Raw genomic sequence first — 49,260 nt, forward strand, 5'->3', positions numbered from 1 at the left:
TGCGGCGACGGCTGCTGCACGGCCGGATGGCCTGGGGGCAACGCCTGCGCAGTCGAAGGCTGCACCGTTTGCTTCTGCGCGTGCGCGGTGAGCGGGAGACCGCAAGCAACGACGCATGCGATCAGCGCAAAATTTACGCGTGTAACGGCGTGTCGATGAGTCATGCAAATCCTTGTATTGGGGGCCACGTCGAGACCTGCGAGCGGGTGGGGAAGTATAGCCAAAGAGCACCCGGCAAGCTTTGCCGATGGACCCGCGAGACGCAGCGCAAGATTGGATTTTGCGCGAAAGGCCCTTGAAAACCCATGCTAAACTCGTTTCACCTAGAGGCGCTCTGCACAAGTAGATGATGAAAAAAGCAAGTAAAGTAACAGCGCCGGTTCGTTCGAAATTCCGCTCGGAGCCTCGCAAAAATCGTTCGGTGTCCGTACCGGTACTTGACCGGCACGAAGTGAAACGGAAATACGATCCGGAACAAACCAAACGCAACATCATTGAAATCGCGACCGCCGAATTCGCCGCAATGGGTTTGAGCGGAGCACGCGTCGACGCCATTGCCGAGCGCACGAGCACCACGAAGCGCATGCTGTACTACTACTTTGGCAGCAAGGAAGGGCTGTACGAAGCGGTGATCGACGAAGCGTACGGGAAGATCCGGGCGCTCGAACAAGCGTTGCGTCTTGAAGCCATGGAGCCGCGTGAAGGCCTGTGCCGGCTCGTCGAATTCACATTCGATTTCCACGATACACAACGTGACTTCGTCCAGCTCATCGCCGGTGAAAACATCAGTGGCGGCACGCATGCCGAGCATCTGAAAGCCTTCAAGGCACGCAATTCGAGTGTGGTGAAGACCATCAGCAATCTCATTGGCCGGGGTATCGCGGCAAAGGTGTTTCGCGACGATGTCGAACCCGTCGATCTGCATCTGATGATCAGCTCGCTGTGTTTTTATCGCGTCTCGAACCGGCATACGTTCGCCATGGCGTTCGGACGCGATCCCGCCGGTCCGCGATTGCGCGTGCGCCATCGGGCGATGATCGTCGATACGATCTTGCGGTTCATGGCGCGCTGAAAGCGGCAGGTCCGAACCGGCATCTCCGGTTACTCGCTTTCAATCGCGTGGCCCGCATTCACATGCAAGGCTGATTATTCGACGGAACCAGGCGTCACGTCGGGCGCTTCGAGCATCGTCCGGTGGGTCGCCTCGTACGCATCGATCTGTAGATACAGCCGGTGAACGGTCTGGATCTGCGTATGCGACAAGTGCGATGCCCGTGCCACCAATGCCAGGCGTTCCCGCCAGTAGGCTGGCGGGAGAATCGGACTCAGCGCGTCGTCGATGAGTGAACGCCGCAGCACCAGCTCGAGGTGCGACAACTCCTGATCCGCCAGCATTGCGGAAAATGCGCCCTGAGGCTTGATGTCGGTCATAAGGTTCATCAGTGCTCAACGGCTGCATTCATTGAAACTTTAGGTGTCCGCCGGTCGGTACAAACCCTTGGGGCCGTGGCCTGTCTGGTTCCTTACTGGATGGGTCTCGCAATTGCGCGGTCCAGATCCGCACGCGCCCGGTTCACCTTGCGTTGCCACGCGTTGATGTTGAGCTGGTCCGTGCCTTTCTTTTCCGCCCGCGCCAATTCGCCCTCCCACGCGCGCAGCGTGTTCCTGGCCTGCGCGATGGCGTCATTGTGGCGCTTGAGCGCGCCGGACCTGCGTTGCTCGATGGCCTCCGGCGTGCATTCGGCGTTGGTTTTATCGAGCGCCGCTTGCAGCGAGTCGAGTTGCGCCGTGTCGTCCCGGTTGAGCGCAATGGCCATCTGTCGTTCCAGGCTCTGGCGATGGGCGTCGCATGCATCGGTTTCCGCCGAGGCGTGAGCAACCGACAAACACATGCTGAGCGCGACGGCGACGAACAATTTCATGGCGGAATCCGTAACTGACTAGATTGGGCTTTGGGTCGAAAAGCGTGTCCCGCCGTTATCCTGAGCAGGCGAGGTCGGCGTATTTTAGCGAGTTGTGGATTGCGCGCGGAATGAGTTTTGCGCGGTTTGCACCGACTGACTACTTTTTCACGAGGAATACGCTCATGCGTTTCGATTACGAGGGCTTTCATATCGATTGCCGGTCGCGGCACGATCAGGACGGCCTTTACTACGCCCAGGCGCACATCACGAGGGCTCCGGCCAAGGGCCACGGGCATCCGGAACGGCACGAGTCAGGCGACATAGACGCATTCGATAACGACAGCGACGCCATTGCTTGCGCGCGGGCCTGGGCCATTGACTGGTGCAGTGAGCATGCGGCCTAGCGCGGCACGGGTGGATACGCCCGTCGCATGCTAGGATCGCGGCCTGCCAACGGGAGAAGCCATGCAATATTTGCACAATGAACATGTCATCGACGTGTTCGTCGAAAAGCGTGGGGACCGTTGGGACTGGTCCGTGCAGGCGGGCGCGCTGCCGCTCAAGAAGAATACGGGCGAGATGGCGCCGACCAGCAATGTTGCGGAAAATGAAGCGCTGATGTGGGCGAAGCGTGAGCTCGACCGAAGGTTTCCGGTCGAGCGCGAGTAGACGGCTTAAGTTCGCGTCAGGCGCGCCGTTAGTATTGGCATGGAACCTTTAAACTTCACATCCGATGCTTCCCGTGACCTCATCCGGGCAGCCGGCGAGACGCTCGAACTGATCTGCCGCCTGCGCGGCATTGCGCTCGAAGCGCTTACCGACGACGAACTCGGCGAGTTCTTTCTCAATGCGCTGGCGGTCGATGCCTGAACGCATGATGCAGTCGACCGGTTGAATGCCCGCGTTTTTTCTCAAGTTATGTGCTGCGCGGCCGTTATCCGGGTCATGGACATGACCAATCCCACCGCGACCGCGTTTCGCAACCTCGTGCTTGCCGCCGACGAGACCCTCCATCTGCTGTGTAGCCTGCGCGGCATCACCATCGATGATTTGTCGGAAGACGCGCTGGAAGCGTTTTTCTTCGAAGCGCTCGACGACGAGTTCTGGGTGAATTCGCGGTAGGGGTTTTGACAGTCCAGAGAGCGTATCCGGACGTCAAGACCTTAGAAGGTTTGGCGATGATGCCGCAGCTTTGGCTCGCTCGGCGGTCGGCGACCACGAAACCGTTACCGTCCGAACCTCGCCTTTGGCTCTGGCTGGACGGATTGTGGTGAGGATGCTGCGACTATCCCCCCGACTCGAGACCTCCACCGGCGGACGCGCTGACAAGAATGCCTGCTCCCTTGAGCTGGTTCAGCGTGTTGTCAAGCAGCGCCTTCTGACGCGCGCAGTCCGCTGTAAGCGCCTGCGCCGCCTTCACTACCGATGCCAATGCCTCGCTTTGCTGGAGGACCTGCTTCATCAGTTCTTGCGCAGCTTCCATATCCAGTTGCTTGCCGATCGCCCTGAGCTGGTCGTCGGCGGACAAGCAAAGTCCTTTGCCGCTTCGGATCGAACCGCAAGCGGACGTTCGCAGTTCAAATGGTTCACCGCGCTCCTGCCGCTTGCCGTCGAGAATGTTGCCGGGGCTCCTTTCCTCGTTGTCGCTTTGCGTAGGGATCACGTTGCGCGACATCCACCAATCCTGGTTGTGGACCAAATCCGACTGAATGCTGTCGTGGTGAAAGTGCGAGATGAAGAGTTTGTTCGGGTCGCCATCGCGCGCCATGATGACCACTTCGGTGCCGTCGAGGACCGGGAAGTGGAACCCCGTTTGCAGCGCGCCGGCAAACGGCTTGGCCATTCGCAAGGGCACGCTTTCGCCGCCCGGATTCCATTCATCGAAATCAAGATCAAGCCGAACGGGGTAATGCCCGGCCTTCGTGAGATAAGCATATGGATGCTTATTTGGTGACGGCACGCGCGCACTGAGTGCACCATGGATTTTTGGCCACTTGGTCTCGTCTATTTTCAGGCGGAATCGCCGGTCGGACGGAATCGCTACATAAGAATTGCTGTAAGCCATGCCACGGCCACCCGAGTGTGTCACCTCGATGATTACCTGTCCGCCGGGCGCGTCCGGAATCGGTTCGTCGATATGCAGGATACGACCCGGTCTCAACTCCAGCACAGTGCTTTGCCCATGATAAAGGACCTGCCATGCAATCGCCGCTTCATGCCGTAGCTGCGCTTCCCACTGCGCACCGTCCTGGCTGAGGTGGTTCGTGCCGTACACGTACGGCTGGCCATAGGTGGTCGTATCGTTGACTGCGACGTTTGCCTCGTCCTTGAAGCGCTCCCATGCGACCAGCGGATTGAAGTCGGCGACCATGACCGATTGCGGCACCACTTCGGCATGCACTTCAAGTGCGAAGACCGCTTCAGCGCGGGCCTCAGGCCCCGCATTCTCGCAATACGGGACCTTCAACTCAGGTGTGCGAACGTAGTGCTCGATATCGTCACCGAACACGATCACGTCACCGTGCTTCCCTTGCTCGATGTAGTAGTAGATTCCTTCTTGCTCGCACAAGAGGCGAATATAGTCGAGGTCCGACATCTGGTACTGCAAGCGGAAGGCATGCACGGGATATTCGCGGCGCAGCTTGAATGAAAACTGCTGATCCTTGAACTCACCGCGCAGCAGAATCGATTCGATGATCTCCGGCCCGCTTTGATGCTGGTAGACGCGGCACCTGTGCAGAAGGGCCAGGCGCGTCATCTGCGACGCAACGACAATCGCGTAGCAGAAGACGCCTTGGGTCTTCTTGATCCGTCTGAAGCTCACAACAATGCCGCAATAGATACGCGGTTCCGCGCTGTCTTCGGCAGTGATCGTAAAGTGGCCGTCGCGCCCGAGGTAGTCGACGCGGGAGAGCAATTCACTGTGCGTGAACTCAATGGTGATCTCGTAAGGCAAAGCCATGCCCTCGCGGGCGCGATAAGAGACCACCGAGATATCTTTAGCGTTCGCTGCGCTCGGCACATCAAGGTGATACGTCTGCCGCCCCGTCATGCCTTCTTTATTCGATCGGTAATCACCGGCGAGCTGATGCATCTCCCGCATTTGTAGCCTTAATCTTTCTGGTGAATCGTGACCAAGTGGCGCCGACGATTCTTTAATTGGAACAATCGTTCTTGTCATTACAAGGCCAAGACGAAGTTGTGAATCATCGGCCAACGTTGCGCAGGAGAGCAAGCCAAGACGAGGGTTTACCGTGAGATTCGGATTTATCTGAGAAGGTTGAATGGAGCGTGGCATTGACCGCGTCGCCTTATTGGTAGGCGCACGGTTGCAGCTCAAAAACTCACTCACGCAGTTTCCATGCAGTTCCGCGAGGGCGTGCGTGTCTTGTTCCGCGCTTGCGCCGCGCAATCTGGCTCTCCGTAGCGGGCAACTTGGGAAAGGCCTGTCTTTGCGGGGTGTACGGATTTTGTGGCGGACTAGATTCGGCGCATTTCCTTATGTAGCCAAGGTTCGCGCGGGTTGCGTGGGTATTGGAAGAAGCTCTTTGGTCCCCCTGGCAGGAATCGAACCTGCATCTAGCGCTTAGGAGGCACTTGTTCTATCCATTGAACTACAGGGAGATGGATATGAGCGGTGGGGCGTACGTCCGGCCAAGCCGCTTCTTCCTAAATGAAGCGCCGACGCAGCGGGCAGAGTATAGCAAAGAGCGTCACGGTGAAGGGCAGCGGCTGCGTTGCTGTAACCGGTAAATTCAGCCTTTCCCGCGTCTCCGGAAGCGCTTAACAATCAATTTTCAGCCTTTTGCTCGAGCGTCTGGCAAATCTCGCCGGCCAAACGTCGTCGAACGAATAACCGTGCCTACAACGCAGAGTTCTCGCCGCAAACATTTGACGGCCCGGAATGGTAGCCGCCGCTGGCTATGCCCCTGAGCAACTCCAGACCAGCGCGCAAGGCGTCATTGGAGAACGTGCTGTCTTGCGAGCGGGCGAACGGCCGGATCGACCGGTTCGTGCATTCGTTGCCGTAGGCGCTGTTCGCGAGCGGCGTGGCGCTCAGCCGGATATTGTCGGCGGCCGTACTGGCATTTGCAGTCGAAACCGTGCACGCAATACCCCCGGCGCTCAGGATAAATACCGCCATCAGACGCGTTGTAATTTTCATAATCATTCTCGTTAATGTGTTCCGAAACACCGGCCGATTATCGTGCGAGTTGGTAATAGCGTCAATTTCCGGTATTTCCTCAATAGGGTAGTTTCTGGACGAATATGATCGCCATTACTCAAGACACAACCCATGACTGAATTGGAAACCGCTTCGGTCGTTTTTTTCCTTCTGCTGGCGTCGGCCGGCGTCGGGGTATTCATCCGCCCGCTGTTGCCGGAAGAGCACAAGGCGTTCGAGACCGTGCAACTGCTGAAGCTGGTGATCGGCATGCTCGTCACGTTCGCGGCGCTCGTGCTGGGGTTGCTGACGGCATCGGCGAAAACCCTGTTCGATACCACCAACAACGACATCCGCAGCTACGCCACCGCGCTGATCCAGCTCGACAACAGCCTGCGCCAGTATGGTCCCGACGGCGATACCCCGCGCCAGCTCCTGCGCACCTACACGGCGGCTGCGATTGCATCGACGTGGGCGCAGGAACCGCCGCCGCCAGGCGATTATTTTCCGAAACTCCCCGCACCTGATCCGAACGCTGATCACCTCGACAGCCGAGAGCTGGGAACGCTGCTCGAGCGTGCGCAGCACGAAGTGCGCGAACTGCAACCGCGTGACCCGTACCATCAAAAGATGGATAACGAGGCGCTGCTCCGGTTCGACAACCTCGTCCAGCAACGATGGAAAATCGTCGAGGAGGCGCGCGGGTCGATATCGACACCGTTCGACCGAATCCTGGTCTTCTGGCTGCTCGTCATCTTCCTGTGCTTCGGGCTGATCACACCGCGCAACGCGCTGGCGTTCGTGATCATCACACTCGGCGCGCTCTCCATAGCGTCGGCCGTGCTTGTTATCCTCGACCTGGGCACACCGTTTACCGGACCGATCATCGTACCTAGCCAACCCATGCGCGACGCGCTTTCGTACCTGAGCCGCTGAAGCCCGCCATCTACCCTTTCGACATGCCATCGACGCTCTACACCGATCCACGCCTGGTCGCGCTTTACGACACGCTGAACCCCGCTGCGGCGGATACTGCCTTCTACCTTGCGCTTGCCGCAGGCAAGGACCGTGTCATCGATATCGGTTGCGGTACTGGTTTGCTCACATGGGAGCTGGCGGCGCAGGGCGCTCATGTGATCGGCATCGATCCGGCGCCTGCCATGCTGAAGGTCGCGCGCAAGCGGCCACACGCCGACCGCGTCGACTGGATCGAAGGCGATGCCCGTGCTCTCACCGTGTTACCCCCGGCCGATCTCGTTTTGATGACGGGCCATGTGGCGCAGGTTTTTATCGATGACAGCGTTTTTTTGGAAACGCTCAGGGCCGCCCGGCACGCGTTGCGTACAGGTGGCAGACTGGCCTTCGAAAGCCGCAATCCGGCTGTGCGCGCCTGGGAGGCATGGACGCCCTCGAGTTCACGCAGAAAGATTGCGGTGGACGGAATTGGCGAGGTAGAAGTGTGGCTTGCTGATGCCGCCGAAAGCCCGCAATCAGTCGTGCGCTTCACGACGCACTACAAGTTTCGCGCATCGGGAAACGAACTGATATCGCAAAGCGCGCTACGGTTTCGCAGCCAGGACGAGCTCGCCACGCTGCTCGATCAGGCGGGTTTCGGCAAGCTTGAGTGGTTTGGCGACTGGGACAAAACGGCGGTAAAGGCAGACAGCCGCGAATTGATTGTCATCGCGCGATAAAAAGCCCCGAGCGGTCAGCTCAAAACTCGACCGCCACGAAATCTTCCTTGCCCACGTCGCACAGCGGGCAGCGCCAGCTATCCGGGATATCGGCGAAGCGGGTTCCGGCTGCAATGCCATCTTCCGGCAAGCCATCTTCCTCGTTGTAAATCCATCCACAAATCAGGCAAACCCAGCTTTTATATTCTAAAACTTCACTCACGACAGACTCTTTCTTCTCGTTCAGCGAAAAACAGCGAATTATGTACGGATCAACAGTGACGGATCGAATTGTCACAGTTGTTGCCGGCGAACCGCATGTTACCGGAAAGTCCGAATCCGCTTCCGGAGAAGGGCGTTTTGACGCGCGATAAAACCTGTTTCGCCGCCACCACTCTGGACCTCAAGTGACCTGCGTCTCTTTCACACGGTCGGTGTATCCTCTGCCGGGCGGATTTTGTGCACTTCCGCGAAGGCTTGTTGCCAACTGGTTTGAGCGATGCCATCGCGTGCTGCACAAGGCCTGTTTTGGCGGCCGGGATTGTTCATCGGCAGCCGCACTCTTCTTGGGAGCAAAAAAATGACGTTCAAGAAACTGTTGTCGGGATTGGTGTTGTCGAGCATGTTCCTCGTGAGCGCCGCGGCGCATGCCGAAGCGCGTGTCTTTTTCGTGGAGCCGAAAGACGGTGCGACCGTCACAAGCCCGGTGCACGTGGTATTCGGGCTGGAAGGCATGGGACTCGCGCCGGCCGGCGATCTCGATCCGAACAAGGGCCACCATCACCTGTTGATCGATGCCGGACCGATGCAGAAGGGCCTTGTCATTCCGGCGAACGACAAGTCGCTGCATTTCGGCAAGGCGCAGACGGAAGCCGACGTAAAGCTGACCCCCGGCGACCACACGCTGACGCTGCAATTCGGCGACGGCGCTCACCAGTCGTTCGGCCCGGAAATGAGCCAGACGATCAAGATCCACGTGAAGTAATCGTGTTGAAAGCGCAGCAAGGCGGACGTCGCGACGATGTCCGTCCGAATCTCAAAAATCACGGCAATCAAATCGTTTATTTGTAACCAGGCAGGCCTCTTTATTAGGCCTGATGGCATAGGGGTCCGGGCGTACCGGTCAAGACCGGTACAATGGCCCCTTCCAGTATTTGCACTTTTCCGGCTGCCTCCCATGTCGCTTTATTCCATTTCCGACGCGCAACTCGCGTTCGGCCACGTCGCGTTGCTCGATCACGCTGACTTTTCACTCGAAGCGGGCGAACGCGTCGGGCTTATCGGGCGTAACGGCGCGGGCAAGTCGTCGCTGCTGAAGATCATCGCCGGATTGGCGAAGCCGGACGACGGCCTGGTCACGCGCCAGAACGAGCTTACGACCGTCTATGTGCCGCAGGAGCCGGAGTTCGACCTCGATGCGTCGGTGTTCGACGTCGTCGCGTCGGGCCTGTCGCACGCGCGCCAGTTGCTCGATGACTACGACGCCGTCGCGCACCAGCTCGCCGATGCGCCGCACGAAGGTCCCGAGCACGACGCGCTGATGTCGCGCATGAACGCGCTTCAATCGTCGCTCGATACAACCGATGCCTGGAACTGGCAAACCCGCGTCGCGACCACGCTGCAGCAGATCGGCCTGGATGGCGACGTCCGCTCGGGCGCATTGTCGGGCGGCATGAAAAAGCGCGTTGCGCTTGCGCGTGCTCTGGTGGTTCAGCCGGACGTCCTGCTGCTGGACGAGCCGACCAACCACCTCGACTTCGAAGGGATTCGCTGGCTCGAAGAGTTGCTGGTCACGCTGCGTACCGGCTTGCTGTTCATCACCCACGACCGGGCGTTCCTGGACAAGGTTGCAACGCGTATTGTCGATCTGGATCGTGGGCGCCTGCTTTCGTATCCGGGTAACTACACCGCGTACCAGACGCGCAAGGCGCAGCAGCTTGAAATCGAACAGGTCGAAGCGGCCAAGTTCGACAAGCTGCTGGCACAGGAAGAAGTGTGGATTCGCAAGGGCGTGGAGGCGCGACGTACGCGCAGCGTCGGCCGAATCGCGCGGCTGGTCGAGATGCGCAATGAGCGCGCCGAACGCCGCAACGTGCAGGGCAACGTCAAGCTCGACGTGGGGCAAGGCGAACGCTCGGGCAAGATCGTTTCGGAACTGACGGATGTCACGAAGAAATATGGTGAGCGCACTATCGTCGACAACTTCACGGCCACCGTCATGCGCGGCGACAAATTCGGTTTTATCGGCCCGAACGGTGCAGGCAAGACTACGCTCCTCAAGATGATCCTGGGCGAACTCGCGCCGGACAGCGGCACGGTCCGCACGGGCACGAACACGCAGGTCGCGTATTTCGACCAGATGCGCGCTCAGCTCGACCTCGATAAAACCCTCGCCGACACCATCAGCCCGGGCAGCGAATGGGTCGAAGTGAACGGCGTGAAGAAGCACGTGATGAGCTATCTCGGCGACTTCCTGTTTGCGCCCGAACGCGCGCGTTCGCCTGTTCGGTCGCTCTCCGGCGGCGAGCGTAACCGGCTGTTGCTGGCGCGCCTGTTTGCACGGCCGGCAAACGTGCTGGTGCTGGACGAACCGACCAACGACCTGGATATCCAGACGCTTGAACTGCTGGAAGAACTGCTCACCGACTACGACGGCACGGTTCTCCTCGTGAGTCACGATCGCCAGTTCCTGGATAACGTGGTGACGTCGGTGTTTGCATCGGAAGGCGGCGGGAAGTGGCGCGAGTATGTCGGCGGCTTTACCGACTGGCAGATCCAGAGCGACCGCTCGGAGAAGATGGCGGCAGACGCCGCACGCGACACCGCCAAGCAAGCGAAGAAGGACGACGGCCCGAAGGACAGCGGCGCAGGACGCAACTCGCAACGCTCCAACAAGCTGCCGTACAAGGAAGTCCGTGAACTCGAAGCGTTGCCCGCGCAGATCGCGGCGCTCGAAACGGAGCAAAAGTCCATCGCGGCGAAGCTCGCAGACGGTTCGGTTTTTGCCAAGGATCCGAAAGAGGGAGCGCGGTTGAGCGAGCGGCACGCGGCTATCGATGAAGCATTGCTTGTCGCGCTCGAACGCTGGGAAGAACTGGAAGCAAAGCGGAAGTAGGCCGGTCTGCGGACCTGCGTGTTTCGCGACATCGTTCGTCATATCGAAATATTTGTCGAAATCAGTAAAATACGTCGCGTTTTCGGGTGCGCTGGCTCTGGGGCCACAGTTTGGCTGCCAGTCGGCGTTCGCCGTCGCGGTTTCAAGTTATTGACGCTCAAATCGGCGCGGGCCGGACACGTGCGGCAAGCCCGCACCGGATCGGCCCGTACTGTTCACGCATTCGCCGGTGGTCCTGCACGGACCGCCGGACCACCGTCCAGACATGTCCACGAAAAAACCCAGCGCCGCCGACGGCGGCAAGAACAGCGGATACAGCGAAGCATCCATCAAGGTGCTGAAGGGGCTCGAGCCGGTCAAGCAACGGCCCGGCATGTACACCCGCACGGAAAATCCGCTGCACATCATCCAGGAAGTCATCGATAACGCTTCGGACGAGGCGCTCGGCGGCTACGGCAAGCAGATCACGGTGACGCTGCATGCCGACCATTCGGTATCCGTCGAAGACGATGGGCGCGGGATTCCCTACGGCCTGCATCCCGAGGAAGGCGTGCCGGTTGTCGAGATCGTGTTCACGCGCCTGCATGCGGGCGGCAAGTTCGATAAAGCCGCCGGTGGCGCCTACACGTTCTCGGGCGGCCTGCATGGCGTGGGTGTATCGGTAACGAACGCGCTTTCCACGCGGCTGGACGTGACCGTCTGGCGCGATGGCAAGGTGGCAGATCTCGGTTTCGCGAATGGCGATGTGGTCAAGCCGCTCGAAACACGCGCGATGAATCGCGGCGAGAAAAAATCTGGCACGCGCGTCACCGCCTGGGCCAACCCCAAGTATTTCGATTCGCCGAATTTGCCCGTGGGCGAGTTGCAACGCCTGCTACGCTCGAAGGCCGTGTTGTTGCCGGGCGTGGAAGTCACGCTCATCAACGAAAAGACCGGCGAGCGCCAGACCTGGAAATATGAGGATGGACTGCGCGGTTACCTGCTCGAAGGCATGGGCGGCAGCGACCTGCTGATTCCGTTGTTCGAAGGCGAACGCTTCGCGGGGAATGCCAAGTCGAGCGAAGAAACCTTCGCCGAAGGTGAGGGCGCGAGTTGGGTCGTCGCGTGGAGCGAAGAAGGTCCGTTGCTGCGCGAGTCGTACGTCAACCTGATCCCGACGCCCGCAGGCGGCACGCACGAATCCGGCTTGCGCGACGGCTTGTTCCAGGCGGTTAAAAGTTTTGTCGAGTTGCACAACCTGCAGCCAAAGGGTGTCAAGCTGCTCGCGGAAGATGTGTTCGCGCGGGTGTCGTTCGTGTTGTCGGCGAAGGTGCTCGACCCGCAGTTCCAAGGCCAGATCAAGGAACGCCTCAATAGCCGCGACGCGGTGAAACTCGTGTCGTCGTTCACGCGGCCCGCGCTCGAACTGTGGTTGAACCAGCATGTGGAGTACGGCAAGAAACTCGCGGAACTGGTGATCCGGCAGGCACAGGCGCGCACGCGCGCCGGGCAGAAGATCGAAAAGCGCAAGAGCTCGGGCGTGGCGGTGCTGCCCGGCAAGCTGACCGATTGTGAATCGACGGATGTATCGCGCAACGAATTGTTCCTCGTCGAGGGCGATTCGGCGGGCGGTTCTGCGAAGATGGGCCGCGATAAGGAATTCCAGGCCATCCTGCCGCTGCGCGGCAAGGTGCTGAACACGTGGGAAACCGAGCGCGACAGGCTCTTCGCTAACAACGAAGTGCATGACATCGCGGTGGCGATCGGCGTGGACCCGCATGGTCCGGACAGCCTCGACAGCAAGGCCGATCTCTCGAACCTGCGTTACGGCAAGATCTGCATCCTGTCGGATGCGGACGTGGATGGCGCGCACATCCAGGTCCTGCTGCTCACGCTGTTCTTCAAGCACTTCCCGCAACTGATCGAGCAGGGCAATGTGTGTATTGCGCGGCCGCCGCTGTTTCGGGTCGATGCACCCGCTCGCGGCAAGAAGCCGGCGCAAAAGCTTTATGCCCTGGATGAAGGCGAACTCGAAGCCATCCTCGACAAACTGAGGAAGGACGGCGTGCGCGAGACGCAATGGTCGATCAGCCGTTTCAAAGGCCTGGGCGAAATGAGCGCGGAGCAACTCTGGGACACGACCATGAATCCCGACACGCGCCGCTTGCTGCCGGTTCAGCTCGGCGAACTCGGTTTTGACAACACGGTCACGCGCATGACCATGCTGATGGGCAAGGGCGAAGCGGCGTCGCGGCGTAGCTGGCTGGAAGAGAAGGGCAACGAAGTCGAAGCGGATATCTGACCCGAGCGCTGCCAAGCCTGACCTTGAACCTCGTCAACGCATAACACTGGAAATTTGATGGACGATCTCTTCGCGGAACAAGAAGCCGCGCCCGATGGCGAAAAACTGACGCTTGGCGACTACGCCGAGCGCGCGTATCTCGACTACGCGGTGAGCGTGGTCAAAGGCCGTGCGTTGCCCGATGTCAGCGACGGCCAGAAGCCCGTGCAACGCCGCATCCTGTTCGCCATGAACGAGATGGGCCTGGCGAATACGGCCAAGCCGGTGAAATCGGCGCGTGTGGTGGGCGACGTGCTGGGTAAATATCATCCGCACGGCGACCAGTCGGCGTACGACGCGCTGGTGCGCCTCGCGCAGGCTTTTTCGATGCGGTACCCGCTGATCGATGGCCAGGGCAACTTCGGTTCACGCGACGGAGACGGCGCGGCGGCCATGCGCTACACGGAAGCGCGCCTCACGCCGATCGCCAAGTTGCTGCTCGATGAAATCGACATGGGCACCGTCGATTTCATGCCGAACTACGACGGTTCGTTCCAGGAGCCGAAGCTCCTGCCCGCGCGTCTGCCGTTCGCGCTGTTGAATGGCGCATCGGGGATCGCGGTGGGTCTTGCCACTGAAATCCCGTCGCACAACTTGCGTGAAGTCGCCGCCGCCGCGGTCGCGATGATCCGCAATCCGAAGATCGAACACGCCGAGTTGATGGAGATGATTCCCGGACCGGACTTTCCGGGCGGCGGGCAGATCATTTCCAGCCCGGCGGAGATTGCAGCGGCTTATGAAAACGGCCGCGGAAGCCTGAAAGTGCGGGCGCGCTGGAAGATCGAGGACATGGCGCGTGGTCAGTGGCAACTCGTGATTACCGAGTTGCCGCCGAGCACGTCGGGCCAGAAGGTGCTCGAGGAAATCGAGGAACTGACGAACCCGAAAATCAAGCTCGGCAAGAAGGCGCTCAGCCCCGATCAGTTGCAGACGAAACAGACCATGCTTGCGCTGCTCGATACGGTGCGCGACGAATCCGGCCGCGACGCGCCCGTGAGGCTTGTGTTCGAGCCGAAGTCGAGCCGTATCGACCAGACGGAGTTCGTGCATTCGCTGCTCGCGCATACGAGCCTGGAATCGAACTCGTCCATCAATCTGGTCATGATCAGCGCCGACGGCCGGCCGCGTCAGAAAGGTCTGCGCGAGATCCTGCACGAGTGGGTCGGGTTCCGCTTCACGACGGTCACGCGGCGCACGCAGCATCGGCTGGGCAAGGTGAACGACCGCATCCATATTCTCGAAGGGCGGATGATCGTCTTCCTGAATATCGACGAAGTGATCCGCGTCATTCGTGAAGCCGACGATCCCAAAGAAGCGCTCATGGAGCGTTTCAAGCTGAGCGAGCGCCAGGCCGACGACATTCTCGAAATTCGTTTGCGTCAGCTTGCACGCCTCGAGGCGATCAAGATCGAGCAGGAATTGAAGGATCTGCGCAGCGAAAAGGAAAAGCTCGAAGAACTGCTGAATAGCGACGCCGCCATGAAGCGCCTGCTGATCAAGGAAATCGAAGGCGATGCCAAGACGTATGGCGACGAACGCCGCACGCTGATCCAGGCCGAAAAGCGCGCCACATTCGAAGCGCGCGTGGTCGACGATCCTGTGACGGTGGTTGTATCGCAGAAGGGCTGGGTGCGTGCCTTGAAGGGGCATGGACTCGATCCCGCGACCTTCCAGTTCAAGGCGGGAGATGGCATCTACGGCACGTTCCTCGCGCGCACGCCGGATATCCTGATCGCATGGGGCAGCAACGGGCGCGTGTATTCCGTGCCGGTCGCCATGTTGCCGGGTGGGCGTGGTGATGGTGTGCCGGTGACGTCGTTGATCGAACTGGAATCGGGAACCCATCTGCTGCATTACTTTGCGGCGGCGGTGGAGCAACCGTTGTTGCTGGCATCGAGTAACGGCTTTGGCTTCATGGCCAAGCTCGGCGATATGGTCAGCCGCGTGAAGGCGGGCAAGTCGTTCATGACGATCGACGAAGGCGCGCTTCCGTTGACGCCCATGCCGGTGCTGGCCGGCGCCACGCATGTCGCGTGCTTGACGAGCAACGGGCGCCTGCTGGTGTTCGGTATGGATGAAATGAAGACGCTCTCGGGCGGCGGGCGCGGCGTGATCCTCGTCGCGCTTGAACCGAAGGAGACGTTGCGGCAGGCGTTGACCATCGACAAGCGTGGTCTCGTGCTCACCGGCGCGGGACGCGGCGGCAAGGTGCGCGACGAAAAGCTCACATGGGCGGCGCTGGAGGCTTATGTCGGCAAGCGTGCGCGCAAGGGCCGTGCGCCGGATGTGACCATCAAGGTGACTGATTTGCGTCCGGTCCTCGAAGGCTGAGAGCCGGCGTGATTCTCAGATGCCTCGGGCCCGTCCGCCCGAGGCATTTCTTTATCTTGAAAAATACTTGAACTGGTTTCATTCAGGCGAGTCGAATGCCCGAATGTCGCATTCAGCGACGGCTTCACCTGCAATTGGGAACACAGATGAACAAGGCGATTGAAGTGGCGCTGTTCCTGCATCTATTGGGAATCGCGGTCTGGATTGGCGGAATGATTTTTGCGCATTTTTGCCTGCGGCCGGCCATCGCGGATTTATCGCCGCAATTGCGTCTGCCTTTATGGGAATCCGTGTTTGCCCGGTTTTTTAATTGGGTCGCGGCGTCGGTGCTCGTGATCTTGCTGACCGGAGGTTTTCTGTTGACCCAGTTTGGCGGTGGTCATGCGCCCTGGCCGCTGCATGCAATGGCCGGCATCGGCATTGTGATGATGCTGATTTTCGGGCATATTCGTTTCAGCGTGTTCCCGAGGATTCGGCGCGCGGTTCAATCGCAGAACTGGCCCGATGGCGCGCGTTCTGTCGGCACCATTCGCCGTCTCGTGCTGATCAATATTGTGCTGGGCGTCGTGACTGTCGGTACGGCGGTTTTATCGCGTGGAATGTAGTTCACCGACAAATCCAAAATAAAAGATCGCAGCATTTCGCTCCTTGTTTGAAGGCCCCATTGCTCATCGCCAACGCGTTCTCGACAGTCTAAAGTGCTGAGTCGATTCGATTTGGAAATGGGTGATGAGCGCTTCGAAAAGGTCAAAGAGACCGCGCGGTGATTCGGTATCCTGGGTAAAAAAAGAGCATCGCTGGATCGGTCTGCCAATAACAATACTGGCATTCGCCAATTTGACAGTCGACACCGCGAATGCCACTGATCTGGCCAGTTCAAACATCGGCTACGCGCTCAATCCCGCTGACAATCCGTTCACCGTTGTTTCGAATGCCATTATCGATACAACCGTACAAGGCGGCGTCGCCATATACGGAAAGTCGGACAGCACGATAACGTGGACACTGGCGAATAACGGGGTCGTCATTGGCAGCTATTTTGCCCTTGAATTCGACAGCTCCGCATCGATCCTGAATAACGGCTCGACGCGCAGCAACACCACCACCGCAATGGCGTTGTACAGCGGCGGTAATGTGGTCAACGCAGCCGGCGCGTCGATCATCGGTCAGTTTGATGCAGTCTTCGCAAACCGATCGACCAGCACCGTCACCAATGCCGGCACGATCAGCGGCTCGGAGGACCTGTCGGCCACGCACGCGGGCGTTCACTTGCCAAGCGGCGGCACCGTGACAAATTCCGCTACGGGAAGCATCGTTGGGCAAGGTCCCGCCATTCTCGCCAATTCCGCCACGACGGTTCTCAACGACGGCTCGATCGTTTCGCTAAACGGCACGGCCATCGATCTGAGCGCCGGCGCAACCGGCACAGGGAGCTTCGTTTCGAACAGCGGCAGCATCAACGGCAAAGGCGGAACGGCGATTCTCTTTGGGCCGGACGACGATACGCTGCGCTTGACGGGTACGGCGATATTGGTCGGTGTAGCCGATGGCGGCGCGGGAACGAATACGCTGATTCTCGGCGGCACGAGCGATGGCAGCTTCGATATCTCCGGCCTGGGTGCATCGGCGCAGTATCGCGGCTTTGAAGTCTTGCGCAAGGATGATTCAGGCACGTGGACCTTGACCGGCGCGAATGGCGTTACGCAGATGTGGCTCATTGGCGGTGGGACCGTTTCCGTGGCAGGGCAGTTGAACGGAAGTCTCATTGCGCAGCCCGGCGTGACCGGCGTCGCCATCGATGTGTTGCCTGGCGGATCGGTTCAGGCAAGCTCGGGGAACGCGGTATCGGTGAATGAAAACAGCCGGGTGGTCAATCGCGGTTCAATTTCGAGCAGCGCCAACGGAGAAGCCGCCGTGCTCGCGACAGGCGACGCCACGAGCGTGCAGAACTCGGGTTCCATTGCGTCGCATGGGGCGCAGGGGATTGGGGTTTCGATCGTCCTACCCACGGGCGCTGCGAGCCTGACGAATGAGCAGGGTGGATCGATCACGAGCACAGCTGGTGACGCGGTCAAGGCGTCGGTTCAGGCGGGCGCGAGCGTTTCGATCATCAACGCGGGATCGATTGCGGGCAGTGAGGTCGGTGGAACCGGCGTCGTGATTGACGCATCGACGGGTTCCGCGAGCCTTGCGAACTACCGAGGCGCCTCGATCAAAGGCAGCAACGGTGTTTCGGCGTCGACCGGGACTCACGTTTGCATCGAGAACGCCGGGTCCATCGCGGCGCAGGGTGTGAACGGAACGGGCGTTTCCGTCGATGCCCCCGGCGGCGTTGCAAGCCTGACGAACGAGCAGGGCGCATCGATCAGCAGCGCAACGGGCGTCGCCGTTCTCGCCGGCTCGAACGTGTCGATCGTCAACGTGGGAGCGATCAGCGGGCAGGCCGCGGCGGTGCGTTTTACGGGATCGAACAACCGCTTGCTGTTAAGCAGCGGCAGTGACATAAACGGCGATCTCGATGGCGGCCCTGGTTCATCGAATGCGTTGACGTTGAATGGCGCGGGTACCTTGTCCAGCCGGACGTCGGGCTTCTCGACACTGACGATCCAGGACGCGGGCTGGACCGTGTCAGGTCCGGTGTCGATAACATCGGTAAGCACGATCCGCAACGGCGAGCTGACATTGACCGGCATTTTGGCGAGTCCTGCAATCACCGTCGCGCCCGATGCGACGCTCAACGGCACGGGCACGCTAAAAGGCGCGCTTTCGATGCAAGGCGTCATCGCACCGGGCATGCCGGCCACCGCCGCAATTCCGGGGCTTCAGCCCCTGTCGACAGGCACGCTTTCGGTCACTGGCTCATACACGCAGACGCCCGGAAGCGGTTACGAAGCCGATATTACGCCGCAAGGAAACGACCTGATCGCCGTCGATGGAACGGCAGAGTTGCAAGGCGGTATCGTACGCGTCCGTCTGCGCTCAGCGTCCTTCGCGCCGACCGACACCTACACGATCCTGAGCACGACAGCCGGTCTGACGGGCGTGTTCAGCGGCATGGAGACGCTCAATCCGTTCGTCTCGGCATCTCTTTCCTACGATTCCCACAACGCATACATCCACGTGCAGCGCGGCTTCCAGTTTGCGGGCGGAACGCCGAACCAGATCGCCGTCGAAGCGGCGCTCGATCATGGCGTTGCGGGCATTGCGGCGGGCGGGTCTCCAACGCGCGATTTCCTGTCGATTGCGGGCGATCTGCTGAGCCTTGAAGGTTCATCGGCGTATGCGGCGCTCGACCAGTTGAGCGCGGAAGCGTACGCCGCGTTTTCGAATGCGCACTTCGAAGCAGCGCGGCTCGGCATGGACGCTATCGGTAACAGGCTGAACGCCGCACGTTTCTCCGGCGAATGCGCTGCGGACGAAGCCTTGCCGTCGTTGGTCAACAACGGGCGAGCGTGTTCATGGATCAGCGTTCTCGGCAGCACCGGCAAGCTCGGTGGCTACGATACCTGGCTCGGCCAGCAAACGAGTGCTGGCGGCGTGATATCGGGCATCGATTACCGGATCATGCCGAAGGTCACCCTTGGCGCGGCGCTCGCCGCCATGCACGGCAATACATCGACCAGCACGTTGCCCGTTCACGGCCAGTTCGATACGTATCAAGCCGCGCTCTACGGCACTTACATGCCGGGCGCGTACTGGCTGCAGGCATCGTTGGGTTATGCGCGCAACAGCGACGACATGAAGCGTTCGATCTTTTTCACCGATACCCCGCGCACCGCGCTCGGCAGCGTCGATGGCAACCAGTACTTTGCCACGCTCAGCAATGGCGTGGATGTATCGATGGGAAAAATCGGTGTGCTGTCGCCGTTCGTATCGCTTGAAATGCAGCACGAGGAGACGCCGGCCTTCAGCGAAAGCGGCGCCGATTCGGTGAACCTTGCTGTATCGGCGAACGCTGCAAACTCGATACGAACTTCATTGGGCGCGCGCTGGCGCAATCAGTTCGAGTTCTTCGGCCGTGCATGGAGTTTGAACGGCGACCTAGCGTGGGTTCATCAATACGGCGCCCTGACTCAAGCGGTGAGCGCGAGTTTCGAAGGCGCGGAGAACAGCGCTTTCATCGTGCACGGCAGCGGCCCGGCACGAGACGCGATGCAAGCCGGAGCCGGCGTGCGCATTGCTTTAGGCCGGCAAGTGCACGCCGGTTTGCGCTACAACGGTGAGTTCGGCGGCGGTGGACATGCGCATGCAGGAAGCGCGGAATTCGACTACCGCTGGTGAAGCGCCAGAACCCGGCTCATTCCACCGCATTCGACGGCGCTTCGCCAAACGGAAGCGCGACGACATCGGATACGAGGCCCAAACCGCACACTCCGAACCGGTCGAGCAAGGCCTGCACGCCTTCAGCGGGCACCGCCCGAGAGAAGAGAAAACCCTGCGCTTCAATCGGCCCGAGTCGCGACAGCCAGGTGATCTGCTCTTCGGTCTCGGTGCCTTCCACAACCACGGTCAGTCCGAGCGAGCGCGCCAGATTCACAATTGCTGAAACCATCACGCAGACGCTGCGGTCATGCGGAATGGCCTGGATAAACGACCGGTCGACCTTGAGGGTATCGACAGCAAAACGGTTGAGGTACGACAGCGACGAATATCCCGTGCCGAAATCATCCAGCGCGATGCGCACGCCGAGCCGTTTCAACGCCGCGATCTTTTCCGCGACGATATCCGGAAACTCCATCATCACGGTTTCGGTGATCTCGAGTTCGAGTTTGCCCGGCGCAATACCGCTGTCCCGTATGGCCGCCGCGACCGTTTCGAGCAGATCGCCGCGCCAGAATTGCACCGCCGAGATATTCACCGCGAGCGACAGGCCGTCATACCCTTGTGCCTGCCAGATGGCCAGTTGCCGGCACGCGGTATGAATCACGAAGTCCCCGATAGGCACGATCAAGCCCGTGCTTTCCGCGACCGGGATGAATTCGTTTGCGGGAATCAGGCCGTGCTGCGGATGGTTCCATCGGGCGAGCGCTTCGAAACCGGTGATGCATCGGCGAGTGAGGTCGATCTTCGGCTGGTACGCGAGGAACAACTGGTTCTGCGCGAGCGCGACGCGCAGTTGCTGTTCCCACTTCATCAGATGGTCGGCGCGATGCGACAACTGCGGCGAGTAAAACTGATAGCAGTTCTTGCCCGCGTCCTTCGCGCTGTACATGGCGAGATCGGCCTTCTTCAGCAAGTCGATTTCGCTTTCGCTCGCTACCGAATACAACGCAATGCCGACGCTCGCATGCAGCACGAAGGCGCTGCCGCGGACGTCGAAGGGCGTGGCGAACATATGCGAGACCGCTTCGGCCATCTCGACCGCCTGGCGCTCGACATCGGCGCCCTTGACGACGACCACGAATTCATCGCCGCCAATGCGCGACAGCGTGCCATGGTCGCCGACGGTTTCCGCGAGCCGCGATGCGGTCATCTGCAGGACGATGTCGCCGGCGTTGTGGCCGAGCGTATCGTTGACGGTCTTGAAGTTGTCGAGGTCGATAAACAGCAGCGCCAGACGACCCACGTTCTCGGGTTTGACCACGTCGTGCCTGAGCGTCTGCAGCGTGGAATAGCGGTTACGCAATCCGGTCAGCAAATCGTATTCGACCAGATGCGTCATCTCGCGCTCGCGTCCGAGCAACTTGCCGATAAGACCCGTCGCCACCGCAAAGAAACCGAGCATGGCGAGCGAGATGAACGTCGCCATCAGCAGATAGACGCGGCGCGTGTGATTGAAATCGACGAACTCCTCAGCCTGCGACAGCCCGACCAGCACGCCGAGCGGATAGCCATCGATATGCCGGTACGAAACAATGCGCGTGACGTTATCAATGGGATCGACGTAGATGCCCGACGCGTGCTCGGACGTCGGATACACGCCGCTTGCCGTGAAGACGCTCGCCGTGTCGCTGCCCGGCTCGCCCATCTGCATCATGCGGCCGTTGGCCTTCGATGTGACCGAACCCGCGCCGGTACTGCGTGCCAGCACGGAGCCGTTATCCGAGATCACGGCGACGACGCCTTCGCGGCCGATGGACGCAACGTTGTAGAAATCGCTCGTGAAGTAGCTGGGGTTCTCTGAAACGACCACCACGCCCGCGAACGACCCATCTGGATGATTCAGGCGCCGTGTGATCTGCAGCGTCCATTGTCGCGAGACCCGGCCAAGCACCGGCTTGCTGATAAACAGCAAGTCATCGTTCGATAACGCGTGAACCCGGAAATGCTCGCGGTCCGAGAGATCGAGAGGCTTGGGATTCGATTCAGCGGTGGTCGCGGTGAGGATGCCGTGTTCGTTGATCAGAGACACTTGCACCAGCGTGTCGCTTTGCACCACGCCTTTTTCCACCGTGCTCGCCAGGTTGAACTGGCCGGGTGTTTTCTCGAACTCGTATTTGACGAAACGCGTAATCTGGTCGACCTGGTGGATCGCCTTGATCGTGTGCTGTTCGAGCGCGGAAGAAAGAATGGCAGCCGATGCCATGGACGCGTGCGTCGCCGCCTCGCGCTCCACCGAAAGACGCGCGAAGATGACCGTCCAGAGCAGCACGAGCACGAGCGCCCCCAGCGCGGGAATCGCGAACAATGCGCGACTCCTGCGCGGGAAGTCCGCGTGTTTCATATCCCGTGGCGCTTTGGGCCGTGATCGATTCATGGGTTCGGTCAGTTCAAGGACCCGGTGACGTGGTGGCGGGCGGGTGGTCCGGATCACAGGTCCGGCGGTGCGATGCTGACTCGATCCAGTTCGTAAATCATTCAAACTGGATGCGTTTTTCGGAATCGTTCGCGGGTTCGCGCAAAATTGCCTTTAGCACGTCTTGCATTTCTTACAGTTGATTTATTGGACACGAATACTTAAAACTCACGACCCATCAACGACAAGCCCCGACGCCGGCAGGTCAGATATTACCAATGACGACCGGATTAGATATTACTGAAGGCGACCCGTTTAAGGAAGCTCATGGGCGCAATGAGGCATCGAGGTATACGCGGAGGGCTGAAACGCATGGCTGGCGCGGCTCCGCGGTCTGAAACGCTGTTTCGCAGATGCAGTTTATCGATATAAAGAACATCTGGATTTTAGATCCCGATGCCGGGCGGCACCGGGGAAACAATCAAGTGCAATAAACCGGCGTACGAAAACGCCTTTAAGGTTTAATTCTCGACAGTTCAGGCGACTTCGGCGATCAATTCAATCTCGACACACGCGCCGAGCGGAATTTGCGCCACGCCGAAAGCGGAGCGGGCGTGCTTGCCGCGCTCGCCGAAAACATTGGCGATCAATTCGGATGCGCCATTCGTCACCAGGTGCTGTTCGGTGAATTCGAAGGTGGAGTTCACAAGGCTCATCACCTTCACGATTCGCGTGACCTTGTTCAGGTCGCCCACATGCGCGTGCAGCGTCGCAATCAGATCAATGGCAATTGAACGCGCCGCGGCCTGGCCTTCGGCGGTCGTGAGCGTGGCGCCCAGCTTGCCCGCCCACACCTTGCCGTCTTTCTTCGCGATATGGCCGGAGAGGTACACTGTGTTGCCACTTTGCGCGCTCATCACGTAGGCCGCGGCGGGGGCGCCGGCGGTCGGCAATTCAATACCGAGTTCTTTCAGCTTGTCATACACGTTGAGTTGGGCCATGCGAAATCCCTTTGAAATGAATGATGAAATTCAGACCTGCGCGCGGATCAGCGCGCCGAGCTTTGCAATGCCTTCGTCGATCACGGCCGGGGGCACCGTCACGAACGACAGGCGCAGCGTGTTGTGCTCGGCTTCGTTCGCGAAGAATGGTCCGCCTGGAACGAACGCCACGTGCTGTGCAATGGACTGCTCGAGCAGTTTCATTGTATCGATGTGCTGGGGCAGCTTCACCCACACGAACATCCCGCCTTCCGGCCGGTTCCATTCCACGCCCGCCGGCATGTGTTTTTCAAGCGATGCCAGCATGGCCGCGCATTGATCGCGATACAGCGCGCGGATCTTCGGGATATGCGTTTCGAGAAACCCGTCCTTCACGACCTCATGCACGATGCGCTGCGTGAGGCTCGGCGTATGCAGGTCGGTCGCCTGCTTGGCCTGCACGAGTTTGAAGTGCAGTTCCTCGGGCGCGATGATGTAACCCACGCGCATGCCCGGCGACAACACCTTCGAAAACGACCCAAGATGCACGATGTGATCCGGCGCCATGGAGAGCATGGTCGGCAGCGGCGCGCCGGCATAGTCGAGCGCGCCATACGGATCGTCCTCGATCACAGGGAACCCGGCACGTTGCGCGAACGCGGCGAGCGCCGTGCGGCGTTCGAGCGAAAGACGACGGCCTGTCGGGTTCTGGAAATTGGGCTGCGCATACAAAAGACGCGCGCCTGCTGTCAGCGTGCTAGTCAGCGCTTCGGGGATCAGGCCGTGTTCATCGGTTGGGACCTGAACGTATTTTGGTTCGTACATTGAAAACGATTGCAGCGCGCCGAGATAAGTCGGTGTTTCGACCAGCACGCGGCTCGCCGGATCGATCAGCACCTTGCCGAGCAGATCGAGCGCCTGCTGCGAGCCGGTGGTGATCAGCACTTGCGACGCACGCACCGACGCGCCGTTCACCGAATACCGTTGCGCAACCCATTCGCGCAACGGCAGATAGCCCTCGGTCGCGCTGTATTGCAGCGCGGCGGCGGGGCTGTCGCGCAGGATGCGATCGCACGCCACGCGCATTTCCTCGACCGGAAAAGTCGCCGGCGACGGCAGCCCGCCCGCGAACGAAATGACCTCGGGCCGCTCGGTGACCTTCAGGATTTCACGAATCGCCGAACTGGTGAGCTTTCTCGCGCGTTCGGAAAGCTGCCACGGCTGGGCTTGAAGGTCGGCTTGATTCATGGGGTCCTCGGTCGGTCTTGGTGGGCGGTACGGGTGTGGGTGCAATGGGTGCGGCGCACGCTTATTATCGCGCCGCTTTCAGGTATTTAGCGCTCGTCCTGCTGTCCGTCGTCTTGTTGCACGGCTTCGTCGGGCGACGAATCGGCGGCAGTTTCGGCAATATCGGCTGTTTCGGTTACGTCTTCTGGCTTCCTGCTTTTCGCGCGCTTGCGGGCGGGTTTTGCCGCGGCAAGTTCGGCTTGCCGCGCTGCCTGCGCTGCGGCTTCGATTGTTTCGGACGTTTTCCCCATCGTGACGATGGAGCCGTCCGGCAACTCGAATTCCGCGACCAGGACCGGCGCGCCTTCGGTCACTTCGACGTTCATCAAGTGCGATGCGCCGAGCCACGCCATCTGCTCCAGGAGCACATGCGCGCGCGGATGAAACCCCGTCAGCGATTTCAGCGCAATGCCCGTTTCCGGCAACGACGCACCCGGATGCCGCGTGGTGTCCCACTGAATCAGCGAGGGCAGGACTCCATCGCCGGAACCTTGCCAGGCCGGGAACGAGCCGTCGTGGGGAACAGTCAGGTTCCAGCTATTCGCGCCGCGCGACATGGCGACGACCGACGCAATGCGCTCCGGGTATTGCGCCTGCCAGCGCGTCAGCACCTTCGGACGCTCGACGCGTGCAACCCAGTGCACGAGTTGCGGCCCTGTTTCGAGCCGCTTGAGAAACGCGGGGTCGTCGAGTGCGAAGAGACGCGGACGCAGAAGCGGACGCGATGAATCCGTATTGGCCGCAGTCGGATCGATAGCGATGACTTCCAGATAAGCGCCGCCCCAGAGATTCAACAGGCGGTTGTGCGTGCGCATCAGCGGATGGGCGCCACCCTCGCTCGTCTGCACGCCCAGTTTCGCGGCGACAAAACTCGCGCCTTCTTCAAGCGTTCGGGCGGCGATGACAAGATGATCGAGTTGCAGCGGCGGAGCGGTCATGGAGCACGGACTACGTAAATACGACGTGAATGTGTTGCATGGAAAATCACGGCCAAGCTCGCCAGCATACCTGTTTCGCCCGCATGCGCGACCGCGTCAGCCATTGGGCCGAGTATTCGATACTCGCTGCACGGCTACAAAAGTGGCCAGATTAGCATCGGCGCGATCTCAAAATGTAGCGGGTGGGACCGTAACAGTAACGGTACAATCAAGCCGATACCTCTCAGTACAGTCACCGCACGCAATCACTCGATGGAGCCCGGCATGTCCGTCCCGCTCGACCAGATTCCGGCGCCGCACGGCGCGCCACAGCTCACGCTTGTCGACCAGCTGGTCCAGTGGGGGCGGCGTCGTATCGATGAAAGAGTGTTTCGCCCGGGCATGCGCATGCCGTCGATCCGCAAACTCGCCGTCGACAAAGGCGTGTCGCGCTTTACCGTGGTCGAGGCGTACGAGCGGCTGGTGGCGCACGGTTATCTCGATTCACGGCGCGGCTCCGGTTTTTTCGTGCGCGACCGCAGCGGATCGAACGACGCCCACGTCCATCCCCAATCGGCCAGTGAGCCGCAGCCGGTCCCGAGCACCATCGACGTGGTCTGGCTGCTGCGCAACATGCTGCATACGTCGAGTCCGGCGAAGGGGCCGGGCATCGGCTATTTGCCGTCGAGCTGGCTGAATGGCGAATTGCTGACCGGCGCGCTGCGTTCGATAAGCCGGCAAAGCGGCGGCCAGATGCTCGGTTTCGGCACGCCGCAAGGGTTTTTGCCGCTGCGCCAGCAATTGCAGACGCGGCTGGAGGAACTGGAAATCGGGGCATCGACGCAGCAAATCGTGATGGTGTCGGGCGTGACGCAAGCCATCGACCTGATTGCGCGCGTGTTCGTCAAACCGGGCGACACGGTGATCGTGGGCGACCCCGCGTGGTTCCAGATGTTCGGCCGCTTCGTGGCGCAGGGCGCGCGGCTCGTCGGCATGCCTTACACGCCCGACGGCCCCGATCTCGACGCCCTCGAAAACCTCGTGCAGACGTGGCGCCCGAAGATGCTCGTGATCAATTCGGTTCTGCAGAATCCCACGGGAACATCGCTTACGGCCGCGCAGGCTTTCCGGATTCTCCAGCTCGCGCAGACCTATGATTTCATCGTCGTGGAAGACGATATTTACGGCGACCTCTGCCCGACCAACTTCGCGGCCACGCGCCTCGCAAGCCTCGATCAGCTCAAGCGCGTGATCTTCCTCAACAGCTTTTCGAAGACGCTCGCGCCGAACTTGCGGGTGGGGTACATCGCGTGCGCGCCGGAGGTGGCGAATGCGATTGCCGACCAGAAGATGCTCGTTGGCATGACGAGTCCCGAACTCAACGAGCGCGTGCTGTACAAGGTGCTCACCGATGGCCACTACCGCCGCCACGTCGAACGCCTGCGCGTGAAACTCGACGGCGTGCGCGAGAAGACCGTACGCATGTTCGAAAAAGTGGGCTACAAGCCGTATCTCGTCCCGGCGGCGGGCATGTTTTTATGGGCCGATACCGGCGTGGATTCGGAAGCGCTTGCGGCCTTCGGGCACGAGGCCGGTTTCCTTCTGACGCCGGGAAGCCTCTTTTCGCCGCATCAACTGCCGAGCACCTGGATGCGCTTTAACATTGCAAATTGCGGCGATCTAGGATTGCCCGCGGTGCTCACCGAGTATGCGGACCGCATGGGTTAGGGCGGCGCGCTCCTTAGCGCGCTTTCGAAAAACCCCTTGAAATTCCCGCAGCCGACCTCATGTGTCGCAGGATTCGCGCGATGCTTTTGCTCAGTTTTGCTGCATCGCGCTGCCGCTAAAACCCGTCAACACTAGACAAACGAGGAACCGACCATGGCACAAGAAACCATGAGCTTTCAGGCAGAAGTGAAGCAGCTTCTGCATCTGATGATCCATTCGCTTTACAGCAACAAGGAGATTTTCCTGCGCGAGCTGATTTCGAACGCATCGGACGCGGCGGACAAGCTGCGTTTCGAGGGCATCGAAAACGGCGCCTTGTATGAGAACGATCCGGATCTGCGCATCCGCATCTCGTACGACAAGGCGGCGCGGACCATCACCATCGACGATAACGGCATCGGCATGAGCCGCGACGAAGCGATCGCGAACCTCGGCACGATCGCGCGTTCGGGCACGAAGGAGTTTTTCTCGAAGCTCTCCGGCGATCAGCAGAAGGACGCCGCGCTTATCGGCCAGTTTGGTGTCGGCTTTTATTCGGGTTTCATTGTCGCGGACAAGATCACGGTCGAAACGCGTCGCGCCGGGTTGCCGGCCAGCGAAGGCGTGCGTTGGGAAAGCGCGGGCGAGGGCGATTTCGTGGTTGAACAGATCGAGCGTGCGCAACGCGGCTCGAGCATCACGCTGCATTTGCGTCCGGAAGAGGACGAATTCCTCTCCACGCACAAGCTAAAGTCGGTCATCCAGAAATATTCGGATCACGTCGCGCTGCCCATCCTGATGAAGAAGGAAGAATGGGATGCCGAGAAGTCCGAAATGGTTACGCAGGACGAAGACGAGACGGTGAACCAGGCGAGCGCGCTGTGGACCCGCGCGAAGAGCGACGTCACCGACGAGCAATACAAGCTGTTCTATCAGCACATCTCGCACGATCATGACGAGCCGCTCGCGTGGACCCACAACCGCGTGGAAGGCCGCAGCGAATACACGCAGTTGCTGTACGTGCCGAAGCACGCGCCGTTCGATATGTGGAATCGCGATCATAAAGGCGGCCTGAAGCTGTATGTGAAGCGCGTGTTCATCATGGACGACGCGGAACAGCTCGTGCCGGCGTACTTGCGATTCGTGAAGGGCGTAGTCGATTCGGCGGATCTGCCGCTGAACGTATCGCGTGAAATCCTGCAGGAAAGCCGCGACGTAAAAGCCATTCGCGAAGGCGTGACGAAGCGCGTTTTATCGATGCTGGAAGAAGTGGCATCGTCGTCCGCTGACGCCACCGATGACGCCGGGAAAGCCAGGTACGCCACGTTCTGGAAAGAGTTCGGACAGGTGTTCAAGGAAGGTATCGGCGAGGATTACGGCAATCGCGAACGCATTGCCAAGCTGGTGCGCTTTGCATCGACGCATACGGATTCGTCGGAGCAGACAGTGGCGCTGGCCGACTACGTGTCGCGCATGAAGCCCGAGCAGACGAAGATTTATTACGTCACCGCCGACACGTGGCAGGCCGCGAAGAACAGCCCGCACCTGGAAGTGTTCCGCAAGAAGGGCGTGGAAGTGCTGTTGCTGACGGACCGTGTCGATGAATGGATGCTGTCGTTCCTCAATGAATTCGATGGCAAGCCGCTGCAGAGCGTGGCGCGCGGCGACCTGGATCTCGGCGCGCTGAACGATGAAGAAAAGCAGGCGCAGGAGAAGGTCGGCGAAGAATTGAAGCCGCTGGTGGAGAGCATGAAGGCTGCGCTGGAAGGCAAGGCGAAGGACGTGCGCCTGACGTTCCGCCTGACCGATTCGCCGACGTGCCTGGTTGCCGATGACGGCGATATGAGCGGCTACTTGCAACGTATGTTGAAGCAGGCCGGTCAGGCCGCGCCGCAGATGCAGCCTATCCTGGAAGTGAACCCGGAGCATCCGCTGGTGAAGAAGCTTCACGCCGATGACGCGAATTTCGGCGACTGGTGCCATCTGTTATTCGATCAGGCGATGCTGGCCGAAGGCGGCACGCTGGAAGATCCGGCGAGTTTTGTGAAGCGGACGAACGCGTTGTTGCTGGCGCGATAAGTCAGCGAATATCTACCTGTGCATGCGCCCTTCGGGGCGCATTTTTCGATAGTCCGCGCTTACGGTGAGCCGAGCGCGGACTATGGTTTAATTGCGCAGCGATCCCTCGCCGCTCCGAACGGGGCGGCGCGCATCGTGGTCGGTCAGCGCTCGTAGACGTGCAAAAGCGTGACAACCTATGCTTCATCTCGGCCACTTCGTGCGTCAGATGGCCTTGCAACGGCGCCGAAGCCCCTGGGCTCTTATTTCTATTAGAACGAAAATCCGAAATCTGCGGAATATCCCATATCCTCTTCGAACGACCCAAAGTCGAAGTCGTCGCTGCCCCCGTCATATTCGTTCCCTAGCGTAAAGTTGTACTGGCCCCCACCGGATGATATGAGCGCGTTGTTGTTTGCGTAGTCCGCCCATCCAGTCTCATATCCTGTCGGCCCATACGCAACCGCGTCATAACCGCCGCCGGCTCCGTAGGTGAATTCGGTGAAACCAGTGAGCTTGCCACTGCTATCAAATGAGTCGTACTCCAGCTCTTGTCCGTTTCCATTAAAGATAATGGCGTTCTGCGTGTTATCACTATTGAACAGATGTGCGGTCATGCTGCTATTGTTGCCGTACTGGTCATACTCAGTTTCACGGCCAGTCGTTCCGTCAAAAAAATAGTCGTCCGTTTTATGACCGCTCGTATTGAACTCCGCGTACTCAGTCTCATGACCGCTGCTGTTATAGACTGTCGCCGTCTGCGAATTGTCTGCGTTGATCACGTGGACCGTTGTCTGATTGCCTGAATATTCGTTCAGTTGCGTTTCACGGCCATTCGAATTGTAATAGGCATCGGTCGTCATTTTGCCGTTTGCGCCGTACGTCGCATATTCAGATACATGTCCGGACGGATCGAACACGGCAGCGTTCTGCGTTCCGTCAGGATTGAAGGCATGTGCAACGCCGCTGCCGTCGGTGTTGTAGTCAGTCTCTTGCAACTCCCGGCCACTCGCTCCGTCGAAGACGAAATCCTGAGTGATCTTGCCATTGGTGCCAAACGTTGCTTGTTCGGTTTCATGACCTGCAGCGTTGAATGCGTACGCGGTTTGCGTGCCATTGGCATTGAAGAGGTGATCGACCTGGCTAGCGATGTAGCTGCCGTCGGCATTATGTGAATAAGTTGTCTGCGTAAGAACGTTGCCGAACTGATCTTTAGTTACCGAAGTTAATAATGAACTTCCGCTGAAGCTTTGCGTTACCGACTGTCCAGACGAGAACGTGTCACCCATAGTTGTGAAATTGCCGTTCTCGTTAGGATCGTTGAACGTAATTCCCGACGCTCCTAGAGCGGGCGCTTGTGCTGGATTGGCGGCGCCATTTACTTTCATGTAGTAATTGTAATAGCTCGTGCCATCTTCGCTAGTCGGAAGCGGTGCAAACACGTGCATCGCGTCCTCGATCATTGCGTTCTTCTCTTGACTTGCTGTCAGCTTTCCTGAGACGTCTGAAGTGTGCTGAGTGTCGAGTATCGATTGGAGATTTGATGGCCCTGTGCTGTAGACGCCATCTCCGGCAAGATAGATTTCCGTGCCGCCCTTGCCGGACCCGTCGGAGCTAGTTGCCTTCAAGATTTCCTGCTGCACTACCCAGTTGTTGTACGCAGCTTCGCCTTCACGATGTAACCCCATCATAGCGCGCACATCATCAGCCGTAATACTTTGATCTGTAGCGGCTGGCCGATATTCGTCGTCAAATGCAATATCTGCGGTCGCGTTCTCGAAATGGCCAATTTCGTGGGCGAGCTGTCCAACGATCGTCGTTGTGGGTAGCGTGTTCCAGTTTTGAGCAAAGAATATGGCGCTTCCGTTCCAACCGGTTCCCGTTCCCGTCCCGGTGTCTATGCCCATCGTCCCCGCAGTAACTCCAACAGCATTACTGTAATCTAGCAATTCCATCACAAGGGTCGGACTTGCATTTATAAGGGCGATTGCATCTGCAGACAGTTTGATCGTGCCCCAGAAACTCTCATTCCCAGTAATCGTTTTAGCGGTCATTTTGAGTCATTCCTTCTATTTTGATAAAGTGTGAGATCATGCAAGCATCCTGTTTTCGTAAATAATAGATACATTTCAATTTTGTTTCTCCCTAAAAAATTATAAGTAAGCTGTCCCCGAAAGGACGGATTGAACTGCGGTTCGCCGACCCCCCATGTCGAAACAAATCTTTCTTTTTTAATGCAAATTTCGGCTTCGTTAATTCCTTCGGACAGGGATGATTTTTCGAACGACGAATCGTTAGATTTGAATTTACCGTAATTTGTTTTCGGCTCGTCGGCGTTAACTAGGGTTTCGGTTGATAATGGGGTTGCTTGGAAGGCGGAAGAGGTGCCTTCCAAAATGTTGGTCCTCGGATTTAAAACAGCATTCATCGAATGCACCGTTAGACGCAGCCTAAACGTCTCCGCGACTTCTTTTTCGTTATTTAAATCGCCGTGGTCAATGAAGTCATGTAAGTCAGAGAGGAAGCGGTCAGGGCTTCTAGCCGCCATCGAAGCAGGGGGGGATTCCATGCAACCCTCCACGAAAAAGAACAAAATTACGCAAATAGACGCTTTAAAGTATTTTTTTGCGCTGAAATTTTTCATAATTCACAACCTTCAGGAATGTTGCCCGCCTTGATAAATCATATCGCGTGGTGTAGATAAATCATCTCAGTAGGAAAGCCGCTCAGCTCTATCTCGTACCTAATTCGTTTGATTAGATTTCCAGATCGAATAAATAATTTTGGTTAAGCTGCCACCATTTCCTCTAGGCGCACCCCTGGCTGATTCGCATTTTTCGTCTAAGCCATCGATAAGTTGGATATTCCATGCCGTATCTGTTATCGAAAGGCTAGGAGTGTCGGCATCACTGGCCCACAGTAAATTGGCAAGTGCAACAACGGTCTGGATCTCGCTTGAATTGATGTTAATCGTCTCAAGTTTGTTCGGTTTGACCGTCATCTTTCCATCTTCGAACGCCCAAACGCTTTCGATTTTTGAAAGTTTCTGACCGTCCAGATCGATAATGTAAAGTTCCCAAGACGGAGTGGTAAATGAACCACTTCCTTCTATCACGCCACGCGTTGGACGGCTTATACCGTCGAGCTTATGTTGATTAATGCATAATTTGTTATTTAAAAAGTTTCGCTTGATTGCTGCATACCGCAGTTGCGATGCCGGTTGAGAAGGCGGTGCGCAGCCTAATAGCAGCAACAGGCAGGATATCAACGCGATAAGCTCTAATGTGGCTTTATCCATATTGTTGCGTTCGATCTAGGTTGAAACAATTAATCCCGCATGGATTTCTGAATTCCGTCCCAAAGCGGTTCAAACAAGTAATCGATCGCAGTTCGCGAACGGGTCTTGATGAATACTTCCGCCCGCAGTCCCGGCCCGAGTCGAATCGGCTCGCGCGCCGCTTTGTTGGCGCGCGCAATGACATCGACCGGAATCTCTATATGGGCAAGGTAGAAAGGCTGCCGGGTCTCCTTGTCGTTCAGCGAATCGGCCGAGAGATACGTCACCGTGCCTTGAAGTAGGGGAGAGGTTCTCGGGTTGTACGCGGTCAGCCGGACGTCAGCCGTGCTTCCGGGCATAACTTCACGCACGTTATCAGGCTTTATCTTTGCTTCAACGAGCAAAGGCGTTCCCGACGGCACTAGGTCGAGGATCGGCTCTCGCGGACCAATGGCCGCGCCAATTGTATGCACCATAAGTCCAACGACTTCTCCATCGACCGGTGCAACGATACTGGTGCGTGTTTCGGTATCTTCAGCCGGACGTAGCTGGTCGGCGAGTTGTTGAATTTTCGCGGTGGCGTCCTTTAGCTGCGTGTCGGCTGCCTTCACATAGTCGTTGCGTAGAGCGGTGATTTTCAGCTCGAGATCGGTTTGCTTTTGGCGAGCACGAATCAATTCTGCCGTATTTGATTGTTGGCGCGACTTGTAGTCAGCTGCGGCTCGCCGCAATTCCATCATCTTTGTTTCGGTCACGTAGCCTTCGCTTCGTAGCTGTTCATTGACTTCGAGCTCCTGCTTTGAGATTGCGAGACTCTCGTCACTGGTGCGTACCAGCGCAATCTCGGTTGAAATTTCCTCGCGGGTTTGGTCTGCCTGTTCTCGCAATAAACGCAGTTGGTCGTTCAGAGTTTGTCGCTCTGAGTCAAATAGCGTTTGCTCCCGCTGAATTAGCGTAGCAATGGCTGGGTCCGACGACCGAGCGATCAACGGTGCTGGAAACGTAACCGAGCTTTTCATGTCGCGCTCTGCTTCGAGTCTTGCTGCCTTTGCTTGAACGTCGGCAAGTTGCGACTGGAGCGCTGCCACCTCGGCATCGGGCCGCACGCTGTCGAGCGTGAGCAACACCTGCTTGGCCTTAACATGATCGCCGTCCTTTACGAAGATGGCTTTAATAATCCCGCCTTCCTGATGCATTACCGTCTTGCGTTCGCCATCGTCACGGACGACACCCTCTGCGACGACCGCGCCCGATAGGGGAGCCAATGTGGCCCATACGCCGAGCGCGCCGCAGCCCAGCATCAGCACAACGCACCCGGATGCAACCACCCGGCGCGGCAAAGACAAAGGCGCGTTTGTAGATTGAGGTTCGGATGGTCGGCGGGGCTCAGCTATCGCGCTCCGGATACGGTCGCGCAAATGGTTTATGAACGGACGGAGCCTCATGATGCGGCGATCTCCCGTCGGTCTTTATCGCGTGGTGCAGGTCCTACCGGTGGGGCCTTCGACCGAGCCCACGACTCGACCTGCTCGCGCGTACCAAAGCATTCAATCTGTCCGCTCCGCATCATCATCACCCGGTCGGCAATCGAGAGCACCGCCTGACGGTGCGTCACCACAACGACTGTTACCCCGTCACGTTTCAAGCGAAGCAGGGCTGCGTTCAACTGACGTTCGCCATCGGCGTCGAGATTTGCATTTGGTTCATCGAGCAACACGAGGCGCGGATCACCGTACAACGCGCGAGCCAGTGCGATTGCTTGGCGTTGACCACCTGAGAGCGCCTCGCCTGAGTCCCCGATGCTTGTCTCATAGCCACTGGGCAACTTCAGGATCATCTCGTGCACACCCGCACGTTGCGCTGCCAGCACTACCGCTGGGGCGTCGTTACCAGCCGGGTTTGGGTTACGTGCAATGTTGCCTGCAACGCTTCCGGAAAAGAGTTCAACATCCTGTGGGACATAGCCCAGATGACGTCCCAGCGTATCACGCGGCCAATTGGCAATGTCGGCGCCGTCCAAGCGCACCGTGCCTGATTGCGGCTCCCACAGGCCGGCCAGAAGCCGCAGAAGTGTTGATTTTCCGGACGCGCTCGAGCCGACAATCACGAGCAGTTGGCCGGGGTCGAGGGAGAATTGAATTCCCTTAAGAAGTAGGCGCCCACGTTGATCGTTGACGCTGCGACTGCTGAAAGTCAGTGCGTCCACAGTAAGCCGGCCCTTGGGCGGAGGTAGCTCGATAGCGCTGCGTCCAACCGTCCAACGATATAGTGCATTGAGACGGTCCCAACCCTGCCGAACCTCTGTAAGCTGCTTCCAGCTTCCAAGCATTTGCTCAACTGGGGCGAGTGCTTTGCCTAGCAATATTGTGGTGGCAAGCATGACTCCCCCCGTTGCATATTGGTTGATAACAAGCCATGCACCAACCGCCATCATCACAACCTGAATGGCCTGACGCAGCGCCTTGCTGACATTTTTGTTCAACATGGACGTGTCGGTGACTTGCTCCCGCGCGTCTAGATCCAGGCTTCGCCGGACTGCCCATGCGTCAATTACGGCAGCGTTCATGCCAAGCACAGTCACAATTTCCGCGTTGCGCCCAATCTGAGCGGCGATCTGGTCCGTTTCGCGTTGACGTGCCATGTATGAGCGCACTCCGCCCCTGGTCGATCTGTCGTTGAGTAATGTCAGGCAGACCAAAATGATCGCGCTTCCCACCGCAATCAGACCGAGCGACCAATGGAAAAGGAACATGAGCGCTAGGTAAAACACAAGCCAAGGCATATCAAGAAGCGCAGTCACTCCCGCACCCGAAAGGAATGCACGAAGAGCGGCCACGTCCTGAGACGTAGCAAGATCCGGCCGGGGAGTTCGTCTTGCCAGCATATCGACGCGGGCCTCGAGAGCTAGTCGGTCCAACCGGTCCGCGAGTTGCCGGCCGAGATCGGTCAACACGCGGCTGCGGACAACTTCCACTGCAAACGTCATGAACAACGCGATCGTCATGAATATCACTAGCATTACCAATGTTTCGAGGCTGCGGCTTGGCAAAACACGGTCGTAAACCTGTAATAGGTACAACGTAGGCGCCAACACGAGAAGATTGCTAGCAATGCCGAAGAACGTTGCGACCAGCAGATGCCGCTTTATTGCCTGAAAAATTGTCATATTTACTTTTCGGAAGCGCCGGCCTGTTTGCCTTCGCGCGCGTCAAGCTGTGCAAGCGTCGACTCGTCAAGCTGCGCCACACTTGCCTTGAGGCGAAGGAACTGCACTAGCGTGTCATAACGTGCGCTGGCTAGGTCGCGCCTTGTTCGAAATAGCTTGTCTTCGGCGTCGAGGACGTTAGCGTTGATACGCACTCCAACACGAAAACCTTTACGGTCGGATTGCAGGGCCGTTGCGGCGGATCGCTCTGCAGTCTGCAGTGCGGCAATTTGAGCTAGCCCTTCGCTCACGCCGAGAAAGGCCTGTTTAGCATCAAGTGCAGCCGAGCGGCGCGCATCCTCCAAGTCGTCTTCGGCCTTGTCTCTGAGCGCGAGTGCTTCCCGTTTTTTACTCAATGTTGAAAGACCGTCGAAAAGCGGAATGCTGATCTGGATTCCGATCTCGCCCGACGATGCGCGGTGCGCACCGGTGTAGAAGTTCGTTTGTCCGTTGATGAACGCCGCGTTGCCGTTACTCGCATTGCCGACTAAAGAAACACTCGGCATGTAGCTCGCGTCCACTTTGCTGACCTCTCGCTTCGCAATTTCGAGCGCAATCTGCTGTTGCCGTACGTCCAGCCCAGATATCTGTGCATCCGATTCCCACACCTCGGACGAACCGGGTGTAAAGGTCGCCAAGCTAGTGCTTGCGTCGAGCTGTTCAATTGCGTCGACGGAGTGCCCGACTATCTTGCGCAGCGCAGCGTAGCGCCTAGCAAGTTCCCCCTGCGCCTTGACCAAATCGGCATGTGCGGAATCGGCCGCCGCCTGTGCCTCGTCCAGATCGACGACGGTCGCTGCGCCGAGCGTAAAGCTCCGTCGAGTCAGTTCCAACTGTTCGTTGACCGAACGCAGATGCTCCTGCGCAAGCACAAAGCTATCTCTCGCCGATAGTGAATCAAAATACGCTTGTGCTACTCGCAGAAGGATATCCTGCTTCGCGCTAGCGAAGATGAAGCCGGCACCAATAACCGAGAGTTTACTTTCCTGATAGGACTCCCAATCATCCCACTTAAATAAAGACTGATTTAGCGATAGCGCTGCGCCCACCGTGGAATAAGGTGCAGCTGGTTGCCCCGGTATATGGATCGCATTTTTGAAATCGGACTGGGTGAGGCCGAGGTGTGGAAGCAGCGCTGCTCGCGCCTCGGGTTCTTTCTGCAAACCCGCGCGATATGACGCTTCGGCACTCGCAAACGTGGCGTCATGTGCCAAAGCGTCATCAACCAATTCGGACAGCCTTGCCGCGTGGGTAGTCACGGTCGAAAATGACAACGCTAAAAGCCCAGCGGTCAGCGCAGATGAACGCAAGCGACTGAGGCGCCCACGCTCAGTCGAACGTCGTTCCGTATAACTCGTCCGAAGCATCATAAGCAACCAGCCATTTGGCCGGCCGACTCGGCGAGCGCTGTAACGCGCGCCCGATAAATTTCGTTCGCAATGTGCGGCAACGTTTTTTTAGTATAGGAGCACAGACGGCACCCTGTCGCATGGCGAATTTGTCTCATAGTTCTATCTCTTGCTCAGCGTCCAAGGACGGCGCCGATCCCCAAAGAGTGACCGGCGCACTATCTTTGAATTGAATGTTTAATCAAGTTTCACAGGTGCAGACGGCTTGAAAAATCGGAGAACTCCTAATTCGCATTTTAAAAAAATATGTATGGCAATCGGAATATTTTAGAAAGGCGAACGCATTGCCAAGCTGGTGCGCTTTGCATCGACGCATACGGATTCGTCGGAGCAGACAGTGGCGCTGGCCGACTACGTGTCGCGCATGAAGCCCGAGCAGACGAAGATTTATTACGTCACCGCCGACACGTGGCAGGCCGCGAAGAACAGCCCGCACCTGGAAGTGTTCCGCAAGAAGGGCGTGGAAGTGCTGTTGCTGACGGACCGTGTCGATGAATGGATGCTGTCGTTCCTCAATGAATTCGATGGCAAGCCGCTGCAGAGCGTGGCGCGCGGCGACCTGGATCTCGGCGCGCTGAACGATGAAGAAAAGCAGGCGCAGGAGAAGGTCGGCGAAGAATTGAAGCCGCTGGTGGAGAGCATGAAGGCTGCGCTGGAAGGCAAGGCGAAGGACGTGCGCCTGACGTTCCGCCTGACCGATTCGCCGACGTGCCTGGTTGCCGATGACGGCGATATGAGCGGCTACTTGCAACGTATGTTGAAGCAGGCCGGTCAGGCCGCGCCGCAGATGCAGCCTATCCTGGAAGTGAACCCGGAGCATCCGCTGGTGAAGAAGCTTCACGCCGATGACGCGAATTTCGGCGACTGGTGCCATCTGTTATTCGATCAGGCGATGCTGGCCGAAGGCGGCACGCTGGAAGATCCGGCGAGTTTTGTGAAGCGGACGAACGCGTTGTTGCTGGCGCGATAAGTCAGCGAATATCGACCTGTGCATGCGCCCCCCCCGGGGCGCATTTTTTTGCGTGTCCCACCAATCACGGGGATGGGGCAGGGCAGACGCACTAGAACTTGTGAATCATGCCGATCCGCAAACCCAGTTGGCTGCCGTTATCGGGCGTGCCTTGTGCGTTGGAAGCAAAAGCGGTTGCCCCCAAGTCGGGCGCGCCCACCATGACGCGCGAAAAGCCGCCAAGACCGGTGGTCCTGGTGTATCCCGCCAGCGCGTACATTTCGGTACGCTTCGAAAGCGCATAGAATCCGGACAGGTTGAACTGGAAAGCGTTTCCGGTCAGGTCTTGGTTCAATCGCGTGTACGCGCCGCCCGTGTAGAACCTGGCCGCTGGCGTTGCCTGATAGTCGAGCCCGACCTCGAAGGTGCGCACGACCTGGTTCGGTCTGGCTGCGCAGGTGGAAAAACACAGCGTGTTGGCTGCCGTGCCTCGCGTGTCTGTATAGGCCAGATGCACCGTTGCAGGACCGAGAACATATTGCCCGTCCACTACGGCGACTCCGGTCAGTCGGTTGCCGTTGGCATCGTTGATACGTAGATAAGTCGCCCCCAAACCGACCGGTCCGTTGCTGTAATTGCCCCCGGCGTTGAAGACGCGAAAGGCCGCGTCATTGCCGGCGATTCCACCGAAACCATATTGACCGGCGAAGGTAAATCCGTTCAGGTTCGGAGTCTGGTATTTGACGGCATTATTGACGCGATCGGCCAGGCGATCCACCCAATGGGAGAGACCTGTGTAGTTGTTGGCTCGGGAGGCGACATTGGCATGGTACGGAGCGAGATCTACATCGAGCGTGTATTGACGTCCTATCGTCAGTTTTCCTAACCGGTTCTGCAAGCCGACAAAGACCTGTCGGCCGAACAACAGGCCGCCCTGCGTGCTCGCTCCATTGTTAAGGGCGAAGCCGCTCTCGGCTGTGAATATAGCCTTGAGCCCGTCGCCCAGATCCTCGCTTCCTCGTATGCCCCATCGGTTGCCGTAGAGCGTGCCCGAATCAACACGGACCACGCTGCTATTCTGGATACCTGAATGATTCGCGTAGTCAACGCCTATATCCAGAGCGCCATAAAGCTGGACGCTCGATTGCGCTTGCGCCGCTCCGGCTATCACTGCAAATGCAGCGCTTGTTATCGAGAATATCTTCATTTTCCATACCCTGCGTGCAACATCTTGCCTCGGTGAATGAGGTCCCGTTACGCTTTGATCCGTTCCACTTTGCCGACCAGAAAGACGTACGACAGCGCGCCCAGCAATGCCACGCATGCCACGTACGTGATGGCCGGCGCGAAGTTGCTGCCGTTGGCCAGATAGCCGATGGCAAGAGGCGTTGAGATAGCGGCGAGATTGCCGATGAAATTGAAGACCCCGCCAGTAAGGCCCAGCATTTTTTCAGGGGCCAGCGACGTAACCAGTGACCATGTGATGGATGCAAAGCCGTTTCCGAAAAACGCGACGGCCATGAAGAAGATCACCCATTCGGTGGAGTCGGTGAAGTTGGCGCCAATGATGCTGGTCGATATCAGCAGCCCGGAGATGATTGGAAATTTGCGGGCAAAGCCGACGCTGGCGCCTTTGCGGATCAGCCAGTCGGAGAACAGACCTGCACTGATGACGCCACAAAAAGCGGCAAGAAATGGCAGGGAGGTCAGGAAACCGGACTTGATGAAGTTTATGCCGCGATACTTCACCAGATACGTCGGAAACCAGGTGAGGAAGAACCACAGCGTGGAACTGACGGCGTACTGGCCGAGGTAAATGCCCCACAGCTTGCGCTTGCTCAATACGACTCGAAGCGCAGCCCGGCTGAATCCAGGCGCTTGCGTTGAATTTTTCTCTCCAAGGTCGACCAGACCGCCGCCTGTGCTGATCAGTTCGATCTCAGCCGGATTCACGCCTTTGAACTGCCTTGGTTCCCGATACACCGCATACCAGACTACGGCCCATACGATGCCGGCCAGACCGGTTCCGATGAAGACCGCGTGCCAGCCGTACCGATGTTGTAGCCATGCCAGCACGGGCGTGAGGAAGGCCAGGCCGACAAACTGGCCCGACGTGTAAATTCCGATTGCCGAGGCTCGTTCGTTTTCGGGGAACCAGGTTGTGACGACGCGGCTGTTGATGGGATAGGCCGGGGCTTCCAGTGCACCCACCATGAGTCGCAATCCGAACATTGCGGCAAAACTGCCGACAAACCCCATGCTCACCGTTGCCAGCGACCACGAGGCGAGCGCGAGTGCATACAGATAGCGCGGGCGTACACGGTCGACCAGCCAGCCACCGGGTATCTGCATGGCGGCATAGGTCCAGCCAAACGCGGAGAAGATCCAGCCTGCCTGAACGGGACTGATGGAAAGCTCGCGCATCAGTTCGGGCGCCACGATCGACAGATTGCTGCGATCCAGATAGTTGATTACTACTGTGACAAATAATAACAATGCGATCAGCCAGCGTCTCCGGCTTGGTGACTGTTGGGGTATTTGTGCTGTCTTCTTAAGATCTGGAACAAAAGAATTTTGCTTGATACCCCGAATTTCATGGCTCATTTTACCGCTCCTCTCATCTTGCTTGATTTATGTAAATTAGCAGTGGTTTATATTGAGATATTGCTGCGCCGGTGTTGAGGAAGTCACTTAATCGAGATAACGCCGCCATTCTCCTGAGAGGTGCTTGGCCCGGCAGCGACGACAATGGCGACACAGTGTCGAATTCGTTGATATTTGTGTCGCCGGGACCATATGTGGTAACGATAATATCGAGACACGCGGTCATCTACGCCGGGTGGCTCGGACTCCATATAAAGTTTTTTACTTTTCACGCGATCTGGGGGCTTTGTTTAGGACAGCCAAATGCACTTTATTTCAGGTTATATCCTTTGTCGATTTAAATCAGTGTGTGCCGGAATATGGGAAATCGGGCTATCTCATTATTATCCTCACATACAAGAGCGAAGGCCGCGGTGCTGGTCAATCGATTTTGACGGTGCTATCAACCGATTGGATATTAGGATTGTTTGGTTTTTGAAATCCGATTTGCCAAAATGGCATTATGGAAACAGACCGATTTTCCAAAGATTCGGATTCTTCTTGTATTTAATTGAATCGCAAATCGACACAATCACTCTGTTTCGGAAACCGCCTATTGGATCGGCTTACGAAATCGTAGGAAAAATTTCACCGGATATTTGATTTGTATGTCCCGGTTTGTGAATTAACTTTAAGAGGTAAAAAAATATGTCTACAAATGATGTCACGCCTGCAACACCGTCCATCATGGGCCTGATCGATCACTCGGTGAGCAACTACGCTGATTTCAGTTACGGTTCGACCTTGCACGACGATGCACCCGGCATCGTCTTCGCGACCATTCCCGGCGCCACCTACAGCATGTACGACAACGGTGCACTGATCGGTACCATGGTTGCCACCAAGACGAACACGAACTGGACCGTTCCGTCAGCCCTGTTCAACGGCGCGCATGAGCTCACGCTGATGGCCACCGACGCAGCGGGCAACAACAGCGCACAGGCGAGCATCAACTTCACAGTAGCAGCAGGTCCGGCCGCACCGGCATACCTCGGCTTGATCGACCATTCGGTGAGCAATTATGCTGAAGCGGACATTGCACAGGTGACGCATGATGCTCATCCGTCGCTCGTGCTGAGCGCAACGGTTGGCGACACGCTGAACCTGTTCGACAACGGCCAGTTGGTCGGAACGATAGTGGTGACGCAAGCCAACACGAAGTGGGACCTGCCTACGTTGTCCAACGGCGTGCATAACCTGAGCATCACGGAGACGAACGCATCGGGCACGAGCGTTCCGCTGTTCCTGCAGATGACTGTGGATGCGCCGGCTGCAACGCCTTCCGTCATGAGTTTGATGGCGACGGCCGTTGACGCAACGCCTGCAACGCCTGCCATCATGGGCCTGATCGACCACTCGGTGAGCAACTACGCTGATTTCAGTTACGGTTCGACCTTGCACGACGATGCACCCGGCATCGTCTTCACGACCATTCCTGGCGCCACCTACAGCATGTACGACAACGGCGCGCTGATCGGTACCATGGTTGCCACCAAGACGAACACGAACTGGACCGTTCCGTCAGTCCTGTTCAACGGCGCGCATGAGCTCACGCTGATGGCCACCGACGCAGCGGGCAACAACAGCGCACAGGCGAGCATCAACTTCACAGTAGCAGCAGGTCCGGCCGCACCGGCATACCTCGGCTTGGTCGATCATTCGGTGAGCAATTATGCTGAAGCGGACATTGCACAGGTGACGCATGATGCACATCCGTCGCTCGTGCTGAGCGCAACGGTTGGCGACACGCTGAACCTGTTCGACAACGGCCAGTTGGTCGGAACGATGGTGGTGACACAAGCCAACACGAAGTGGGACCTGCCTACGTTGTCCAACGGCGTGCATAACCTGAGCATCACGGAGACGAACGCATCGGGCACGAGCGTTCCGCTGTTCCTGCAGATGACTGTGGATGCAACGCCTTCCGTCATGAGTTTGATGGCGACGGCCGTTGACGCAACGCCTGCAACGCCTGCCATCATGGGCCTGATCGATCACTCGGTGAGCAACTACGCTGATTTCAGTTACGGTTCGACCTTGCACGACGATGCACCCGGCATCGTCTTCACGACCATTCCTGGCGCCACCTACAGCATGTACGACAACGGCGCGCTGATCGGTACCATGGTTGCCACCAAGACGAACACGAACTGGACCGTTCCGTCAGTCCTGTTCAACGGCGCGCATGAGCTCACGCTGATGGCCACCGACGCAGCGGGCAACAACAGCGCACAGGCGAGCATCAACTTCACAGTAGCAGCAGGTCCGGCCGCACCGGCATACCTCGGCTTGGTCGATCATTCGGTGAGCAATTATGCTGAAGCGGACATTGCACAGGTGACGCATGATGCACATCCGTCGCTCGTGCTGAGCGCAACGGTTGGCGACACGCTGAACCTGTTCGACAACGGCCAGTTGGTCGGAACGATGGTGGTGACACAAGCCAACACGAAGTGGGACCTGCCTACGTTGTCCAACGGCGTGCATAACCTGAGCATCACGGAGACGAACGCATCGGGCACGAGCGTTCCGCTGTTCCTGCAGATGACTGTGGATGCAACGCCTGCACCCGCAGTCCAGTCGCTGGTAAGCGCCGCTCACGCCGTGAGCCAGGATGTAACCGCTGTCTCGAATGACGCAAGCGTAGGCCTGCATGACAAGTTTGTCGCATCGGCTGGTCATCAGAACGTCGACCTGAACGTCGATCCGAACTCGTACTTCAAGCAGTCGTCAGCCCACATCGAAGGAGGCAGCAAGGGCGTCCACACAATGCACCTGGAAGGCAGTCATCAGGTGCTGGACCTGACCTCGTTGACTGGGCAGACAGCAGCGGCCAAGATTTCGGGTGTCCAGGCCTTCGACTTGGGCGGACATGGAAACACGCTGCACTTGTCGCTCGTCGACGTGCTGAATCTTGGCCAAGCTGATTTGTTCCAGCACGACGGTAACAAGCAACTGATGGTGAATGGTTCGTCTGCCGACACGATCGACTTGTCGCATGCAAAGCTGGCGGGCGTGGCAGATGCTCCGTGGGTAGAGCACGGCACGGCCTCGGTTGGCGGCGTGACGTACAACGTGTATCAGAATTCAGCTGCTCACGCAGACCTGCTGATTCAGCAAGGCGTACACGCCGTCGTACATTGATTTGATCGTTATCTCGCATTTGCCTGAGGGCTGACGCGAGGTGTGTCGAGTTGAACGAAGCCGTTCCGGATGCTCCCGGAACGGCTTCGCTTATTTGGCCTTACGCTCCTTGTTGGCCTGCGCTACGACAGACGCCGCCAGCGTCCTGGTGTCCTTCGAATACTTGTCGCTGTGGAGAACGAGCGAGGCCTTGTGCTCCATCTGAGCGCCGGTCTGGTTCTTCGTATGCGTTTGCGATAGCGCCGATGCAGCAAGACTCTTTGCAATGGCCGACGCTTTCGGATCATGCAACGTCTTCGATGCGAGTGTTGCGACGGCTTTCGACGTTTGCTTTGTATTCACCGACATGTCTTTCCTCTCTGGTTGATTGAGCGCCGACCATTTCCCGGCCGGTTCCCCAGTCTTCCCGTCGCGGACATCGACATCTATACGATTCGTCCTATTTACACGCGTGGTTTTATAATCTCGCGCATGCTGAATACCCTTATTGTGGCGCCTGGCAACTGGCGCATCCGTCCGCTTCCCACGTTCACCGCCGACCAGAAAGACTGGCTCACGCGCGGCGGCTCGCTCACTGCACATCTGCGTGCACTCGGCACCGTCACCGTCGATGTCACCCGCGAAGCCGTCAGCCAACCCTGGCGCGATGAATCCAGCGCGTTGAACATCACGCCGCGCACGCCGGTATGGACCCGCGAAGTCGTGCTGAAAGTGGAAGGCGTGCCGTTCGTCGCGGCACACAGTATCGTGCCGCTTAATGTCAGTTCGGGCGTGTGGCAAGCGATCCGCCGTTTGAGGACGCGTCCGCTGGCCGAACTTCTATATAGCGACAGTAGCGTCTGGCGCTCGCCGCTGACGTCGCGCAAGGTGACGGCGCGTGATCCGCTCTACAGGCTCGCGGCCACACAAACGCATCATGAAGCCCCCCATACCTTCGTCGCGCGCCGTTCCGTGTTCGTGAGAAAAAGTGCGCCGCTGATGGTCACCGAATGCTTCCTGCCCGCGCTCTGGGCTTTCCTCGAGCGTTGCGAAGAATGCTGAAAGGCTTTCCGCCCATCGCCGATAAAAACACGCACACGCTGATACTCGGCAGCTTCCCCGGCGTGGCGTCGCTCGATGCCGCGCAGTACTACGCCCATCCGCGCAACCAGTTCTGGCGGCTGGTCGGAACGGTGATCGGCGAGCCTTTGCACGAGCTTGCCTACGATCAGCGCGTTCTCAAGCTGCTTGAACATGGCATCGGCTTGTGGGATGTGCTTGCGGCGTGCGAGCGCGAAGGCAGTCTCGACACCGCGATCCGTCACGCGAATCCCAACGACTTTGCCTCGTTCCGCCTTCACGCGCCGGGCTTGAAAAAGCTCTGCTTCAACGGCAAGACATCCGGGCGTTTCGAACCGGTGATCCGCGAGGCAGGCTACGAAACCCTGGTCCTGCCGTCGTCGAGTCCGGCGAATGCTATCCTCTCGTTCGATCAAAAATTGCGCATCTGGCGCGACATCCTCAAATGACCCAATTAATCAAACGCGCGTCGGCTGAAGCGCGCGCGTTCGGCGGCAAGCGCCAAGAAAAAAAGCACGATAAAAAGCAGGCCAAGCGCGCAAAGCGCGATCGTGATGACGACCTTGAAAATGCCCCGCGTATCGATGCACCTCGCAAACCGCGCTTCGCGCCCGTGACGTTCTCGGAAGAGGGCGGCGTGCGATTCCTGCATTTCGGCACCGAATGGGTGCAGGGCGCGATGCGCCTGAAGAAGCCGAATCACATCGAACTTGAATACGCGCAGCAGATGATGGCGTGGCTGTTGTTCATCGAGACGCCCAAACGGGTGGTGCAGCTTGGTCTTGGCGCGGCTGCACTGACTAAGTTCGCGCACGCGTTCCTGAAGCGCGCGAAGGTCGAGGCGGTCGAGCTGAACCCGTCGGTTGTGATCGCCGCGCGCACGATGTTCGAGCTGCCCAACGACGACGCGCGCCTCACCATCCACGAGCAGGACGCCTACGACTTCGTCAACGACGCCGCGAACCACGGCAGCATCGGCGCATTGCAGATCGATGTCTACGATGCCACCGCGCGCGGCCCCGTACTGGACAGCGTCGCGTTCTATCGTGCGTGCCGGGCTTGCCTGACGCCGGCGGCGGGCGTGGTGACGGTCAACCTGTTCGGCGATCACCCGAGCTTCGTGCGCAACATGAAGCGCCTGAACGAAGCCTTCGATGGCCGAGTGCTTGCGCTGCCCGAAGTTCACGACGGCAATCGCATTGCCATCGCGTTTGCGGGACCCGCGCTCGATGTGCCGTACGCGCAACTCGAACAACGGGCAAAGCTCATCGAAAAGCAACTGAAGCTGCCCGCGCGTCAATGGGTCAAGGCCTTGTCGATCAGTACTGAAGCCGGCAATACACCCAACTTTTCCATTTAGATCCAGCAGCGAACCCGCCGCCCTGACAGCGGTCGATAAAGCAAAAATTACATAATGCTTTCTCTACCCATTACGGTTCGGGTTCGCCCTGCTTGACCCACTTTTAGGCGTCCATATACTCCACGTGTTATTTCGGGGCGCTATTAGGCTGGCGCCTTGCCGCGAGATCCGCGCAGGTCCCAGTCCAGCAGCAATTTAAAGAGAAAAGAGGAGACCGTCATGGCTCAAGATGCGGTGACCGCCACTGGTCAGGTCCGCAACAAACAGTGGCTTTGGCTGCTGATACTTCCCTGGATCGGCGTTGTCTGGGTGCCGTTTTACAACAAGATCGAACCGGTGCTCTGGGGCTTTCCGTTTTTCTACTGGTATCAGTTGCTCTGGGTGCTCATCAGCGCGGTCATCACGGCCGTGGTCTATATGAAGACCAAGCCCATCCACGCTGCTCCCAAGCTCACGCCCGGGAGCCCGCGATGATGAATCCCACCGCAACCTTCGTCTTCGTCCTGTTCTTCATCGGCGTGACGATCCTGGGTTTTGTCGCCGCTCACTGGCGCAAGGCCGACCTCGGTCAGCTCGATGAATGGGGACTCGGCGGCCGTCGCTTCGGCACGATCGTCACGTGGTTCCTGCTCGGCGGCGACCTGTACACCGCCTACACGTTCGTCGCGGTTCCGGCCCTCGTGTTCGGCGCGGGTGCGACCGGCTTCTTTGCGCTGCCGTACACCATCCTGATCTACCCGTTTGCTTTCGTCGTGTTCCCGAAGCTCTGGTCGATCTCGAAGAAATTCGGCTACGTCACCGCCGCCGACTTCGTGCACGCCCGCTACAACAGCCGCATGCTGGCGCTGGCGATTGCCGTGACGGGGATTGTCGCAACCATGCCGTATATCGCGTTGCAGCTCGTCGGCATTGAAGTGGTGATCGGCGCGCTTGGATTCGACACCAAGGGGTTTGTCGGCGATCTGCCGCTGATCATCGCGTTTGCGATTCTCGCCGCGTACACGTACACGTCGGGCCTGCGCGCGCCGGCCATGATCGCGGTCGTGAAGGACGTGCTGATCTACATCACGATCATCGCGGCGATGATCATCATCCCGGCGCAGCTTGGCGGTTTCGGCGCGATCTTCCATGCGGTCGATCCGGCGAAGATCCTGTTGAAAGCTCCGGATGCATCGAGCCTCAATGGGTATAGCGCGTATGCGACGCTCGCGGTCGGCTCGGCGCTTGCGCTGTTCCTGTATCCGCACTCGGTGACGGCGGTGTTGTCGTCGAAGTCGGGTAACACGATCCGCCGCAACATGGCGCTCCTGCCGGCCTATTCGCTGGTGCTCGGCTTGCTCGCGTTGCTGGGGTACATGGCGCTTGCATCGGGTGTGAAGGACATGCCGGAATTCGCCCCGTACTTCAAGGCCTACGGTTCGAACTTCGCGGTCCCGGCTCTGTTCCTGCACTTTTTCCCGTCGTGGTTCGTGGGCGTCGCGTTTGCGGCGATCGGTATCGGCGCGCTGGTGCCGGCCGCAATCATGTCCATAGCAGCCGCCAACTTGTACACGCGTAACGTGCATAAGGAGTTCGTGAACACGAACATGACGCCGGAGCAGGAAACCAACGTCGCGAAGCTGGTGTCGCTGCTGGTGAAGGTCGGTGCGGTCGTGTTCATCCTGGCGCTGCCGCTGACGTACGCTATCCAGTTGCAGTTGCTCGGCGGGATCTGGATCATCCAGACGCTGCCGGCGCTGGTGCTCGGCCTCTATACCCGTGTGCTCGATCACCGGGGTTTGCTGATCGGCTGGGCTGCGGGGATCGCCACCGGCACGTGGATGGCGGTATCGCTGAAACTGGCCGGATCGATCTTCACGATTCACCTTTTCGGCTACGCCATTCCGGGGTACGCCGCGGTGTGGGCGCTGGTCGTGAACCTGGTGGTGTCGATCGTGGTGAGCATCCTGGTGCGCGTGATCGGGCTCAAGCGTTCCGATGACCGGACGAGTCCCGAGGACTATCTGGATGTAGCTGAAACCTGATCGCGGGTTAGCGGTAAAGTTGGCGAAACGCCCGTAACGGATGTTGCGGGCGTTTTCTTTTTCCGGCTGCGGCCTTAATGCAGCGTTATCGTCAGCGCGTTGTTCATCTCTTCACCGGAACCGCATGTCCGCAACCGAACCGTCGAAGCCCCTCCGAAGCCACACGCGCCGCACGCTGCACGTGCTCGGCTCACCGTATTTTCGATACCGCCACGCCAAGTACCTCCACGCGGCGCGCGTGGCACTGGCGCTGCTTGCGTCGATTGCGCTGACGTCGGGCATCGATATTCCCCACGGCGAATGGTCCACAGTGACTTTGCTCGTCGTGATCGGCGGCTTGCAGCATCACGGCAATATCCGCAAGAAGGCGGCGGAGCGCGCGGTGGGAACGCTGCTTGGCGCGTCGCTCGGGCTTGGGCTGATCCTGCTGCAATCGGTCACCCACTCGACCATGATCACCTTCGTGCTGCTGGCTGTGATTGCCGGCGTGTGCGCGTATCACGCCATCGGCAAGCCGGGGTATATCGCGTTGCTCACGGGCATCACCACGGTGATCGTGGCGGGGCACGGGAATCTGTCTATCGATGTCGGCTTGTGGCGCACCCTGACCGTGCTGATCGGCATAGTGATCGCGCTGGCGTTCTCGTTCGTGCTGCCGCAATACGCCACGTATTCATGGCGTTATCGGCTCGCCGACAACATGCGCGACAGCGCACGGATCTATAGCGCGATCGTGGAAGGGCGGCGCATCTCGGTTGAGGTCTTGACGAAGCAGTTCGCCACGATGAACTCGCGGCTGGTTTCATCGCGTTCGCTGCTGGCGTCGGTTGCAAAAGAGATCGACACGCCGCTTCCTGTTCTGGAGGATATCCAGCGCCAGCATCGTTCGATCATCACCGCGCTGGAAATGATGGCGTCCGCTATGCCGGACAATGCGCCCGGACTTGCCGCCAGCGGTCACGCCGAAGAACGCGCCGTGCGTCATACCTTGTTGCTGATGGCGCGTGCGTTGCGGTTCGGCCGTGTCGGTCTGCTGCATGCGGCGACCGGGTCACCA

Annotated in this window: 39 protein-coding genes, 1 tRNA gene and 2 pseudogenes; 23 read left to right on the plus strand and 19 right to left on the minus strand. The window is 58.7% G+C overall.

Annotated features, from left to right (window positions below):
* Positions 1-349 precede the first annotated feature (349 nt).
* Complete coding sequence (locus ACRXB1_RS01210; protein ID WP_174364437.1) at positions 350-1,072, plus strand: TetR/AcrR family transcriptional regulator; 723 nt, start codon at positions 350-352, stop codon at positions 1,070-1,072.
* Between the two features lie 74 nt (positions 1,073-1,146).
* Here ACRXB1_RS01210 and ACRXB1_RS01215 read toward each other — a convergent pair whose 3' ends face one another.
* Both ACRXB1_RS01215 and ACRXB1_RS01220 read right to left on the minus strand, forming a co-directional pair.
* Entirely contained in the window at positions 1,147-1,440 is a 294-nt protein-coding gene (locus tag ACRXB1_RS01215) for a hypothetical protein (protein WP_449490817.1), read from the minus strand.
* Between the two features lie 83 nt (positions 1,441-1,523).
* Positions 1,524-1,922 carry a DUF1090 family protein gene (locus ACRXB1_RS01220; RefSeq protein ID WP_075359570.1) on the minus strand — a complete coding sequence of 133 codons (399 nt, stop codon included), beginning with the start codon at positions 1,920-1,922 and terminating at the stop codon, positions 1,524-1,526.
* A 164-nt stretch (positions 1,923-2,086) separates the two neighbouring features.
* On the opposite strand from ACRXB1_RS01220, the gene ACRXB1_RS01225 reads away from it, so the two are divergent.
* From ACRXB1_RS01225 to ACRXB1_RS01240, 4 genes are all read left to right on the plus strand, one after another.
* A complete protein-coding gene (locus tag ACRXB1_RS01225) occupies positions 2,087-2,308 on the plus strand; it encodes a hypothetical protein (RefSeq protein ID WP_449490818.1) in 222 nt (73 codons plus the stop codon).
* A 61-nt stretch (positions 2,309-2,369) separates the two neighbouring features.
* Positions 2,370-2,573 carry a hypothetical protein gene (locus tag ACRXB1_RS01230; RefSeq protein ID WP_061998936.1) on the plus strand — a complete coding sequence of 68 codons (204 nt, stop codon included), beginning with the start codon at positions 2,370-2,372 and terminating at the stop codon, positions 2,571-2,573.
* Positions 2,574-2,612: 39 nt separating this feature from the next.
* The gene (locus ACRXB1_RS01235) at positions 2,613-2,774 is read left to right on the plus strand and encodes a hypothetical protein (protein ID WP_155524180.1); all 162 of its coding nucleotides are present in this window, start codon (positions 2,613-2,615) and stop codon (positions 2,772-2,774) included.
* 81 nt (positions 2,775-2,855) lie between these two features.
* Positions 2,856-3,026 carry a hypothetical protein gene (locus ACRXB1_RS01240; protein ID WP_449490819.1) on the plus strand — a complete coding sequence of 57 codons (171 nt, stop codon included), beginning with the start codon at positions 2,856-2,858 and terminating at the stop codon, positions 3,024-3,026.
* Positions 3,027-3,189: 163 nt separating this feature from the next.
* Here the strand turns inward: ACRXB1_RS01240 and ACRXB1_RS01245 are convergent, their stop codons facing one another.
* The 3 genes from ACRXB1_RS01245 to ACRXB1_RS01255 all read right to left on the minus strand — a co-directional run bounded on the left by ACRXB1_RS01245 (position 3,190) and on the right by ACRXB1_RS01255 (position 6,069).
* Complete coding sequence (locus ACRXB1_RS01245; protein WP_449490820.1) at positions 3,190-5,316, minus strand: type VI secretion system Vgr family protein; 2,127 nt, start codon at positions 5,314-5,316, stop codon at positions 3,190-3,192.
* 137 nt (positions 5,317-5,453) lie between these two features.
* Positions 5,454-5,528, minus strand: a tRNA-Arg gene (locus ACRXB1_RS01250).
* Between the two features lie 238 nt (positions 5,529-5,766).
* Complete coding sequence (locus ACRXB1_RS01255; protein ID WP_174365167.1) at positions 5,767-6,069, minus strand: hypothetical protein; 303 nt, start codon at positions 6,067-6,069, stop codon at positions 5,767-5,769.
* Between the two features lie 132 nt (positions 6,070-6,201).
* Between ACRXB1_RS01255 and ACRXB1_RS01260 the strand changes: the two genes are divergently transcribed.
* Together ACRXB1_RS01260 and ACRXB1_RS01265 are read left to right on the plus strand one after the other, a co-directional pair.
* Complete coding sequence (locus ACRXB1_RS01260) at positions 6,202-7,005, plus strand: bestrophin-like domain (protein ID WP_075359567.1); 804 nt, start codon at positions 6,202-6,204, stop codon at positions 7,003-7,005.
* 23 nt (positions 7,006-7,028) lie between these two features.
* Positions 7,029-7,763: a class I SAM-dependent methyltransferase gene (locus ACRXB1_RS01265; protein ID WP_449490821.1), complete on the plus strand. Its 735-nt coding sequence runs from the start codon at positions 7,029-7,031 to the stop codon at positions 7,761-7,763.
* 19 nt (positions 7,764-7,782) lie between these two features.
* Here the strand turns inward: ACRXB1_RS01265 and ACRXB1_RS01270 are convergent, their stop codons facing one another.
* Entirely contained in the window at positions 7,783-7,965 is a 183-nt protein-coding gene (locus ACRXB1_RS01270; protein WP_062000766.1) for a rubredoxin, read from the minus strand.
* Between the two features lie 357 nt (positions 7,966-8,322).
* On the opposite strand from ACRXB1_RS01270, the gene ACRXB1_RS01275 reads away from it, so the two are divergent.
* The 6 genes from ACRXB1_RS01275 to ACRXB1_RS01300 all read left to right on the plus strand — a co-directional run bounded on the left by ACRXB1_RS01275 (position 8,323) and on the right by ACRXB1_RS01300 (position 19,789).
* Positions 8,323-8,727, plus strand: coding sequence for a DUF4399 domain-containing protein (locus ACRXB1_RS01275; RefSeq protein ID WP_062000767.1), 405 nt, complete (start codon positions 8,323-8,325; stop codon positions 8,725-8,727).
* Positions 8,728-8,919: 192 nt separating this feature from the next.
* The gene (locus tag ACRXB1_RS01280; protein ID WP_061998940.1) at positions 8,920-10,857 is read left to right on the plus strand and encodes an ATP-binding cassette domain-containing protein; all 1,938 of its coding nucleotides are present in this window, start codon (positions 8,920-8,922) and stop codon (positions 10,855-10,857) included.
* A gap of 265 nt (positions 10,858-11,122) precedes the next feature.
* Complete coding sequence (locus ACRXB1_RS01285) at positions 11,123-13,138, plus strand: DNA topoisomerase IV subunit B (RefSeq protein WP_375508955.1); 2,016 nt, start codon at positions 11,123-11,125, stop codon at positions 13,136-13,138.
* 57 nt (positions 13,139-13,195) lie between these two features.
* Positions 13,196-15,508, plus strand: coding sequence for a DNA topoisomerase IV subunit A (parC, locus tag ACRXB1_RS01290; protein ID WP_449490822.1), 2,313 nt, complete (start codon positions 13,196-13,198; stop codon positions 15,506-15,508).
* A gap of 146 nt (positions 15,509-15,654) precedes the next feature.
* Positions 15,655-16,113 (plus strand): CopD family protein, encoded by a 459-nt coding sequence (locus tag ACRXB1_RS01295; protein ID WP_061998942.1) that lies wholly within the window; start codon positions 15,655-15,657, stop codon positions 16,111-16,113.
* Between the two features lie 232 nt (positions 16,114-16,345).
* The gene (locus ACRXB1_RS01300; RefSeq protein WP_449490823.1) at positions 16,346-19,789 is read left to right on the plus strand and encodes an autotransporter outer membrane beta-barrel domain-containing protein; all 3,444 of its coding nucleotides are present in this window, start codon (positions 16,346-16,348) and stop codon (positions 19,787-19,789) included.
* A 16-nt stretch (positions 19,790-19,805) separates the two neighbouring features.
* Here ACRXB1_RS01300 and ACRXB1_RS01305 read toward each other — a convergent pair whose 3' ends face one another.
* The 4 genes from ACRXB1_RS01305 to ACRXB1_RS01320 all read right to left on the minus strand — a co-directional run bounded on the left by ACRXB1_RS01305 (position 19,806) and on the right by ACRXB1_RS01320 (position 25,389).
* Positions 19,806-22,205: a bifunctional diguanylate cyclase/phosphodiesterase gene (locus ACRXB1_RS01305; RefSeq protein ID WP_449490824.1), complete on the minus strand. Its 2,400-nt coding sequence runs from the start codon at positions 22,203-22,205 to the stop codon at positions 19,806-19,808.
* Between the two features lie 515 nt (positions 22,206-22,720).
* On the minus strand, positions 22,721-23,185 hold the full coding sequence (locus tag ACRXB1_RS01310) for a RidA family protein (RefSeq protein WP_449490825.1): 465 nt from the start codon (positions 23,183-23,185) through the stop codon (positions 22,721-22,723).
* Between the two features lie 30 nt (positions 23,186-23,215).
* Positions 23,216-24,412: an aminotransferase-like domain-containing protein gene (locus ACRXB1_RS01315; RefSeq protein WP_449490826.1), complete on the minus strand. Its 1,197-nt coding sequence runs from the start codon at positions 24,410-24,412 to the stop codon at positions 23,216-23,218.
* A gap of 86 nt (positions 24,413-24,498) precedes the next feature.
* Positions 24,499-25,389 carry a VOC family protein gene (locus tag ACRXB1_RS01320; RefSeq protein ID WP_449490827.1) on the minus strand — a complete coding sequence of 297 codons (891 nt, stop codon included), beginning with the start codon at positions 25,387-25,389 and terminating at the stop codon, positions 24,499-24,501.
* A gap of 264 nt (positions 25,390-25,653) precedes the next feature.
* Here ACRXB1_RS01320 and ACRXB1_RS01325 point away from each other — a divergent pair, with 264 nt between their 5' ends.
* A complete protein-coding gene (locus ACRXB1_RS01325) occupies positions 25,654-27,096 on the plus strand; it encodes an aminotransferase-like domain-containing protein (protein WP_449490828.1) in 1,443 nt (480 codons plus the stop codon).
* A gap of 153 nt (positions 27,097-27,249) precedes the next feature.
* Positions 27,250-29,154, plus strand: coding sequence for a molecular chaperone HtpG (gene htpG / locus ACRXB1_RS01330; protein ID WP_075359559.1), 1,905 nt, complete (start codon positions 27,250-27,252; stop codon positions 29,152-29,154).
* Between the two features lie 251 nt (positions 29,155-29,405).
* Here the strand turns inward: htpG and ACRXB1_RS01335 are convergent, their stop codons facing one another.
* From ACRXB1_RS01335 to ACRXB1_RS01360, 6 genes are all read right to left on the minus strand, one after another.
* Positions 29,406-31,187, minus strand: a complete 1,782-nt coding sequence (locus ACRXB1_RS01335) for a hypothetical protein (RefSeq protein WP_449490829.1) — start codon at positions 31,185-31,187, stop codon at positions 29,406-29,408.
* On the minus strand, positions 31,184-31,702 hold the full coding sequence (locus tag ACRXB1_RS01340) for a hypothetical protein (RefSeq protein WP_174363792.1): 519 nt from the start codon (positions 31,700-31,702) through the stop codon (positions 31,184-31,186). Before ACRXB1_RS01340 ends, ACRXB1_RS01335 begins: the two co-directional genes overlap by 4 nt.
* 174 nt (positions 31,703-31,876) lie before the next feature.
* Positions 31,877-32,431, minus strand: coding sequence for a hypothetical protein (locus ACRXB1_RS01345; RefSeq protein ID WP_449490830.1), 555 nt, complete (start codon positions 32,429-32,431; stop codon positions 31,877-31,879).
* Between the two features lie 29 nt (positions 32,432-32,460).
* Positions 32,461-33,855 (minus strand): HlyD family type I secretion periplasmic adaptor subunit, encoded by a 1,395-nt coding sequence (locus tag ACRXB1_RS01350; RefSeq protein ID WP_449490831.1) that lies wholly within the window; start codon positions 33,853-33,855, stop codon positions 32,461-32,463.
* Positions 33,852-35,576: a type I secretion system permease/ATPase gene (locus ACRXB1_RS01355; RefSeq protein WP_449490832.1), complete on the minus strand. Its 1,725-nt coding sequence runs from the start codon at positions 35,574-35,576 to the stop codon at positions 33,852-33,854. The genes ACRXB1_RS01350 and ACRXB1_RS01355 overlap by 4 nt, the downstream gene beginning before the upstream one ends.
* Before the next feature lie 2 nt (positions 35,577-35,578).
* The gene (locus tag ACRXB1_RS01360; protein WP_449490833.1) at positions 35,579-36,925 is read right to left on the minus strand and encodes a TolC family outer membrane protein; all 1,347 of its coding nucleotides are present in this window, start codon (positions 36,923-36,925) and stop codon (positions 35,579-35,581) included.
* 376 nt (positions 36,926-37,301) lie between these two features.
* Between ACRXB1_RS01360 and ACRXB1_RS01365 the strand changes: the two are divergent.
* A pseudogene (locus ACRXB1_RS01365) lies at positions 37,302-37,994 on the plus strand (molecular chaperone HtpG); the annotation flags it as partial.
* Between the two features lie 91 nt (positions 37,995-38,085).
* Here ACRXB1_RS01365 and ACRXB1_RS01370 read toward each other — a convergent pair.
* Together ACRXB1_RS01370 and ACRXB1_RS01375 are read right to left on the minus strand one after the other, a co-directional pair.
* Positions 38,086-39,180, minus strand: a complete 1,095-nt coding sequence (locus ACRXB1_RS01370; RefSeq protein WP_449490834.1) for a porin — start codon at positions 39,178-39,180, stop codon at positions 38,086-38,088.
* A gap of 47 nt (positions 39,181-39,227) precedes the next feature.
* A complete protein-coding gene (locus tag ACRXB1_RS01375) occupies positions 39,228-40,577 on the minus strand; it encodes an MFS transporter (RefSeq protein ID WP_449490835.1) in 1,350 nt (449 codons plus the stop codon).
* A gap of 687 nt (positions 40,578-41,264) precedes the next feature.
* Between ACRXB1_RS01375 and ACRXB1_RS01380 the strand changes: the two genes are divergently transcribed.
* The gene (locus ACRXB1_RS01380; RefSeq protein WP_449490836.1) at positions 41,265-43,760 is read left to right on the plus strand and encodes an Ig-like domain-containing protein; all 2,496 of its coding nucleotides are present in this window, start codon (positions 41,265-41,267) and stop codon (positions 43,758-43,760) included.
* A gap of 90 nt (positions 43,761-43,850) precedes the next feature.
* Here the strand turns inward: ACRXB1_RS01380 and ACRXB1_RS01385 are convergent, their stop codons facing one another.
* Positions 43,851-44,108, minus strand: coding sequence for a hypothetical protein (locus tag ACRXB1_RS01385; protein ID WP_075360502.1), 258 nt, complete (start codon positions 44,106-44,108; stop codon positions 43,851-43,853).
* Between the two features lie 123 nt (positions 44,109-44,231).
* On the opposite strand from ACRXB1_RS01385, the pseudogene ACRXB1_RS01390 reads away from it, so the two are divergent.
* The 6 genes and pseudogenes from ACRXB1_RS01390 to ACRXB1_RS01415 all read left to right on the plus strand — a co-directional run.
* Positions 44,232-44,780 (plus strand): annotated as a pseudogene (locus tag ACRXB1_RS01390) (chorismate--pyruvate lyase family protein); the annotation flags it as partial.
* Between the two features lie 14 nt (positions 44,781-44,794).
* The gene (locus tag ACRXB1_RS01395) at positions 44,795-45,268 is read left to right on the plus strand and encodes a DNA-deoxyinosine glycosylase (protein WP_174365146.1); all 474 of its coding nucleotides are present in this window, start codon (positions 44,795-44,797) and stop codon (positions 45,266-45,268) included.
* Positions 45,265-46,179, plus strand: a complete 915-nt coding sequence (locus ACRXB1_RS01400) for a spermidine synthase (RefSeq protein ID WP_449490837.1) — start codon at positions 45,265-45,267, stop codon at positions 46,177-46,179. The genes ACRXB1_RS01395 and ACRXB1_RS01400 overlap by 4 nt, the downstream gene beginning before the upstream one ends.
* 219 nt (positions 46,180-46,398) lie before the next feature.
* Positions 46,399-46,653, plus strand: a complete 255-nt coding sequence (locus tag ACRXB1_RS01405; protein WP_061998952.1) for a DUF3311 domain-containing protein — start codon at positions 46,399-46,401, stop codon at positions 46,651-46,653.
* Entirely contained in the window at positions 46,653-48,203 is a 1,551-nt protein-coding gene (gene mctP, locus ACRXB1_RS01410) for a monocarboxylate uptake permease MctP (RefSeq protein ID WP_062000771.1), read from the plus strand. Before ACRXB1_RS01405 ends, mctP begins: the two co-directional genes overlap by 1 nt.
* 124 nt (positions 48,204-48,327) lie before the next feature.
* Positions 48,328-49,260: FUSC family protein (locus ACRXB1_RS01415; protein ID WP_449490838.1), on the plus strand; the 933-nt coding region annotated here is incomplete at its 3' end.

The sequence above is a fragment of the Caballeronia sp. M23-90 genome (genome assembly GCF_053574605.1).

Coding starts and splice junctions, on each gene's coding strand:
- ACRXB1_RS01275 (WP_062000767.1), top strand. CDS start 8,323: ATGACGTTCAAGAAACTGTTGTCGGGATTGGTGTTGTCGAGCATGTTC.
- ACRXB1_RS01405 (WP_061998952.1), top strand. CDS start 46,399: ATGGCTCAAGATGCGGTGACCGCCACTGGTCAGGTCCGCAACAAACAG.
- ACRXB1_RS01285 (WP_375508955.1), top strand. CDS start 11,123: ATGTCCACGAAAAAACCCAGCGCCGCCGACGGCGGCAAGAACAGCGGA.
- ACRXB1_RS01340 (WP_174363792.1), bottom strand. CDS start 31,702: ATGGAATCCCCCCCTGCTTCGATGGCGGCTAGAAGCCCTGACCGCTTC.
- ACRXB1_RS01295 (WP_061998942.1), top strand. CDS start 15,655: ATGAACAAGGCGATTGAAGTGGCGCTGTTCCTGCATCTATTGGGAATC.
- ACRXB1_RS01225 (WP_449490818.1), top strand. CDS start 2,087: ATGCGTTTCGATTACGAGGGCTTTCATATCGATTGCCGGTCGCGGCAC.
- ACRXB1_RS01305 (WP_449490824.1), bottom strand. CDS start 22,205: ATGAATCGATCACGGCCCAAAGCGCCACGGGATATGAAACACGCGGAC.
- ACRXB1_RS01210 (WP_174364437.1), top strand. CDS start 350: ATGAAAAAAGCAAGTAAAGTAACAGCGCCGGTTCGTTCGAAATTCCGC.
- ACRXB1_RS01385 (WP_075360502.1), bottom strand. CDS start 44,108: ATGTCGGTGAATACAAAGCAAACGTCGAAAGCCGTCGCAACACTCGCA.
- parC (WP_449490822.1), top strand. CDS start 13,196: ATGGACGATCTCTTCGCGGAACAAGAAGCCGCGCCCGATGGCGAAAAA.
- ACRXB1_RS01235 (WP_155524180.1), top strand. CDS start 2,613: ATGGAACCTTTAAACTTCACATCCGATGCTTCCCGTGACCTCATCCGG.
- ACRXB1_RS01380 (WP_449490836.1), top strand. CDS start 41,265: ATGTCTACAAATGATGTCACGCCTGCAACACCGTCCATCATGGGCCTG.
- ACRXB1_RS01215 (WP_449490817.1), bottom strand. CDS start 1,440: ATGAACCTTATGACCGACATCAAGCCTCAGGGCGCATTTTCCGCAATG.
- ACRXB1_RS01325 (WP_449490828.1), top strand. CDS start 25,654: ATGTCCGTCCCGCTCGACCAGATTCCGGCGCCGCACGGCGCGCCACAG.
- ACRXB1_RS01255 (WP_174365167.1), bottom strand. CDS start 6,069: ATGAAAATTACAACGCGTCTGATGGCGGTATTTATCCTGAGCGCCGGG.
- htpG (WP_075359559.1), top strand. CDS start 27,250: ATGGCACAAGAAACCATGAGCTTTCAGGCAGAAGTGAAGCAGCTTCTG.
- ACRXB1_RS01230 (WP_061998936.1), top strand. CDS start 2,370: ATGCAATATTTGCACAATGAACATGTCATCGACGTGTTCGTCGAAAAG.
- ACRXB1_RS01320 (WP_449490827.1), bottom strand. CDS start 25,389: ATGACCGCTCCGCCGCTGCAACTCGATCATCTTGTCATCGCCGCCCGA.
- ACRXB1_RS01315 (WP_449490826.1), bottom strand. CDS start 24,412: ATGAATCAAGCCGACCTTCAAGCCCAGCCGTGGCAGCTTTCCGAACGC.
- ACRXB1_RS01335 (WP_449490829.1), bottom strand. CDS start 31,187: ATGACCGCTAAAACGATTACTGGGAATGAGAGTTTCTGGGGCACGATC.
- ACRXB1_RS01220 (WP_075359570.1), bottom strand. CDS start 1,922: ATGAAATTGTTCGTCGCCGTCGCGCTCAGCATGTGTTTGTCGGTTGCT.
- ACRXB1_RS01345 (WP_449490830.1), bottom strand. CDS start 32,431: ATGGATAAAGCCACATTAGAGCTTATCGCGTTGATATCCTGCCTGTTG.
- ACRXB1_RS01355 (WP_449490832.1), bottom strand. CDS start 35,576: ATGACAATTTTTCAGGCAATAAAGCGGCATCTGCTGGTCGCAACGTTC.
- ACRXB1_RS01260 (WP_075359567.1), top strand. CDS start 6,202: ATGACTGAATTGGAAACCGCTTCGGTCGTTTTTTTCCTTCTGCTGGCG.
- ACRXB1_RS01240 (WP_449490819.1), top strand. CDS start 2,856: ATGACCAATCCCACCGCGACCGCGTTTCGCAACCTCGTGCTTGCCGCC.
- ACRXB1_RS01395 (WP_174365146.1), top strand. CDS start 44,795: ATGCTGAAAGGCTTTCCGCCCATCGCCGATAAAAACACGCACACGCTG.
- mctP (WP_062000771.1), top strand. CDS start 46,653: ATGAATCCCACCGCAACCTTCGTCTTCGTCCTGTTCTTCATCGGCGTG.
- ACRXB1_RS01265 (WP_449490821.1), top strand. CDS start 7,029: ATGCCATCGACGCTCTACACCGATCCACGCCTGGTCGCGCTTTACGAC.
- ACRXB1_RS01375 (WP_449490835.1), bottom strand. CDS start 40,577: ATGAGCCATGAAATTCGGGGTATCAAGCAAAATTCTTTTGTTCCAGAT.
- ACRXB1_RS01400 (WP_449490837.1), top strand. CDS start 45,265: ATGACCCAATTAATCAAACGCGCGTCGGCTGAAGCGCGCGCGTTCGGC.
- ACRXB1_RS01310 (WP_449490825.1), bottom strand. CDS start 23,185: ATGGCCCAACTCAACGTGTATGACAAGCTGAAAGAACTCGGTATTGAA.
- ACRXB1_RS01350 (WP_449490831.1), bottom strand. CDS start 33,855: ATGAGGCTCCGTCCGTTCATAAACCATTTGCGCGACCGTATCCGGAGC.
- ACRXB1_RS01280 (WP_061998940.1), top strand. CDS start 8,920: ATGTCGCTTTATTCCATTTCCGACGCGCAACTCGCGTTCGGCCACGTC.
- ACRXB1_RS01370 (WP_449490834.1), bottom strand. CDS start 39,180: ATGAAGATATTCTCGATAACAAGCGCTGCATTTGCAGTGATAGCCGGA.